The 53645-nt window shown below is 52.6% G+C and carries 74 protein-coding genes (1 of these 74 running past the window's edge); 14 read left to right on the top strand and 60 right to left on the bottom strand.

From position 1 onward, the window contains the following. The first annotated feature begins 299 nt into the window (after positions 1 to 299). The gene (locus tag IBT46_RS17355) at positions 300 to 854 is read left to right on the top strand and encodes a gamma carbonic anhydrase family protein (RefSeq protein ID WP_200546700.1); all 555 of its coding nucleotides are present in this window, start codon (positions 300 to 302) and stop codon (positions 852 to 854) included. On the opposite strand, the gene IBT46_RS17360 is transcribed toward IBT46_RS17355, so the two are convergent. From IBT46_RS17360 to dprA, 6 genes are read right to left on the bottom strand one after another with little or no spacing between them, the layout of a single operon-like run. Then, the gene (locus tag IBT46_RS17360; protein WP_200546701.1) at positions 821 to 1081 is read right to left on the bottom strand and encodes a DUF1488 domain-containing protein; all 261 of its coding nucleotides are present in this window, start codon (positions 1079 to 1081) and stop codon (positions 821 to 823) included. The two genes, IBT46_RS17355 and IBT46_RS17360, sit on opposite strands and share 34 nt — an antisense overlap. Beyond that, positions 1078 to 1896, bottom strand: a complete 819-nt coding sequence (gene aroE / locus IBT46_RS17365; protein ID WP_200546702.1) for a shikimate dehydrogenase — start codon at positions 1894 to 1896, stop codon at positions 1078 to 1080. Before aroE ends, IBT46_RS17360 begins: the two co-directional genes overlap by 4 nt. A 7-nt stretch (positions 1897 to 1903) precedes the next feature. Then, complete coding sequence (gene tsaC, locus IBT46_RS17370) at positions 1904 to 2470, bottom strand: L-threonylcarbamoyladenylate synthase type 1 TsaC (protein ID WP_200546774.1); 567 nt, start codon at positions 2468 to 2470, stop codon at positions 1904 to 1906. Further along, positions 2454 to 3023 (bottom strand): type I DNA topoisomerase, encoded by a 570-nt coding sequence (locus tag IBT46_RS17375; protein WP_200546775.1) that lies wholly within the window; start codon positions 3021 to 3023, stop codon positions 2454 to 2456. Before IBT46_RS17375 ends, tsaC begins: the two co-directional genes overlap by 17 nt. Positions 3024 to 3048: 25 nt before the next feature. After that, positions 3049 to 3522: a DUF494 family protein Smg gene (gene smg, locus IBT46_RS17380; protein WP_105595750.1), complete on the bottom strand. Its 474-nt coding sequence runs from the start codon at positions 3520 to 3522 to the stop codon at positions 3049 to 3051. Then, on the bottom strand, positions 3494 to 4618 hold the full coding sequence (dprA, locus tag IBT46_RS17385) for a DNA-protecting protein DprA (protein WP_200546703.1): 1125 nt from the start codon (positions 4616 to 4618) through the stop codon (positions 3494 to 3496). The genes smg and dprA overlap by 29 nt, the downstream gene beginning before the upstream one ends. A gap of 126 nt (positions 4619 to 4744) precedes the next feature. Between dprA and def the strand changes: the two genes are divergently transcribed. The 5 genes from def to mscL all read left to right on the top strand — a co-directional run bounded on the left by def (position 4745) and on the right by mscL (position 9552). Next, a complete protein-coding gene (def, locus tag IBT46_RS17390) occupies positions 4745 to 5254 on the top strand; it encodes a peptide deformylase (RefSeq protein WP_105595752.1) in 510 nt (169 codons plus the stop codon). 27 nt (positions 5255 to 5281) lie between these two features. After that, a complete protein-coding gene (gene fmt, locus IBT46_RS17395; RefSeq protein WP_200546704.1) occupies positions 5282 to 6229 on the top strand; it encodes a methionyl-tRNA formyltransferase in 948 nt (315 codons plus the stop codon). Between the two features lie 50 nt (positions 6230 to 6279). Further along, a complete protein-coding gene (rsmB, locus tag IBT46_RS17400; protein WP_200546705.1) occupies positions 6280 to 7569 on the top strand; it encodes a 16S rRNA (cytosine(967)-C(5))-methyltransferase RsmB in 1290 nt (429 codons plus the stop codon). A gap of 62 nt (positions 7570 to 7631) precedes the next feature. After that, positions 7632 to 9008 (top strand): Trk system potassium transporter TrkA, encoded by a 1377-nt coding sequence (trkA, locus tag IBT46_RS17405; RefSeq protein ID WP_105595755.1) that lies wholly within the window; start codon positions 7632 to 7634, stop codon positions 9006 to 9008. 130 nt (positions 9009 to 9138) lie between these two features. Continuing rightward, positions 9139 to 9552: a large-conductance mechanosensitive channel protein MscL gene (gene mscL / locus IBT46_RS17410; protein WP_200546706.1), complete on the top strand. Its 414-nt coding sequence runs from the start codon at positions 9139 to 9141 to the stop codon at positions 9550 to 9552. 6 nt (positions 9553 to 9558) lie between these two features. Here the strand turns inward: mscL and IBT46_RS17415 are convergent, their stop codons facing one another. The 41 genes from IBT46_RS17415 to fkpA all read right to left on the bottom strand — a co-directional run bounded on the left by IBT46_RS17415 (position 9559) and on the right by fkpA (position 32637). Continuing rightward, the gene (locus IBT46_RS17415; RefSeq protein WP_200546707.1) at positions 9559 to 9807 is read right to left on the bottom strand and encodes a ribosome alternative rescue factor ArfA; all 249 of its coding nucleotides are present in this window, start codon (positions 9805 to 9807) and stop codon (positions 9559 to 9561) included. 56 nt (positions 9808 to 9863) lie between these two features. Then, a complete protein-coding gene (zntR, locus tag IBT46_RS17420) occupies positions 9864 to 10295 on the bottom strand; it encodes a Zn(2+)-responsive transcriptional regulator (protein WP_200546708.1) in 432 nt (143 codons plus the stop codon). Beyond that, positions 10295 to 10666 carry a DnaJ family domain-containing protein gene (locus IBT46_RS17425; RefSeq protein WP_200546709.1) on the bottom strand — a complete coding sequence of 124 codons (372 nt, stop codon included), beginning with the start codon at positions 10664 to 10666 and terminating at the stop codon, positions 10295 to 10297. Before IBT46_RS17425 ends, zntR begins: the two co-directional genes overlap by 1 nt. Before the next feature lie 124 nt (positions 10667 to 10790). Then, positions 10791 to 11177, bottom strand: a complete 387-nt coding sequence (gene rplQ, locus IBT46_RS17430; protein ID WP_003850180.1) for a 50S ribosomal protein L17 — start codon at positions 11175 to 11177, stop codon at positions 10791 to 10793. 40 nt (positions 11178 to 11217) lie between these two features. Continuing rightward, entirely contained in the window at positions 11218 to 12207 is a 990-nt protein-coding gene (gene rpoA, locus IBT46_RS17435; protein ID WP_003850179.1) for a DNA-directed RNA polymerase subunit alpha, read from the bottom strand. 25 nt (positions 12208 to 12232) lie between these two features. Beyond that, positions 12233 to 12853, bottom strand: coding sequence for a 30S ribosomal protein S4 (rpsD, locus tag IBT46_RS17440; protein WP_105595760.1), 621 nt, complete (start codon positions 12851 to 12853; stop codon positions 12233 to 12235). A 33-nt stretch (positions 12854 to 12886) separates the two neighbouring features. Next, positions 12887 to 13276, bottom strand: coding sequence for a 30S ribosomal protein S11 (gene rpsK, locus IBT46_RS17445; protein WP_034899652.1), 390 nt, complete (start codon positions 13274 to 13276; stop codon positions 12887 to 12889). A gap of 16 nt (positions 13277 to 13292) precedes the next feature. After that, the gene (gene rpsM / locus IBT46_RS17450; RefSeq protein WP_105595761.1) at positions 13293 to 13649 is read right to left on the bottom strand and encodes a 30S ribosomal protein S13; all 357 of its coding nucleotides are present in this window, start codon (positions 13647 to 13649) and stop codon (positions 13293 to 13295) included. A gap of 146 nt (positions 13650 to 13795) precedes the next feature. Further along, positions 13796 to 13912, bottom strand: coding sequence for a 50S ribosomal protein L36 (gene rpmJ / locus IBT46_RS17455; RefSeq protein WP_004160566.1), 117 nt, complete (start codon positions 13910 to 13912; stop codon positions 13796 to 13798). A gap of 32 nt (positions 13913 to 13944) precedes the next feature. Further along, positions 13945 to 15276 (bottom strand): preprotein translocase subunit SecY, encoded by a 1332-nt coding sequence (gene secY, locus IBT46_RS17460; protein ID WP_105595762.1) that lies wholly within the window; start codon positions 15274 to 15276, stop codon positions 13945 to 13947. A gap of 7 nt (positions 15277 to 15283) precedes the next feature. Continuing rightward, the gene (gene rplO / locus IBT46_RS17465; protein ID WP_105595763.1) at positions 15284 to 15718 is read right to left on the bottom strand and encodes a 50S ribosomal protein L15; all 435 of its coding nucleotides are present in this window, start codon (positions 15716 to 15718) and stop codon (positions 15284 to 15286) included. 3 nt (positions 15719 to 15721) lie between these two features. Beyond that, entirely contained in the window at positions 15722 to 15901 is a 180-nt protein-coding gene (gene rpmD, locus IBT46_RS17470; protein WP_004160569.1) for a 50S ribosomal protein L30, read from the bottom strand. A 5-nt stretch (positions 15902 to 15906) separates the two neighbouring features. Beyond that, positions 15907 to 16407 carry a 30S ribosomal protein S5 gene (rpsE, locus tag IBT46_RS17475; RefSeq protein WP_004160571.1) on the bottom strand — a complete coding sequence of 167 codons (501 nt, stop codon included), beginning with the start codon at positions 16405 to 16407 and terminating at the stop codon, positions 15907 to 15909. Positions 16408 to 16421: 14 nt separating this feature from the next. Next, positions 16422 to 16775, bottom strand: coding sequence for a 50S ribosomal protein L18 (gene rplR / locus IBT46_RS17480; RefSeq protein ID WP_004160572.1), 354 nt, complete (start codon positions 16773 to 16775; stop codon positions 16422 to 16424). Positions 16776 to 16784: 9 nt separating this feature from the next. Further along, positions 16785 to 17318, bottom strand: a complete 534-nt coding sequence (gene rplF / locus IBT46_RS17485; protein WP_123337947.1) for a 50S ribosomal protein L6 — start codon at positions 17316 to 17318, stop codon at positions 16785 to 16787. Positions 17319 to 17330: 12 nt separating this feature from the next. Beyond that, the gene (gene rpsH, locus IBT46_RS17490; protein ID WP_105595765.1) at positions 17331 to 17723 is read right to left on the bottom strand and encodes a 30S ribosomal protein S8; all 393 of its coding nucleotides are present in this window, start codon (positions 17721 to 17723) and stop codon (positions 17331 to 17333) included. Positions 17724 to 17753: 30 nt separating this feature from the next. Then, positions 17754 to 18059 carry a 30S ribosomal protein S14 gene (gene rpsN, locus IBT46_RS17495; protein WP_004160578.1) on the bottom strand — a complete coding sequence of 102 codons (306 nt, stop codon included), beginning with the start codon at positions 18057 to 18059 and terminating at the stop codon, positions 17754 to 17756. A gap of 13 nt (positions 18060 to 18072) precedes the next feature. After that, positions 18073 to 18612: a 50S ribosomal protein L5 gene (gene rplE, locus IBT46_RS17500; RefSeq protein ID WP_105595766.1), complete on the bottom strand. Its 540-nt coding sequence runs from the start codon at positions 18610 to 18612 to the stop codon at positions 18073 to 18075. Between the two features lie 14 nt (positions 18613 to 18626). Then, on the bottom strand, positions 18627 to 18941 hold the full coding sequence (gene rplX, locus IBT46_RS17505; RefSeq protein WP_105595767.1) for a 50S ribosomal protein L24: 315 nt from the start codon (positions 18939 to 18941) through the stop codon (positions 18627 to 18629). Between the two features lie 10 nt (positions 18942 to 18951). Then, the gene (gene rplN / locus IBT46_RS17510) at positions 18952 to 19323 is read right to left on the bottom strand and encodes a 50S ribosomal protein L14 (RefSeq protein ID WP_048917633.1); all 372 of its coding nucleotides are present in this window, start codon (positions 19321 to 19323) and stop codon (positions 18952 to 18954) included. A 374-nt stretch (positions 19324 to 19697) separates the two neighbouring features. Then, positions 19698 to 19901, bottom strand: a complete 204-nt coding sequence (locus tag IBT46_RS17515) for a hypothetical protein (RefSeq protein WP_200546710.1) — start codon at positions 19899 to 19901, stop codon at positions 19698 to 19700. Between the two features lie 147 nt (positions 19902 to 20048). Continuing rightward, entirely contained in the window at positions 20049 to 20303 is a 255-nt protein-coding gene (gene rpsQ / locus IBT46_RS17520) for a 30S ribosomal protein S17 (protein ID WP_105595768.1), read from the bottom strand. After that, entirely contained in the window at positions 20303 to 20494 is a 192-nt protein-coding gene (gene rpmC / locus IBT46_RS17525; protein WP_025902044.1) for a 50S ribosomal protein L29, read from the bottom strand. Before rpmC ends, rpsQ begins: the two co-directional genes overlap by 1 nt. Beyond that, entirely contained in the window at positions 20494 to 20904 is a 411-nt protein-coding gene (rplP, locus tag IBT46_RS17530; RefSeq protein WP_002438716.1) for a 50S ribosomal protein L16, read from the bottom strand. The genes rpmC and rplP overlap by 1 nt, the downstream gene beginning before the upstream one ends. A gap of 12 nt (positions 20905 to 20916) precedes the next feature. Then, the gene (gene rpsC / locus IBT46_RS17535; protein WP_045854067.1) at positions 20917 to 21615 is read right to left on the bottom strand and encodes a 30S ribosomal protein S3; all 699 of its coding nucleotides are present in this window, start codon (positions 21613 to 21615) and stop codon (positions 20917 to 20919) included. 17 nt (positions 21616 to 21632) lie between these two features. After that, positions 21633 to 21965: a 50S ribosomal protein L22 gene (rplV, locus tag IBT46_RS17540; protein WP_000447532.1), complete on the bottom strand. Its 333-nt coding sequence runs from the start codon at positions 21963 to 21965 to the stop codon at positions 21633 to 21635. Positions 21966 to 21977: 12 nt separating this feature from the next. Further along, on the bottom strand, positions 21978 to 22256 hold the full coding sequence (gene rpsS, locus IBT46_RS17545; protein ID WP_004160590.1) for a 30S ribosomal protein S19: 279 nt from the start codon (positions 22254 to 22256) through the stop codon (positions 21978 to 21980). Between the two features lie 16 nt (positions 22257 to 22272). Beyond that, complete coding sequence (rplB, locus tag IBT46_RS17550; RefSeq protein ID WP_105595769.1) at positions 22273 to 23094, bottom strand: 50S ribosomal protein L2; 822 nt, start codon at positions 23092 to 23094, stop codon at positions 22273 to 22275. 17 nt (positions 23095 to 23111) lie between these two features. Continuing rightward, positions 23112 to 23414: a 50S ribosomal protein L23 gene (gene rplW / locus IBT46_RS17555; protein WP_105595770.1), complete on the bottom strand. Its 303-nt coding sequence runs from the start codon at positions 23412 to 23414 to the stop codon at positions 23112 to 23114. Continuing rightward, positions 23411 to 24016 (bottom strand): 50S ribosomal protein L4, encoded by a 606-nt coding sequence (rplD, locus tag IBT46_RS17560; protein ID WP_105595771.1) that lies wholly within the window; start codon positions 24014 to 24016, stop codon positions 23411 to 23413. Before rplD ends, rplW begins: the two co-directional genes overlap by 4 nt. 10 nt (positions 24017 to 24026) lie before the next feature. Further along, positions 24027 to 24656 carry a 50S ribosomal protein L3 gene (rplC, locus tag IBT46_RS17565; protein ID WP_105595772.1) on the bottom strand — a complete coding sequence of 210 codons (630 nt, stop codon included), beginning with the start codon at positions 24654 to 24656 and terminating at the stop codon, positions 24027 to 24029. A 32-nt stretch (positions 24657 to 24688) separates the two neighbouring features. Then, the gene (gene rpsJ / locus IBT46_RS17570; RefSeq protein ID WP_001181005.1) at positions 24689 to 25000 is read right to left on the bottom strand and encodes a 30S ribosomal protein S10; all 312 of its coding nucleotides are present in this window, start codon (positions 24998 to 25000) and stop codon (positions 24689 to 24691) included. 318 nt (positions 25001 to 25318) lie between these two features. Beyond that, complete coding sequence (tuf, locus tag IBT46_RS17575; RefSeq protein WP_200546711.1) at positions 25319 to 26503, bottom strand: elongation factor Tu; 1185 nt, start codon at positions 26501 to 26503, stop codon at positions 25319 to 25321. Positions 26504 to 26573: 70 nt separating this feature from the next. After that, positions 26574 to 28688 (bottom strand): elongation factor G, encoded by a 2115-nt coding sequence (fusA, locus tag IBT46_RS17580; RefSeq protein WP_200546712.1) that lies wholly within the window; start codon positions 28686 to 28688, stop codon positions 26574 to 26576. 90 nt (positions 28689 to 28778) lie between these two features. Next, positions 28779 to 29249: a 30S ribosomal protein S7 gene (gene rpsG / locus IBT46_RS17585; protein ID WP_105594005.1), complete on the bottom strand. Its 471-nt coding sequence runs from the start codon at positions 29247 to 29249 to the stop codon at positions 28779 to 28781. 96 nt (positions 29250 to 29345) lie between these two features. After that, positions 29346 to 29720 carry a 30S ribosomal protein S12 gene (gene rpsL / locus IBT46_RS17590; protein WP_075182598.1) on the bottom strand — a complete coding sequence of 125 codons (375 nt, stop codon included), beginning with the start codon at positions 29718 to 29720 and terminating at the stop codon, positions 29346 to 29348. Between the two features lie 125 nt (positions 29721 to 29845). Next, positions 29846 to 30133: a sulfurtransferase complex subunit TusB gene (gene tusB / locus IBT46_RS17595; RefSeq protein WP_200546713.1), complete on the bottom strand. Its 288-nt coding sequence runs from the start codon at positions 30131 to 30133 to the stop codon at positions 29846 to 29848. A 7-nt stretch (positions 30134 to 30140) separates the two neighbouring features. Continuing rightward, positions 30141 to 30500 carry a sulfurtransferase complex subunit TusC gene (tusC, locus tag IBT46_RS17600; protein ID WP_200546714.1) on the bottom strand — a complete coding sequence of 120 codons (360 nt, stop codon included), beginning with the start codon at positions 30498 to 30500 and terminating at the stop codon, positions 30141 to 30143. Next, positions 30500 to 30886 carry a sulfurtransferase complex subunit TusD gene (gene tusD, locus IBT46_RS17605; RefSeq protein ID WP_105594008.1) on the bottom strand — a complete coding sequence of 129 codons (387 nt, stop codon included), beginning with the start codon at positions 30884 to 30886 and terminating at the stop codon, positions 30500 to 30502. Before tusD ends, tusC begins: the two co-directional genes overlap by 1 nt. Further along, positions 30886 to 31608, bottom strand: coding sequence for a transcriptional regulator (locus IBT46_RS17610; RefSeq protein WP_200546715.1), 723 nt, complete (start codon positions 31606 to 31608; stop codon positions 30886 to 30888). The genes tusD and IBT46_RS17610 overlap by 1 nt, the downstream gene beginning before the upstream one ends. Positions 31609 to 31818: 210 nt before the next feature. Beyond that, entirely contained in the window at positions 31819 to 32637 is an 819-nt protein-coding gene (gene fkpA, locus IBT46_RS17615; RefSeq protein ID WP_200546716.1) for an FKBP-type peptidyl-prolyl cis-trans isomerase, read from the bottom strand. Positions 32638 to 32927: 290 nt separating this feature from the next. On the opposite strand from fkpA, the gene IBT46_RS17620 reads away from it, so the two are divergent. Then, positions 32928 to 33146 carry a protein SlyX gene (locus IBT46_RS17620; protein ID WP_105594011.1) on the top strand — a complete coding sequence of 73 codons (219 nt, stop codon included), beginning with the start codon at positions 32928 to 32930 and terminating at the stop codon, positions 33144 to 33146. A 107-nt stretch (positions 33147 to 33253) separates the two neighbouring features. Here IBT46_RS17620 and slyD read toward each other — a convergent pair whose 3' ends face one another. The 4 genes from slyD to kefG form a co-directional block, all read right to left on the bottom strand. Beyond that, entirely contained in the window at positions 33254 to 33796 is a 543-nt protein-coding gene (gene slyD / locus IBT46_RS17625) for a peptidylprolyl isomerase (RefSeq protein WP_200546717.1), read from the bottom strand. Positions 33797 to 33937: 141 nt separating this feature from the next. After that, entirely contained in the window at positions 33938 to 34138 is a 201-nt protein-coding gene (locus IBT46_RS17630; protein ID WP_105594013.1) for a YheV family putative zinc ribbon protein, read from the bottom strand. A 56-nt stretch (positions 34139 to 34194) separates the two neighbouring features. Next, positions 34195 to 36000 carry a glutathione-regulated potassium-efflux system protein KefB gene (gene kefB / locus IBT46_RS17635; RefSeq protein WP_105594014.1) on the bottom strand — a complete coding sequence of 602 codons (1806 nt, stop codon included), beginning with the start codon at positions 35998 to 36000 and terminating at the stop codon, positions 34195 to 34197. Continuing rightward, positions 36000 to 36551: a glutathione-regulated potassium-efflux system ancillary protein KefG gene (kefG, locus tag IBT46_RS17640; protein ID WP_105594015.1), complete on the bottom strand. Its 552-nt coding sequence runs from the start codon at positions 36549 to 36551 to the stop codon at positions 36000 to 36002. Before kefG ends, kefB begins: the two co-directional genes overlap by 1 nt. A 125-nt stretch (positions 36552 to 36676) precedes the next feature. Here kefG and IBT46_RS17645 point away from each other — a divergent pair, with 125 nt between their 5' ends. Further along, the gene (locus IBT46_RS17645) at positions 36677 to 38581 is read left to right on the top strand and encodes an ABC transporter ATP-binding protein (protein WP_200546718.1); all 1905 of its coding nucleotides are present in this window, start codon (positions 36677 to 36679) and stop codon (positions 38579 to 38581) included. Between the two features lie 115 nt (positions 38582 to 38696). Here the strand turns inward: IBT46_RS17645 and tauD are convergent, their stop codons facing one another. The 5 genes from tauD to IBT46_RS17670 all read right to left on the bottom strand — a co-directional run bounded on the left by tauD (position 38697) and on the right by IBT46_RS17670 (position 43065). After that, positions 38697 to 39548 carry a taurine dioxygenase gene (gene tauD / locus IBT46_RS17650; RefSeq protein ID WP_105594017.1) on the bottom strand — a complete coding sequence of 284 codons (852 nt, stop codon included), beginning with the start codon at positions 39546 to 39548 and terminating at the stop codon, positions 38697 to 38699. Continuing rightward, a complete protein-coding gene (gene tauC, locus IBT46_RS17655) occupies positions 39545 to 40372 on the bottom strand; it encodes a taurine ABC transporter permease TauC (protein WP_200546719.1) in 828 nt (275 codons plus the stop codon). The genes tauD and tauC overlap by 4 nt, the downstream gene beginning before the upstream one ends. After that, positions 40369 to 41136 (bottom strand): taurine ABC transporter ATP-binding subunit, encoded by a 768-nt coding sequence (gene tauB, locus IBT46_RS17660; RefSeq protein ID WP_200546720.1) that lies wholly within the window; start codon positions 41134 to 41136, stop codon positions 40369 to 40371. The genes tauC and tauB overlap by 4 nt, the downstream gene beginning before the upstream one ends. A 14-nt stretch (positions 41137 to 41150) precedes the next feature. Continuing rightward, complete coding sequence (tauA, locus tag IBT46_RS17665; RefSeq protein ID WP_105594020.1) at positions 41151 to 42128, bottom strand: taurine ABC transporter substrate-binding protein; 978 nt, start codon at positions 42126 to 42128, stop codon at positions 41151 to 41153. A 334-nt stretch (positions 42129 to 42462) separates the two neighbouring features. Beyond that, complete coding sequence (locus IBT46_RS17670; RefSeq protein ID WP_200546721.1) at positions 42463 to 43065, bottom strand: LysE family translocator; 603 nt, start codon at positions 43063 to 43065, stop codon at positions 42463 to 42465. A 59-nt stretch (positions 43066 to 43124) separates the two neighbouring features. Between IBT46_RS17670 and IBT46_RS17675 the strand changes: the two genes are divergently transcribed. From IBT46_RS17675 to IBT46_RS17685, 3 genes are all read left to right on the top strand, one after another. Next, positions 43125 to 44141, top strand: a complete 1017-nt coding sequence (locus IBT46_RS17675; protein WP_200546722.1) for a hydrolase — start codon at positions 43125 to 43127, stop codon at positions 44139 to 44141. Continuing rightward, the gene (locus IBT46_RS17680) at positions 44141 to 44359 is read left to right on the top strand and encodes a YheU family protein (RefSeq protein WP_105594023.1); all 219 of its coding nucleotides are present in this window, start codon (positions 44141 to 44143) and stop codon (positions 44357 to 44359) included. Before IBT46_RS17675 ends, IBT46_RS17680 begins: the two co-directional genes overlap by 1 nt. Positions 44360 to 44456: 97 nt before the next feature. Further along, a complete protein-coding gene (locus IBT46_RS17685; RefSeq protein ID WP_105594024.1) occupies positions 44457 to 45326 on the top strand; it encodes a phosphoribulokinase in 870 nt (289 codons plus the stop codon). 17 nt (positions 45327 to 45343) lie between these two features. Here IBT46_RS17685 and IBT46_RS17690 read toward each other — a convergent pair whose 3' ends face one another. Then, positions 45344 to 46522, bottom strand: coding sequence for an amidohydrolase (locus IBT46_RS17690; RefSeq protein WP_200546723.1), 1179 nt, complete (start codon positions 46520 to 46522; stop codon positions 45344 to 45346). Between the two features lie 546 nt (positions 46523 to 47068). On the opposite strand from IBT46_RS17690, the gene crp reads away from it, so the two are divergent. Next, a complete protein-coding gene (crp, locus tag IBT46_RS17695; protein ID WP_048917664.1) occupies positions 47069 to 47701 on the top strand; it encodes a cAMP-activated global transcriptional regulator CRP in 633 nt (210 codons plus the stop codon). 60 nt (positions 47702 to 47761) lie between these two features. Next, positions 47762 to 49840 (top strand): YccS/YhfK family putative transporter, encoded by a 2079-nt coding sequence (locus tag IBT46_RS17700; protein WP_105594131.1) that lies wholly within the window; start codon positions 47762 to 47764, stop codon positions 49838 to 49840. Here IBT46_RS17700 and IBT46_RS17705 read toward each other — a convergent pair. The 3 genes from IBT46_RS17705 to ppiA all read right to left on the bottom strand — a co-directional run bounded on the left by IBT46_RS17705 (position 49837) and on the right by ppiA (position 52423). Continuing rightward, a complete protein-coding gene (locus IBT46_RS17705; RefSeq protein ID WP_105594026.1) occupies positions 49837 to 51054 on the bottom strand; it encodes an aspartate aminotransferase family protein in 1218 nt (405 codons plus the stop codon). The genes IBT46_RS17700 and IBT46_RS17705 overlap by 4 nt on opposite strands. Before the next feature lie 87 nt (positions 51055 to 51141). Next, the gene (locus tag IBT46_RS17710) at positions 51142 to 51717 is read right to left on the bottom strand and encodes an aminodeoxychorismate synthase component II (RefSeq protein WP_200546724.1); all 576 of its coding nucleotides are present in this window, start codon (positions 51715 to 51717) and stop codon (positions 51142 to 51144) included. A gap of 133 nt (positions 51718 to 51850) precedes the next feature. Then, complete coding sequence (gene ppiA / locus IBT46_RS17715) at positions 51851 to 52423, bottom strand: peptidylprolyl isomerase A (RefSeq protein WP_105594028.1); 573 nt, start codon at positions 52421 to 52423, stop codon at positions 51851 to 51853. 275 nt (positions 52424 to 52698) lie between these two features. Here ppiA and tsgA point away from each other — a divergent pair, with 275 nt between their 5' ends. Further along, positions 52699 to 53645 carry the 5' portion of an MFS transporter TsgA gene (tsgA, locus tag IBT46_RS17720; RefSeq protein ID WP_200546725.1) on the top strand. Its footprint extends 238 nt past the window's final position, so only the first 947 of its 1185 coding nucleotides appear in the window; the start codon lies at positions 52699 to 52701; its stop codon lies off the right edge, out of view.

Consider the following 53645-nt stretch of genomic DNA (forward strand, 5'->3'; position numbering starts at 1 on the left):
TCCTCCTTCGGAGTCAACTTCTTTTTGAGAAGTTTTTTCCGGCGGTTCAGACAACTTCCTGAACCTCTAACACGCTGGCCTGTAAGCCGTTGTTCCGTGTCAGTGGAGGCGCATTATAGGGATCTCGTTTTAATGCACAAGCCTTTTTGCGATCTTTTTTTCCGACCGCCGAATTTTCACTCTTATCGATGAGATAACAGGCGTACCGCGCATTTTTAAGCCTGTTTTTACCAGGAATTCTTGCTTGAGGATACTTTCAAACACTAGGCTACCAGGATCATATCAATAGAGAGGTGGCTATGAGTCACAATGTGCGTACATATAAAGGAGTGAGTCCGCAGTTAGGCAAGCGGGTAATGATCGATCCTACCAGTGTGATCATTGGCAATGTGGTGATCGATGACGATGTGGGGATCTGGCCTTTGGTGGTGATTCGCGGCGACGTTAATCAGGTCACCATCGGTAAACGTACAAATATTCAGGATGGTAGCGTTCTGCATCTGACACATAAGTCAGCAGCTAATCCAGATGGATATCCCCTCGTAATAGGTGAAGACGTTACCGTGGGGCATAAGGCTATGCTTCACGGCTGTACCATTGGCGATCGGGTTCTGGTCGGTATGGGGGCAATACTACTGGATGGTGTAGTCGTAGAGCATGATGTAATGATTGGTGCCGGCAGCCTGGTTTCACCCGGCAAGCGCCTTGAAAGCGGTTATCTCTATTTAGGCAGCCCGGCAAAGAAAGCTCGACCGCTAACGGAAGCTGAAATTGCAGGACTGCTCTATTCAGCAAATAACTATGTCACATGGAAAAACGACTATCTCGCTGAAGAGAGCCAAAGCCAGCCCTGATCGTTTTCCTGCTGCTGCTCTATCGCGTGGGTTGCTTCTTCTTCTATATCCCAGCGATTTTTGCGAAAAGCCTCCAACGCGATGAATTCATCATGATAACGGCGAAGCAGTTCTTCGCCGTGAATCGCACAGACTAGCTGAAAGCCGTTAACCAGCACGGTGAAGCAAACGGCCTGAATGCCCTCATCCCACCACTCACGTTCAGGAAACTGAATCGCCTGATTCACGCCTGCATCTCATGTTTTAGCTTATCGATAACAGGAGCGATCTCCGGCATAACGCCGTGCCAAAGCATAAATGCATGAGCGGCCTGGCCCACCAGCATGCCTAACCCATCAGCAAGATCGGTTACTCCCTGCTGCCGACACCATAAAAGAAACGGCGTATCGCCAATCTGATAAAACATGTCGTAGCAGCGAACCTGGCTATTTACCAGTACCGCAGGCAGGTCCGGTATACTGCCGGCCACTCCGCTGGAGGTTGCATTGATAATTAAATCAAATTGCGCATCATGAAGCTCATCTGCCGCCAGCGCTCGAACAGAACCATGATGCTGGAAGACCTGGACCAGCTCCTCTGCTTTAGCATGGGTACGGTTAACGATCGTGATGCTACAGTTGAAATTGAGCAGCGGCAGAATCGCCCCACGTGCAGCACCACCCGCGCCGATCAACAGAATCCTGTCGTTCTCTTTGATCAAGTTGAGCCGTTGCAGATCGCTTAGCAAACCAATACCGTCAGTGTTATCTCCCAGAATGCGACCGTCATCCAATTTTTTAAGAGTGTTCACCGCCCCGGCCAGCGCCGCGCGTTCCGTCAGCTCAGAGCAAAGCTCGTAAGCCTGTTGTTTAAAAGGCAATGTGACATTTGCACCACCACCACCCTGAGCAAAAAATTCATCCACCGCCTGCTTAAACCCTTCCAGCGGAGCACAAAAGCGATCGTAAGGATGAGGAATTGCCGTTTGTTCGGCAAAGAGCTGATGAATACGGGGAGATTTACTGTGTTTAATTGGATTACCGAAAACAACAAAGGACGACATAGCATTCTTATCCCTGGCGAATTAATTCACCGGTCAATACATCGCGAATCTCTGAGGGATTGAGGCGCCCCCCCGTTTCCCCCCGCAATACCGGGAAATCAGCACCGAACTGTGCCAGGACTTCATCTGCATCGCGACAAGGTGGTAATCCACTCAGGTTTGCACTGGTGGAAACCAGTGGCTTACCAAACTGGCTGCACAGCTGCACAACGTCCGGATGGTCACTAACGCGAACGGCCAGCGAATTAAAGCGACCTGTTAACCAACGCGGCGTCTCAGCCCGCGCAGGCAATACCCATGTTACCGGCCCTGGCCAACGGGAAAACATGCGCTCTTTCTGCTCTGCGCTAAGCTGTTCGTCAGCAATATAAGGAACGAGTTGCTCATATTTGGCAGCGATTAAAATCAGCCCTTTTTCCACAGGCCGACGTTTTAACGCCAGCAATGCCGTAACGGCCGATTCACTGTCGGGATCGCAGCCAAGGCCAAATACCGCTTCGGTGGGATAAGCAATGACCGCTGACAGCTGTAACTGTCTGATACATAGCTCAAGTGAGTCATGCTTTTGATTCATCTTCACAACCATTTCCTGCTGTTACGGGTTTGCCACAGGCTTTGCTGGCGCAAAAACGCTTAGCGCCTCTGGCGGTTTTCTTTTCAATAAGTAATGGGAACGCACAGAACTCGCAGATACCTTCAACAGGTGTGAAATTCACAGCAAACTGGCAGTCAGGATAACGATCGCAGGCATGGAATGTTTTGCCATACCGCGATCGACGTTGCACCAGCTTACCGTTGGCGCACTGCGGACAGGCGATCGTGGTTTCATCAGGCTTATCGATAATTTCGGTGTGTGCGCATTCAGGGTAGTCGCTGCAGGCGATAAACATACCATAGCGCCCCTGCCGCAGGGCAAGGCTGGCACCACATAGCGGGCAAAGTTGCCCATCGAGCACTTTTACTATGTGCCCGTCAGTCTGACTTTTCAGCGGACGAATATAATCGCATTCGGGATAATGTGAGCAGCCAAGAAAAGCGCCATGCTTCCCGGAGCGGATGACCAGTTCTGCCCCACACTCGGGGCAGGGTTCATTTTTTCGCACAGCGAAAAGCGCTGTTTTATTCATAACTTTTTGTACACGAAGGCAATCTTCAGTGCAGCATTCCTTCATTGACGTCGAAAAGTAGCTCTTCCATTTGCTGGTAGGCATTTTCACATCCGGGGATGTTAAACAGCACCATCAGCACCACCCATTTGAGATCGTCCAGATCAAACTCGAGGGTATCCAGAGCCATAATACGTTCGATAACCATTTCGCGGGTTTCCAGATTCAGTACCTGAATCTGTTCCAGGAACAGAATAAAACCACGACAGTTAGCATCTAAACGCTGACTCTCTTCCTCGGTATAGATACGCATAGACAGCGGATCGGTAGTCAGCAGAATCGGAGCGACAAGGCCGTCCTGATAATCAGCTAACTTTTCCAACCAGTTCAACGCATTATAGATATCTTCACGATGAAAACCGGCATCGGTTAAATCATCAGTCAATTTATCCTGATCAACGCGCATTTCTGCTTCGTTGTGGATATACGTTTCAAATAAGTACATTAGTACGTCGAACATGGCTTGCCCTCCTCAATCGGACATAGCCGCCGGGTACAGCTGCGATCCACCCTGCTAACTCCAACTCAAGCAGCTTAGCTACGATGGCTGGCACAGGTTGGCCGGCACGTTCAGCGACGACGTCAACAGGTGTAACCTCATCTCCTACGTTAGCCAACACATCGGGAAATGGCAATGGAGGATTGCTGCTCTCTGCTGAATTGTTTGCAGCTGCTGGCAAATCGGGTATCCACGACAGGCCACTTTGCATTTGCTCAACTATATTATTGGGATGTGCAACCAGCATCGCCCCCTGCTGTATCAGCCAGTGGGTTCCCTCACTCCCGGGATTGCCCAATGCGCCGGGGAGCGCGTACACCTCTCTGTTCTGTTCCAGAGCCAGCCGTGCCGTTACCAGCGAACCGCTCTTTAGCGTCGCTTCAACCACCAATACGCCGTGACTTAACCCGCTGATTATGCGATTACGCCGTGGAAAATGGTGGGCCAGGGGAGCAACATGCAGCGGAAACTCAGAGACCAAAGCACCGCCACTGTCGATAATATCCTGTGCCAGTCCCTTATGCCGTCGGGGATAAATAGCCCCCAGCCCCCCTCCCAACACTGCCAGCGTTTTACCCTGCACTGCCAACGCAGCGCGATGTGCAATTCCATCGATTCCCAGCGCGAGGCCGCTGGTAATCGTTAAACCGCTCAGTGCCAGTGCCTGACTAAACCAGGTGCCCCAGTCACGACCGTAATGAGAACAGTAACGACTACCCACAACCGCCAGCTGTGGTGAAGATAGCAGTCCCGGATCGCCCGCAATAAAGAGCATCAGAGGAAAGTTATCGATAGTTTTTAATCGCTCAGGATAATAAGGACTTGATGGCGTAATAAAGTGATGCTGTGGCTCATTCAGCCAGATTTCACTTTGAACCAGGATTTTCTCGTCATACTGTTCAAATGCCAGTCGTTGCTCGCTGCGCAAACCAAGACCAGCCAGATCGGCAGACGTCGGACTGTTAAGTTGTACTAACGCGCCGAGCAGAGATTCCTGCTGCAAACTGGATAACCCGGAAACACCTGACAGCCTTAATGCACTTTCCAATGGTGACATAATTCATCCCTGATACCGCCCCTTCACCCTGAAGGTTACCTGCCAGGAATGCTGTCAATCACAGCGCGAAATGTCTACAATAAGAGGGATAAATATTTAATCCCTTGAACACGAATCTGGAAAGTTATGTCAGTCTTGCAGGTATTACATTTTCCTGACGAGCGCCTGCGCATCGTTGCGAAACCCGTGAAAGAAGTAAATGCCGATATTCAACGTATCGTTGATGATATGTTTGAAACCATGTATGCCGAAGAAGGCATCGGACTGGCGGCCACTCAGGTAAATATTCATCAGCGCATCATCGTGATTGATGTGTCAGAAAACCGCGATGAGCGCCTGGTGCTGATTAACCCTGAACTGCTGGAAGAAAGCGGCGAAACCGGTATTGAAGAGGGTTGCCTGTCGATTCCGGAACAACGCGCTTTGGTCCCTCGTTCGGAAAAAGTAAAAATTCGAGCGCTAGACCGTGATGGCAAAAGTTTCGAGCTTGAAGCTGACGATCTGCTGGCGATCTGTATCCAACATGAAATGGATCATCTGGTTGGAAAACTGTTTATCGATTACCTGTCGCCAATGAAACGTCAGCGTATTCGCCAGAAACTGGAAAAGCTGTATCGCCAGAATGCCCGTGACTGAGCGTCTTGATTGACTGAAGGGAATAACGTGTCCGAATCATTAAAGATCATTTTTGCCGGCACCCCTGACTTTGCAGCGCGTCATCTTGACGCGCTGCTGTCATCAGGGCACCAGATTGTTGGCGTGTTTACCCAGCCCGACCGCCCGGCCGGACGCGGTAATAAACTGACCGCCAGCCCGGTTAAACAGCTGGCTGAGCAGCACAACATTCCGGTATTTCAGCCAAAATCCTTACGTCCGCTAGAAAATCAGCAGTTGGTCGCTCAGCTGGAAGCCGATGTGATGGTCGTTGTTGCCTACGGACTGATCCTGCCTGAGGCGGTGCTGGGAATGCCTCGCCTGGGCTGCATCAACGTTCACGGTTCGCTGCTGCCACGCTGGCGTGGTGCTGCACCGATCCAACGTTCACTCTGGGCGGGCGATGCAGATACCGGCGTGACAATTATGCAAATGGATGTCGGACTGGATACCGGGGATATGCTTTATAAGCTGTCCTGCCCTATTGAAGCCAGCGACACCAGCGCCACACTTTATGACAAGCTTGCAGACCTTGGCCCTGCCGGTATGCTGACGACATTGACGCAGCTTGCCGAAGGTAGCGCCACACCGGAAGTGCAGAATGAAGAACTGGTCAGCTATGCAGAAAAGCTGAGTAAAGAAGAGGCCCGCCTCGACTGGTCGCTTTCCGCCGCACAGCTGGAACGCTGCATTCGCGCTTTCAATCCCTGGCCCGTAAGTTACTTCATCATTGATGAGCAGCCGGTAAAAGTATGGAAAGCCTCCGTACTCCCTGCGGTGAATAACCGCCAGCCGGGTGAAATCCTGCAGGCTGATAAACTGGGTATTCAGGTTGTCACTGCAGACGGCGTGCTCAATATCGAAGAGCTACAGCCAGCGGGCAAGAAAGCGATGAAAGCACAGGATCTGCTCAACTCCCGCCGTGAATGGTTCATTCCGGGCAACATTATTGCCTGATAATCTGCCCGGGGCTCAACCCGGGCAGTCGTTTCAATTGCGAACCCACTATGAAAAAAAATACAAACTTACGTTGCGTTGCCGCGCAGACTATCGAAAAGGTTGTCGAACAGGGGCAGTCGCTCAGTAATGTGTTACCTGCCGCACAGAAATCGGTCGGAGAAAAGGACGCTGCCCTACTGCAGGAATTGTGCTATGGCGTTCTTCGTACGCTGCCGCAGCTGGAGTGGATTGTCAGCAAGTTAATGTCCCGACCTATGACGGGAAAACAGCGCGCGATCCATTTTCTGATCATGGTTGGTCTCTACCAGCTGATGTTCACCCGCATTCCTGCTCATGCAGCTCTGGCGGAAACGGTAGATGGCGCTATCGCCTTAAAACGTCCACAGCTGAAAGGACTGATTAACGGCGTACTTCGTACATTCCAGCGTCAGCAGGAAGAGCTGATGCAGCAAATGAACCAGGGTGACCAGCAATATCTGCACCCTAAATGGCTGCTGACGCGTCTTAAGCAGGCCTGGCCAACGCAGTGGCAACAGATTGTTGATGCCAATAATCAACGCCCACCGATGTGGCTGCGCGTTAACCGCCAGCATCACAGCCGCGATGCCTGGCTTAATCTTCTGACAGAAAGCGGGAAAACAGCATTTCCGCATCCACAACATATCGATGCGCTGCGCCTGGAAACACCCTGCGCGGTAGGCCAACTACCAGGCTTTGACCAGGGTTGGGTAACCGTACAGGATGCGTCAGCTCAGGGCTGCGTTGCTCTACTCGATCCACAAAACGGCGAGAAGATCCTCGATCTTTGCGCAGCACCCGGCGGTAAAACAACTCATATTATGGAAGCCGCTCCGCAGGCTGATGTGATGGCTATTGACGTTGATGCCCAGCGTCTGGCTAGAATTAGCGAGAATTTGCAACGCCTGGGTATGAAAGCAGAGGTTAAACTCGGCGATGGTCGTACCCCGGCAGAATGGTGTGGCCAGACGCAGTTTGATCGTATCCTGCTTGATGCTCCCTGCTCTGCTACCGGTGTCATTCGTCGTCATCCGGATATTAAGTGGCTGCGCCGCGATCGCGACATTGCCGAACTTGCGGCACTGCAACAGCAAATCCTTGAAGCGATCTGGCCCCATCTGAAATCAGGCGGTACGCTGCTATATGCGACCTGTTCGGTACTTCCGGAAGAAAACCATTTGCAAGTAAGTCAGTTCCTGAAGAGCCATGCTGATGCCCGACTGGTTGATACAGGTAATATGGCCCAGCCGGGAATTCAGGTCTTTCCTCAGGCAGAGGGCGGTGATGGGTTCTACTACGCGAAGTTAATAAAAGCATAACCCCCATGGCGCTGCACCGGTGGCGCCACTAACCGAACAACAATAAGAAAGACTGAAGCAATATGAAAATCATCATTCTTGGCGCTGGACAGGTTGGCGGCACGCTCGCAGAAAACCTGGTCGGTGAAAACAACGATATTACCGTGGTCGATACCGACCCTCTCCGTCTGCGTCAGCTCCAGGATAAGTTTGACCTGCGCGTTGTGCAGGGCCACGGCTCTCATCCTCGCGTATTAAGGGAGGCCGGGGCTGAAGATGCAGATATGCTGGTTGCCGTGACCAACTCTGATGAAACCAATATGGTTGCCTGCCAGGTCGCTTATTCCCTGTTTAACACGCCCAATCGCATCGCGCGTATCCGCGCACCGGACTATATTCGCGATGCTGATAAGCTGTTCATCCCCGAAGCCGTGCCGATCGATCATTTGATCTCACCGGAACAGCTGGTCATCGATAATATTTATCGACTGATCGAATATCCCGGAGCCCTGCAGGTGGTGAATTTTGCCGAGGGAAAAGTCAGTCTGGCAGTAGTCAAAGCCTATTACGGTGGACCGCTGGTCGGCAATGCGCTTTCCGTGATGCGGGAGCATATGCCACACATCGACACCCGAGTTGCCGCGATTTTTCGCCAAGATCGTCCTATACGCCCACAGGGATCAACGATTATTGAAGCCGGCGATGAAGTCTTCTTTATTGCAGCGAGCCAGCATATTCGTGCAGTAATGAGTGAGTATCAGCGTCTGGAAAAGCCCTATAAACGCATTATGATCGTCGGCGGCGGCAATATTGGTTTTGGTCTTGCGCAGCGGCTTGAGAAGAACTACAGCGTAAAACTGATCGAACGCGATCAGCAGCGCGCAGCGGAACTGGCCGAGCATCTGCAAAATACCATCGTATTTTACGGTGATGCTTCGGATCAGGAACTGCTCGCTGAAGAACATGTTGATCAAATCGATCTGTTTATTGCCATCACCAATGATGACGAAGCCAACATCATGTCGGCCATGCTGGCTAAACGCATGGGGGCTAAAAAAGCCATGGTACTGATCCAGCGGCGCGCCTACGTCGATCTGGTCCAGGGAAGCGTAATTGATATCGCCATTTCGCCTCAACAGGCAACCATTTCGGCACTGTTGGGCCACGTACGTAAAGCGGACATCGTTGGCGTTTCGTCGTTACGTCGGGGCGTAGCGGAAGCAATTGAAGCCATCGCCCACGGCGAGGAGACTACATCTAAAGTAGTTGGTCGCCTGATTGATGATATCAAGCTGCCACCGGGTACAATTATCGGTGCTGTTGTACGTGGTAACGACGTGATGATTGCCAATGATAATTTGCGTATTGAACAGGGCGATCATGTAATTATGTTCCTGACCGATAAGAAATTTGTTCCGGACGTTGAGCGTCTGTTCCAGCCAAGTCCTTTCTTCCTGTAACTCATCCGGCAATGCATGTGCATTGCCGGTCTTTTTACTACACTAATCAATGATCTTTATTCGATCTCATCGTGGAAAAACGGCGATGGTTTGTTAGACTTTACAACCTGGCACAGGAAAGGAGATAACAATGAGTTTATTCAAAGAGTTTCGCGATTTCGCGATGCGTGGCAATGTCGTTGACCTCGCCGTCGGTGTTATCATCGGTGCCGCGTTTGGTAAGATTGTGTCCTCTCTCGTCGCAAACATCATCATGCCGCCTTTGGGCCTGCTGATTGGCGGCGTTGATTTCAAGCAGTTTAGCTGGGTACTGAAAGCGGCCGACGGAACTGCACCAGCCGTTGTGATGGAGTACGGTGTATTTCTTCAAACCATTTTTGATTTTGTTATCGTTGCCTTTGCAATCTTTATGGCAATTAAGATTATGAACAAAATGTACAAGAAAAAAGAAGTGGAGAAACCAGCACCGAAGCCTTCTGCAGAAGAAACATTGCTAACTGAAATCCGCGATCTGTTAAAAGCGCAGAACAATAAAACGCTGTAAGCGTAATCAGATAAAAAAACCGTCGGATTCGACGGTTTTTTTTATGCCTGTAAAGCGGAAGGCCAGTGGTAAATGTTTGATATCGCATTTACCACTGGCCTCCCAGTTACCTTTTTTGCCGTGTTTTTCTTTACGACGGTAACTTCCTTTGCCTTTAACGTTTACCTCAATACGAGGTTTAAATAACGGGTCGCTGAGTAAAGCTTCGAGTGCGTTATCACGAATGACGCCTTTCTTGTGCTGATAATTTGCCACGATAAACTCCTGTTGAGTGATTTCGGTGATGAATATAGGCTTCACCGGAGTAGAATTCAATCATCCGTTTTAGCTACAGGTGTCATTGCACCCTTTTCAAGGGCCTCCAGGATTGAGCAGTACACGCTGCTGTGAGCAGTGCCGCAGCAGGCATCGTTTAAACGCTTTAGTGAACGCTGCATGTGCTGCAATTCGGCGATCATCGCTTCAACTTCCGTCAGCCGTTTCTGAACAATGGTCTTCGATTCCTGGCAGGTGTGGTGCTCTGGATCGACGCGTATCGAAAGCAGTTCACGGATTGCTTCAAGCGTGAAACCCAGCTGCCGCCCGTAGCGAATAAATCTAAGCCGCTGCAGGTCGTTATCACTGTATAGCCGAAATCCACCTTCCGTCCGGATCTCATGCTCCATCATCTGCTGCTTTTCATAAAAACGAATGGTATCCGGTGTTACATCTGCAAGTTTGGCCAGCTGTCCGATACGATACATTACTTATCCTCGCTGAGATGCTGCTTAATCTTTAAGCCATAACCACCGTGTAAAAAATCCGTACTCATCCCGGCCTGCCTCAGCCGTAACTCGAGTAGATGTAATCGGTTCGTATGAAGTTCATAAGACTCATCCTGTGGATCGATACCGTGCAGCAATTGCTCAAGTTCGATAGCCTCTCGACGCATCTCCAGCTCGGGTGGCAGGTAGCCAGAGTTTTTTAGCAGTCGATATCCTGCGCGTAACTCTTTAGGAACATGACTATCGTCATCCAGCAGTAATGGTTGACCAGCGCCGGGCAGATCATCAAGTTCGCCCTCCCGCAGGGCTGCGAGAATATGCTGTTCAGCAAGTTGATCGAGTAATGACATAGATTCGCCTCCGTTTACAGGCAGGTCTACAGCATAGCGCAACTGGATGGGAAATGATGGACGAAGGGAATTTCAGATATAAAAAAACCCGCCGAAGCGGGTTTTTTCACGTTGCAGCTACAGATTACTCTGCAGCAGCTTCTGCTTGAGCTTCTGGACGATCAACCAGCTCGATGTAAGCCATCGGAGCGTTGTCACCAGCGCGGAAGCCACACTTCAGAATGCGAGTGTAACCACCGGCACGGCTCGCGAAACGCGGGCCCAGCTCGTTAAACAGTTTTGCCACGATCTCGTTATCACGAGTACGGGCGAATGCCAGACGACGATTAGCTACGCTGTCGGTCTTGGCAAGAGTAATCAGCGGCTCAACTACGCGACGCAGCTCTTTCGCTTTTGGCAGGGTCGTCTTGATGATCTCATGACGAACCAAAGAGCCAGCCATATTGCGGAACATAGCCTGACGATGGCTGCTGTTGCGGTTCAGTTGACGACCACTCTTACGATGGCGCATGACCTTATCCTTCTCAGTGAAACCTTAACCTGTGATCGGGTTATTCATCAGCGATGCTAGCTGGCGGCCAGTTTTCCAGGCGCATGCCCAGTGACAGACCACGAGAAGCCAGCACGTCTTTAATCTCAGTAAGAGATTTTTTACCAAGGTTAGGCGTCTTAAGAAGCTCAACCTCGGTACGCTGTACCAGATCACCGATGTAGTGGATAGCTTCTGCCTTAAGGCAGTTAGCAGAGCGGACAGTCAATTCCAGATCGTCAACAGGGCGCAGCAGGATCGGATCGAATTCTGGTTTCTCTTCTTTAACTTCTGGCTGACGAACATCACGTAAGTCAACGAAAGCTTCAAGTTGTTCTGCCAGGATGGTAGCCGCACGGCGGATCGCTTCTTCAGGATCGATAGTGCCGTTGGTTTCCATTTCGATGACCAGCTTGTCCAGGTCGGTACGCTGTTCTACACGCGCAGCTTCAACATTGTAGGCAATACGGTCTACAGGGCTGTAGCAGGCGTCGACCAACAGACGACCGATCGGGCGCTCATCTTCTTCCGAATGAATTCGGGCAGAAGCCGGCACATAACCACGACCACGCTGAACTTTGATACGCATGCTGATAGCTGCGTTTTCATCGGTCAGGTGACAGATCACGTGCTGCGGCTTGACGATTTCGACATCACCATCATGGGTGATATCGGCTGCAGTCACAGGGCCAATGCCAGATTTATTCAGAGTAAGAATAACTTCATCTTTGCCCTGAACTCTTACCGCCAAACCTTTCAGGTTGAGCAGGATTTCCAGGATATCTTCCTGTACGCCCTCTTTGGTGCTGTACTCGTGCAGTACACCATCAATTTCAACCTCGGTCACCGCGCAACCCGGCATTGATGAAAGCAGAATACGGCGCAGTGCGTTACCAAGAGTATGGCCAAAGCCACGCTCTAAAGGCTCAAGGGTCACCTTGGCGTGCGTCGAACTCACTTGCTCGATATCTACCAGGCGCGGTTTTAGAAACTCTGTCACAGAACCCTGCATTGTGTCCTCTCTTTGGTACTAAGCCTTACTTGGAGTAAAGCTCGACGATCAGGTGTTCGTTAATGTCCGCAGACAGATCGGTACGTTCAGGAGTACGCTTGAACACACCTTCCATCTTAGTCGCATCAACTTCCAGCCAGGTTGGCTTTTCACGCTGTTCAGCCAGCTCCAGAGCGGCTTTCACGCGAGACTGCTTTTTGGCTTTCTCACGGATGCTAACAACGTCATTCGGAGATACCTGATAAGAAGCGATGCTAACAACGCGGCCGTTTACCATGATAGATTTGTGGCTAACCAGCTGACGTGCTTCTGCACGAGTGGCACCAAAGCCCATACGATAAACTACGTTATCCAGACGACCTTCCAGCAGAGCTAACAGGTTTTCACCGGTGTTGCCTTTCAGACGTGCTGCTTCTTTATAATAGTTACGGAACTGACGCTCCAGCACGCCGTAGATACGACGAACTTTCTGCTTTTCACGTAACTGTACACCATAGTCAGACAGACGTGGCTTACGCGCACCGTGCTGACCAGGAGCTTGTTCAATCTTACACTTGGTATCAATCGCGCGAACGCCAGACTTAAGGAACAGGTCTGTGCCTTCACGACGGCTCAGCTTGAGCTTAGGACCCAAATATCTTGCCATTTTCTTTCTCCAACATTCCTAAAAAACGGGGCGTTATACGCGACGTTTTTTCGGCGGACGACAACCGTTGTGAGGGATCGGAGTCACATCAGTAATATTAGTGATGCGGAAACCAGCAGCGTTCAGGGCACGAATAGTTGATTCGCGGCCTGGACCAGGACCCTTAACCATAACTTCCAGGTTCTTAATACCGTACTCTTTCACGGCGTCTGCGCAACGTTCTGCAGCTACCTGAGCAGCGAACGGCGTAGATTTACGAGAACCACGGAAACCGGAACCACCGGCTGTTGCCCAACCCAGCGCATTACCCTGACGATCGGTAATAGTTACGATGGTGTTGTTAAAAGACGCATGGACATGAGCCACGCCGTCAGAGACTTGCTTTCTTACACGCTTACGTGCACGAACTGGTGCCTTTGCCATTATTCAATCACCCCGATTATTTCTTGATCGGTTTACGCGGACCCTTACGGGTACGTGCGTTGGTCTTAGTACGCTGACCGCGCACTGGGAGACCACGACGATGACGCAAACCACGATAGCAACCAAGGTCCATCAGACGCTTGATGCTCAGGGTGACTTCACGACGCAGATCGCCTTCAACAACAAATTTAGCAACTGCATCACGCAGAATGTCGATTTGTTCTTCAGACAGTTCACTGATCTTAACATTTTCAGCAATACCCGTGTCTGCACAGATTTTCTGTGAGCGGGTCTTACCGATACCGAAGATAGCAGTTAATGCGATAACGGTATGTTTATGATCAGGAATGTTAATGCCTGCTATACGGGCCACTATGCACTCCTATTAATTAACTTATGCGTCCCATGCCGAAAAGCCCGTTTTCAGGATACTCAAATGGAAACGCACAGACATACAAAAGATTGGCTGGCTAATCTAGCCAGCTCAACCCAACTTTGCAAGAAAAATATGCGATTAAATCAGCCTTGGCGCTGTTTATGCTTTGGCTCGGCACTGCAAATCACACGTACAACACCGTCGCGACGGATGATTTTGCAGTTACGACATAATTTCTTGACGGAAGCACGAACTTTCATTTTTACTCTCCGTAACTTCTCAAGCGCCTGAATTAACGGCCATAGCCTTTCAGGTTTGCTTTCTTCAATGCAGACTCATACTGACTTGACATCATCAAAGTTTGCACTTGAGCCATAAAGTCCATGATGACAACGACTACGATCAGCAGTGATGTACCGCCGAAGTAGAATGGAACTTTCATCGCATCACGCATGAACTCCGGGATCAGGCAGATAAAGGTAATATACAACGCACCGATTAAGGTAAGGCGTGTCATCACTTTATCGATATACTTCGCCGTCTGTTCTCCCGGACGAATACCTGGTACAAATGCACCAGACTTCTTCAGGTTATCTGCTGTTTCACGCGGGTTGAAAACCAACGCCGTGTAGAAGAAACAGAAGAAGATGATTGCAGTCGCATAGAGTAACACATAAAGCGGTTGACCTGGCTGTAAATACATCGAAATAGTAGTCAGCCAGTTCCAGCCCGTGCCGCCCCCGAACCATGACGCGATGGTCGCCGGGAACAGAATGATACTGGATGCAAATATAGCAGGGATTACACCGGCCATATTCACTTTCAACGGTAAATGCGTGCTCTGCGCAGCATAGACACGACGGCCTTGCTGACGTTTCGCATAGTTCACCACAATGCGGCGTTGACCACGCTCAACGAAAACAACGAAGAAGGTCACTGCAAATACGAGAACTGCAACCAACAGCAACAGGAGGAAGTGCAGGTCGCCTTGCCGCGCTTGCTCGATGGTATGGCCAATGGCCGGCGGAAGACCCGCAACAATACCAGCAAAGATAATGATCGAGATACCGTTACCGATACCTCGTTCAGTAATTTGCTCGCCTAACCACATCAGGAACATTGTCCCGGTGACCAGGCTGACAACAGCGGTAAAGTAGAAAGCAAAACCTGGATTTAATACCAGGCCCTGCATTCCAGGCATGTTCGGTAAACCGGTAGCAATACCGATAGACTGGAAAATACCTAATACCAGTGTGCCGTAACGGGTGTACTGACTAATCTTACGACGGCCAGCCTCCCCTTCTTTCTTGATTTCTGCTAACGCTGGATGAACCACCGTCAGCAGCTGGATAATAATAGAGGCCGAAATATACGGCATAATACCCAGGGCAAAGATAGAAGCACGGCTCAGAGCACCACCAGAGAACATGTTGAACATTTCAATGATGGTGCCACGCTGTTGCTCAAGCAGTTTGGCAAGTACAGTGGCATCGATACCAGGGATTGGAATAAAAGAGCCAATTCGGAAGACAATCAGCGCACCAATTACAAACAGAAGTCTGCGTTTTAGTTCGCCAAAACCACCCTTGGCACTTTGAAAATCTAATCCCGGTTGCTTAGCCATCTGCTACTTATTCCTCAATTTTACCGCCAGCAGCTTCGATTGCAGCACGAGCGCCTTTAGTGACACGCAGGCCGCGAATCGTTACCGGTGCAGAAACTTCGCCAGACAGGATCACTTTCGCGAACTCAATCTGAATACCGATAATGTTAGCCGCTTTCAGCGTGTTCAGGTCGACGATACCGCCTTCAACTTTCGCCAGGTCAGACAGACGAACTTCTGCAGTGACCATTGCTTTGCGAGAGGTGAAACCGAATTTCGGCAGACGACGGTACAGAGGCATCTGGCCGCCTTCAAAACCACGACGTACGCCACCACCAGAACGTGAGTTCTGACCTTTGTGACCACGACCGCCGGTTTTTCCGAGACCGGAACCAATACCACGACCTAAACGTTTAGGAGCGTGCTTAGACCCTTCGGCCGGAGACAGAGTATTTAAACGCATCTGTTACTCCTCCACTTTAACCATGTAGGAAATCGCGTTAACCATACCGCGTACAGCTGGCGTGTCTTCACGCTCTACGGTGTGGTTAATACGACGCAGACCCAGGCCAAGCAGCGTTGCCTTGTGTTTTGGCAAACGACCGATCGAACTGCGGGTTTGAGTAATTTTAATAGTCTTAGCCATGGTCATTACCCCAGAATGTCTTCAACGGATTTGCCACGTTTCGCAGCAACCATTTCTGGAGAATTCATATTGGCCAGGCCATCCAGAGTTGCACGAACCACGTTAATCGGGTTGGTGGAACCGTAGGCTTTAGCCAGTACGTTATGAACCCCAGCGACTTCCAGGACGGCGCGCATTGCACCACCGGCGATGATACCGGTACCTTCAGAAGCCGGCTGCATGAACACGCGAGAACCTGTGTGCACGCCTTTAACAGGGTGCTGCAGGGTGCCGTTGTTCAGCGCAACGTTAATCATATTGCGACGAGCTTTTTCCATCGCTTTCTGGATCGCTGCTGGAACTTCACGCGCTTTACCGTAACCAAAACCAATGCGTCCGTTACCATCACCAACAACAGTCAGAGCTGTGAAGGAGAAAATACGACCACCTTTAACGGTTTTAGATACGCGATTTACCGCGATCAGCTTTTCCTGCAGTTCGCCAGCTTGTTTTTCGATGTGTGCCATCTTACACCTCTACCTTAGAACTGTAGGCCAGCTTCACGGGCAGCATCTGCCAGTGCCTGGACACGACCATGATATTGGAAACCAGAACGGTCGAAAGAAACACCAGTGATGCCTTTTTCGATTGCGCGTTCCGCAACTGCTTTACCTACAGCAGCAGCAGCGTCTTTGTTTCCAGTGTACTTCAGTTGCTCACTGATAGCTTTTTCTACTGTAGAAGCAGCCACCAGGACTTCAGAACCGTTAGGTGCGATTACCTGTGCGTAAATATGACGCGGGGTACGATGTACCACCAGGCGAGTAGCACCCAGCTCTTTGAGCTTGCGACGTGCGCGGGTCGCACGACGGATACGAGCAGATTTCTTATCCATAGTGTTACCTTACTTCTTCTTAGCCTCTTTGGTACGCACGACTTCGTCGGCGTAACGAACACCCTTGCCTTTGTAAGGCTCAGGACGACGGTAGGCGCGCAGATCCGCTGCAACCTGACCAATCAGCTGCTTATCAGCGCCTTTCAGCACGATTTCAGTCTGAGTTGGACATTCAGCAGTGATTCCCGCTGGCAGCTCATGGTCAACAGGGTGAGAGAAGCCCAGGGCTAAGCTCACAGAGTTGCCTTTAACGGCTGCACGATAACCTACACCAACCAGCTGCAGCTTCTTAGTGAAGCCTTCGGTAACACCGATAACCATGCCGTTCAGCAGCGCACGAGAAGTACCAGCCTGTGCCCAACCATCCACAAAACCTTCGCGTGGAGCGAAAGTCAGTGCATTGTCAGCATGCTTAACTTCTACAGCGTTGTTGAGCGTACGAGTCAGCTCGCCGTTTTTACCTTTAATCGAAATTACCTGACCGTCGAGTTTTACCTCTACGCCGGCAGGAATTGCGACTGGTGCTTTAGCAACACGAGACATTTATTCCTCCGATTAAGCTACGTAGCAGATAATTTCGCCGCCAAGACCAGCCTGGCGTGCGGCACGATCGGTCATAACACCTTTAGAGGTAGAAACAACAGCGATACCCAGTCCTGCCATAACTTTTGGCAGCTCGTCTTTGCGCTTATAAATACGCAGACCTGGACGTGAAACACGCTGAATGCTTTCTACAACAGCCTTGCCCTGGAAGTACTTAAGAGTCAGTTCCAGTTCTGGCTTGATGTCGCCTTCGATTTTAAATTCTTCAATATAACCTTCTTCCTTCAGCACGTTGGCAATTGCCACTTTCAGCTTGGAGGAAGGCATGGTGACCGCAACTTTGTTCGCGGCTTGACCGTTACGGATACGGGTCAGCATATCCGCGATCGGATCTTGCATGCTCATCTGTCTTTACTCCCGTGATTCTATTGGTAATTACCAGCTAGCCTTTTTCAAGCCAGGTACTTCACCGCGCATGGCGGCTTCACGCAACTTGATACGGCTCAACCCGAACTTGCCCACATAACCATGTGGACGGCCAGTTTGACGGCAGCGCTTACGCTGACGAGACGGGCTGGAATCACGCGGCAGAGTTTGCAGCTTGAGAACAGCATTCCAACGATCTTCGTCGGATGAGTTCACACTTGAAATGATAGCTTTCAGTTCCTCGCGCTTGGCGCGGTACTTGTCAGCCAGTTTCACGCGAACGACTTCGCGTGCTTTCATTGATTGCTTAGCCATCAGTAACCCTGCCTTACTTGCGGAACGGGAAGTTAAAAGCAGCCAACAGTGCGCGGCCTTCATCATCAGATTTCGCAGTAGTGGTAATGGTAATATCCAAACCACGAACGCGGTCGACTTTGTCATAGTCGATCTCTGGGAAGATGATCTGCTCGCGAACACCCATGCTGTAGTTACCGCGGCCATCGAATGACTTAGCGGACAAGCCACGGAAGTCACGGATACGTGGTACAGCAATAGAAATCAGGCGCTCAAAGAACTCCCACATGCGTTCACCACGCAGAGTCACTTTACAGCCGATCGGATAGCCCTGGCGGATTTTGAAGCCTGCAACTGATTTGCGTGCTTTGGTGATAAACGGCTTTTGACCGGAGATTGCTGCCAGATCGGCTGCTGCGTTATCCAGCAGTTTCTTGTCAGCGATCGCTTCACCAACACCCATGTTCAGGGTGATCTTCTCGACCCGAGGGACTTGCATGACAGAATTGTAGTTGAACTCAGTCATGAGTTTATTAACTACTTCGTCTTTGTAGTAATCATGCAGTTTCGCCATCGTACTACTCCAAATTACTTGATAGTTTCGCTGTTAGACTTGAAGAAACGGACTTTTTTGCCGTCTTCGAATCTAAAGCCTACACGGTCAGCCTTGCCGGTTGCCGAGTTGAACAGTGCAACGTTGGAAACCTGAATAGCGGCTTCTTTTTCAACGATGCCACCTGGCTGATTCAGAGCCGGTACAGGCTTCTGATGTTTTTTAACCAGGTTGATACCTTCAACAATGAGCTTGCCAGAAGACAGAACATTTTTAACTTTACCGCGCTTACCTTTATCTTTGCCGGTCAGCACGATAACTTCGTCATCGCGACGGATTTTAGCTGCCATTTTTCGCTCCTTAGAGTACTTCTGGTGCCAGAGAGATAATTTTCATGAACTTTTCAGTACGAAGTTCACGAGTTACCGGCCCAAAAATACGCGTTCCGATTGGCTGCTCAGTGTTATTGTTTAAAATAACGCATGCATTACCATCGAAGCGAATGACAGAACCGTCCGGGCGACGAACACCCTTCCTGGTGCGCACCACTACCGCCTTCAGCACATCACCCTTCTTAACCTTACCGCGAGGAATTGCTTCCTTGATGGTAATTTTGATGATGTCGCCAACGCCTGCGTAGCGACGGTGCGAGCCACCCAGAACCTTGATACACATTACGCGACGTGCACCGGAGTTGTCGGCGACGGTCAGCATAGTCTGTTCTTGGATCATTTTAGTGCTCCGCTAATGTCAACTACTACTTCGGGACCTGATTCAGGTCGTTTAAAAGCCCCATAATTGAGGGCGCAGCATTATAACACCGCATCTCGCATATGGGTAGAAAAAATAACCGACTCAAATCGAGTCGTTATTTGGACCCCTAGAAAGAGGAACGCGACATTCTAAGGAATTGTTCATCCGGTAGCAATCGCAATCTGTACAATACGCCAGCTTATTTCAACTCAGCGCGGCAGATTGGCATCAAAACTGATGCATTTGCCCCGAAAGCCATGAACTAAGGTAGATATGGCCAATTTTTCCCAAATCCCGCCACCCGTATTCTGGCACTGATATTTTCCCGTACCTCAAGTCGATGGTAAATCACGTCAGGGTTCGCCGCAGTCATACAGCGACGCGCCGGCAGAAGATCCCTTCACGATGGCGACGAAAACCTCTGAACGGTCCTCCTGAGGAGGGAAGATAAACACTGATGGCTTCATTTTGAGGTTATGTCCCTGACTATCAGCATCAGGAGTCAGTTTATTCCCTACCCCGGATTTGCCCGGATCGAATACAAGTTTGCTGTCCATCTGATGAATCTTCCTTCCCGGGGAAGCAACATCACGGGAGCAAAACGTTGAAATTTTTGGAGGACTAAACAAGAAAGGAATTAAGTGAATAGCAGAAAATAAAAAACCCCCGACAAGCGGGGGTTTTTACAGAGACAGACGTTCTTATTACAGAACAGCTTTCTCTACAACGCGAACCAGAGTCCATGACTTAGTCTTGGACAGTGGACGGCATTCACGGATTTCAACCTTGTCGCCGATACCACATTCATTGTTCTCGTCATGTACGTGCAGTTTAGTCGTACGCTTGATGAATTTCCCGTAGATTGGGTGCTTCACAACACGTTCGATAGCAACAACGATGGATTTCTCCATTTTGTCACTAGTCACACGACCTTGCAGAGTACGGATTTTATCGGTCATTACGCACCCGCCTTCTCAGTCAGTAAAGTCTTAACGCGTGCAACATCACGACGCACTTGCTTCAACAGATGAGTCTGTTGCAGCTGGCCGGATGCCGCCTGCATGCGCAGGTTGAACTGCTCACGCAGCAGGTTAAGTAGCTCAGTGTTCAGCTCTTCAACGCTTTTTTCACGCAGCTCTGTTGCTTTCATTACATCACCGTCTTAGTTACAAAGGTGGTTTTGATAGGCAGTTTTGCTGCTGCCAGCTTGAATGCTTCACGGGCCAGCTCTTCCGGAACACCGTCCATTTCATACAGGACTTTACCTGGCTGGATCAAGGCAACCCAATACTCTACGTTACCTTTACCTTTACCCATACGCACTTCCAGCGGCTTCTCAGTAATTGGTTTGTCCGGGAATACACGGATCCAAATTTTACCTTGACGCTTAACTGCACGGGTCATAGCACGACGTGCTGCTTCGATCTGACGGGCAGTCAGACGACCACGGCCAACAGCTTTCAGACCGAAAGTACCGAAGCTAACATCCGTACCCTGCGCCAGGCCACGGTTGCGGCCTTTGTGCACTTTACGGAATTTCGTACGCTTTGGTTGTAACATCAGCGACTCTCCTTACTTACGGCCTTTACGCTGCTGCTTTTTAGGTTGAGCAGCCGGTTCCGGTTGTTCAACAGCAGCCATACCACCCAGGATCTCACCTTTGAAGATCCATACCTTAACGCCGATTACACCATAAGTGGTGTGGGCTTCAGAGGTGTTGTAGTCAATGTCTGCACGCAGAGTGTGCAGTGGCACGCGGCCTTCACGGTACCATTCGGTACGCGCGATTTCTGCACCGCCAAGACGGCCACTAACTTCAACTTTAATCCCTTTAGCGCCCAGACGCATTGCGTTCTGTACAGCACGCTTCATAGCACGACGGAACATCACACGACGCTCCAGCTGTGAAGTGATGCTGTCAGCAACCAATTTAGCGTCCAGTTCCGGTTTACGGACTTCGGCAATATTGATCTGTGCAGGAACGCCAGCGATATCCGCTACGACCTTGCGCAGTTTTTCTACATCTTCACCTTTCTTACCGATGACGATGCCAGGGCGAGCGGTGTGAATAGTCACACGGATGCTCTTAGCTGGACGCTCGATAACGATACGAGAGACGGATGCTTTTGACAGTTCCTTGGTCAGGAACTGACGAACTTTAAAGTCGCTGTCCAGGTTGTCAGCGAATTCTTTGGTATTTGCGAACCAGGTAGAGTTCCAGGGTTTAACAATACCCAGGCGAATACCATTAGGATGTACTTTCTGACCCATTGCTAGTCTCCAGAGTCTCAGCGATCGGACACAACCACAGTAATGTGGCTGGTGCGCTTCAGGATGCGATCTGCACGACCTTTCGCACGCGGCATAATGCGCTTCATGCTTGGGCCTTCGTCTACGAAGATTTTCGTGACTTTCAGATCATCAATGTCAGCGCCATCGTTGTGTTCGGCGTTAGCAATGGCAGATTCCAGAACTTTCTTGACCAGTACAGCCGCTTTCTTATTGGTGTAGGTCAAAATGTCCAGAGCCTGCGACACTTTCTTACCGCGTACAAGATCTGCTACCAGGCGAACCTTCTGAGCAGAAGAACGAGCGTGGCGATGTTTAGCGATAGTTTCCATCTCTTCCTCCTGTTAGCGTTTCTTAGCTTTCTTATCAGCTGCGTGACCGCGATAAGTACGAGTCGGTGCAAATTCACCCAGTTTGTGACCGACCATTTCGTCGGAAACAAAGACAGGAACGTGCTGACGACCATTATGGACAGCGATGGTCAAACCGATCATGTTAGGGAAGATCGTTGAACGACGGGACCAGGTGCGCAGTGGCTTCTTGTCTCCGCTTTCCAAAGCTTTCTCTACCTTCTTCAGCAAGTGCAGGTCAATAAAAGGACCTTTCTTGAGAGAACGTGGCATGGCTTATCCTCTAAAATTATTTGCTACGGCGACGTACGATAAATTTATCAGTACGCTTGTTGCTACGGGTCTTCTTACCTTTGGTCTGAACGCCCCACGGAGTTACCGGGTGCTTACCAAAGTTACGACCTTCACCACCACCGTGCGGGTGATCAACTGGGTTCATCGCGGTACCACGAACGGTCGGACGAACACCACGCCAACGGGTTGCACCGGCTTTACCCAGAACGCGAAGCATGTGCTCCGAGTTACCGACTTCGCCCAGGGTCGCGCGGCAGTCAGCTTCGACTTTACGCATTTCACCAGAACGCAGACGCAGGGTAACGTAAGAACCATCACGCGCAACGATCTGCACGTAAGTACCAGCAGAGCGAGCAATCTGACCGCCTTTGCCTGGTTTCATTTCTACGTTATGCACGGTAGAACCAACTGGGATGTTACGCATCGGCAGTGTGTTACCTGCTTTGATCGCAGCATCAACGCCAGACTGAATCTGGTCGCCAGCTTTCAGGCCTTTAGGGGCCAGGATGTAACGGCGCTCGCCGTCTTTGTACAGAACCAGCGCGATGTTCGCGGAGCGGTTCGGATCGTACTCAAGACGTTCAACGGTCGCTGGGATACCATCTTTGTTGCGTTTGAAGTCAACAATACGGTAAGCCTGCTTGTGACCACCACCGATATGACGGGTAGTGATGCGACCATTGTTGTTACGGCCACCGGATTTGCTGTTTTTTTCTACCAGCGGGGCAAATGGTTTGCCCTTGTGCAGCTCCGCGTTCACCACTTTAACTACATGGCGACGACCCGGAGATGTCGGTTTACATTTAACAACTGCCATTGTTCTTCTCCTCCGACTTACTCAGCGCCGCCGACGAAGTCCAGATTCTGGCCTTCTTTCAGGGTGACGTAAGCTTTTTTCCAGTCGTTACGACGACCAATACGCTGTCCAGAACGTTTAACTTTCCCTTTGACTACCAGGGTGTTAACGACTTCGACTTCAACTTCGAAAAGTTTCTGCACAGCGGCTTTGATTTCTGCTTTGGTCGCGTCTTTAGCAACTTTGAGAACGATGGTGTTTGTTTTTTCCATCGCAGCAGATGCTTTTTCAGATACGTGCGGCGCGCGCAGTACTTTCAGCAGACGTTCTTCACGGATCATGCCAGCATCTCCTCAACTTGCTTAACTGCATCAGCAGTCATAACGACTTTGTCGAAGGCGATCAGGCTAACTGGGTCGATACCCGCTGCATCACGTACGTCAACCTTGTACAGGTTACGTGCGGCCAGGAACAGGTTCTCTTCCAGTTCGCCAGTGATGATCAGCACATCTTCCAGAGCCATGTCTTTCAGTTTCTCTACCAGCAGCTTAGTTTTAGGCGCTTCCAGAGAGAACTGCTCGACAACGATCAGACGTTCCTGACGTACCAGCTCGGACAGAATGCTTTTCAGCGCGCCGCGGTACATCTTTTTGTTAACTTTTTGACTGTGGTCCTGAGGCTTCGCAGCGAAGGTCACGCCACCTGAACGCCAGATCGGGCTCTTTACAGAACCTGAACGCGCACGGCCGGTACCTTTCTGGCGCCACGGCTTTTTGCCGGAACCAGTTACTTCAGCACGAGTCTTCTGAGCACGAGTACCTTGACGGGCACCTGCTGCATAAGCAACAACAACCTGATGTACCAGCGCTTCGTTGAAATCACGACCGAAGGTAGTTTCGGAAACAGTCAGCGCGCTTTGCGCGTCTTTCAGTACTAATTCCATTGCTATCCCCTTACGCCTTCACAGCTGGTTTAACGATCAGGTCGCTACCGGTAGCACCGGGAACTGCACCTTTAACCAGCAGCAGGTTGCGCTCAGCGTCAACACGCACTACGTCCAGGCTCTGAACGGTTACACGTTCGTTACCCAGCTGGCCTGCCATTTTCTTGCCTTTGAACACTTTGCCCGGAGTCTGGTTCTGACCGATAGAACCCGGTACGCGGTGAGACAAGGAGTTACCGTGAGTAGCATCCTGAGTACGGAAGTTCCAGCGCTTAACAGTACCGGCAAAACCTTTACCTTTAGATGTTCCAGTCACGTCAACTTTTTTCACGTCAGCGAAAATGTCAACATTAATGCTCTGACCTACGGTGAACTCTGCGCCTTCTTCGGTGCGGAATTCCCACAGACCACGGCCAGCTTCAACGCCAGCTTTAGCAAAGTGACCTGCTTCCGGCTTAGTTACACGGTTAGCTTTTTTAGCACCGGTAGTTACCTGGATAGCAGTGTAACCGTCGTTTTCCAGGCCTTTGACCTGAGTAACGCGGTTTGCTTCAATTTCGATCACGGTTACAGGGATAGAAACGCCATCTTCTGTGAAGATACGGGTCATACCCACTTTTTTACCGACTAAACCAATCATTGTTTCAACCTCTCAATCGCTCAATGACCTGATTAACCCAGGCTGATCTGCACGTCAACACCTGCAGCCAGATCCAGACGCATCAGAGCATCAACCGTTTTTTCGGTTGGCTCAACGATGTCAACCAGACGCTTGTGAGTGCGAATCTCGTACTGATCGCGCGCATCTTTGTTGACGTGCGGAGAGATCAGAACGGTAAAGCGCTCTTTGCGGGTCGGCAGCGGGATAGGACCACGAACCTGCGCACCAGTGCGCTTGGCAGTCTCTACGATTTCCGCAGTTGATTGATCGATCAGACGATGATCAAACGCTTTAAGACGGATACGGATTCTTTGGTTCTGCATGAGACCAGAGCTCCAATTATTTATAAACGAAAAGAATTACTACTCGCATCCATTACGATTGATGGAGGAGTGTAATCGTTGAGCACATAACCCGCATATCGCGAGTATTGTTAGCTGGCATTTTCATACCGGCTGGCGACTCATATTGAATCGCGCCTGGCCATATTGGCAGGCCCGCGTATTATACGTACATCTGGAGGCAAAGCAACCATTATACGAACGCGATTATCAGGAATACTCAATTATGGCAAAAAAAAGAGCGCCGAAGCGCTCTCTTTCTGCTCTGGCAGAGCGAACTCTGCCAGACAAGTATCACAATTAAGCGATAACTTTAGCAACAACACCAGCGCCAACGGTACGGCCGCCTTCGCGAATTGCGAAACGCAGACCGTCGTCCATTGCGATTGGTTTGATCAGTTCAACAACCAGTTTAATGTTGTCGCCTGGCATTACCATCTCAACGCCTTCTGGCAGTTCGATGGTACCGGTTACGTCAGTTGTACGGAAGTAGAACTGTGGACGGTAGCCTTTGAAGAATGGGCTGTGACGGCCGCCTTCTTCTTTAGACAGAATATAAACTTCTGACTCGAACTTGGTGTGTGGCTTGATTGAGCCTGGCTTAGCCAGAACCTGGCCGCGCTCAACGTCTTCACGCTTAATACCACGCAGCAGGATACCACAGTTCTCACCCGCACGGCCTTCGTCCAGCAGCTTACGGAACATTTCAACGCCGGTACAGGTTGATTTCACGGTGTCTTTCAGACCCACGATCTCAACTTCTTCACCCACTTTAATGATACCGCGCTCTACACGACCGGTAACAACAGTACCACGGCCGGAGATGGAGAATACGTCTTCGATAGGCAGCAGGAACGGCTTGTCAATCGCACGCTCTGGCTCTGGGATGTAAGAATCCAGGTAACCAGCCAGTTCGATGATCTTAGCTTCCCACTCAGCTTCGCCCTGCAGTGCTTTCAGTGCAGAACCGTGAACGATTGGGGTGTCGTCGCCTGGGAAGTCGTACTGTGACAGCAGGTCACGTACTTCCATCTCAACCAGCTCCAGCAGCTCTTCATCATCAACCATGTCACATTTGTTCATGAACACGATGATGAATGGAACGCCAACCTGACGACCCAGCAGGATGTGCTCACGAGTCTGTGGCATTGGGCCATCAGTCGCAGCAACAACCAGGATTGCGCCGTCCATCTGAGCAGCACCGGTGATCATGTTTTTCACATAGTCGGCGTGGCCCGGGCAGTCAACGTGCGCGTAGTGGCGAGTCGGGGTGTCATATTCAACGTGAGAAGTGTTGATGGTGATACCACGTGCTTTTTCTTCTGGTGCGTTATCGATCTGGTCGAATGCACGAGCAGAACCGCCGTAGGTTTTAGCCAGAACGGTGGTGATAGCTGCAGTCAGGGTAGTTTTACCGTGGTCAACGTGGCCGATAGTACCTACGTTGACGTGCGGTTTGGAACGTTCAAATTTCTCTTTAGCCACGACGATATTCCTTACTTTAATGCTCTCACCCTTTGGTGAGAGCATAGGATCAATATTTTAAAACTGTAGCTTATTTGCTACGAGCTTCGATAACGGCCTGAGCGACGTTGTTCGGCGCATCATCGTACTTCAGGAACTCCATGGAGTAAGAAGCACGGCCTTTAGTCAGAGAACGCAGCTGAGTAGCATATCCGAACATTTCAGACAGCGGAACTTCAGCGTGGATCTGAACGCCAGTAGCGTTAGATTCCTGTCCTTTGAGCATACCACGACGACGGCTAAGGTCACCGATAACGTCACCGGTGTTCTCTTCCGGAGTCTCTACTTCAACCTTCATGATCGGCTCAAGCAGAACTGGAGTTGCTTTCTTAAAGCCGTCTTTAAACGCGATAGAAGCCGCCAGTTTAAACGCCAGCTCAGAGGAGTCAACGTCATGGTATGAACCGAAGTGCAGACGAATGCCCAGATCTACTACTGGATAACCAGCCAGAGGACCTGATTTCAGCTGCTCCTGGATACCTTTATCAACCGCAGGAATGTATTCGCCAGGAATCACGCCGCCTTTGATGTCGTTGACGAACTCGTAACCTTTAGGGTTAGAGCCCGGCTCCAGTGGGTACATGTCGATAACAACATGACCGTACTGACCACGACCACCAGACTGCTTGGCGTGTTTACCTTCGATATCGGTAACTTTAGAGCGAATTGCTTCGCGATAAGCAACCTGAGGTTTACCGACGTTCGCTTCAACGTTGAATTCACGCTTCATGCGGTCAACGATGATGTCGAGGTGCAGCTCACCCATACCAGCGATGATGGTCTGGTTAGACTCTTCATCAGTCCATACGCGGAATGATGGGTCTTCTTTCGCCAGACGGCCCAGAGCCAGACCCATTTTTTCCTGGTCAGCTTTGGTTTTTGGCTCAACGGCGATCGAGATTACCGGCTCAGGGAATTCCATGCGCTCCAGAATGATCACGCTTTCCGGGTCACACAGGGTGTCACCGGTAGTCACGTCTTTCAGACCGATAGCTGCAGCGATATCGCCCGCGCGAACTTCTTTGATCTCTTCACGTTTGTTGGCGTGCATCTGTACGATACGGCCCAGACGCTCACGAGCTGACTTAACCGGGTTGAATACGGTGTCGCCAGAATTCACAACGCCAGAATAAACGCGGAAGAAGGTCAGGTTACCTACAAACGGGTCGGTAGCGATTTTGAACGCCAGAGCAGCAAACGGTTCTGCGTCATCAGAGTGACGAACCGCCGGCGTGTCTTTACCGTCGTCCAGCATACCGTTGATTGCTTCAACGTCATTTGGTGCCGGCAGGTATTCAACAACCGCATCCAGCATCGCCTGAACACCTTTGTTCTTAAATGCAGAACCACAGGTAACCAGAATGATTTCGTTTTTCAGCACGCGCTTACGCAGAGAAGTTTTGATCTCTTCTTCGGTCAGCTCTTCACCGCTGAAGAATTTCTCCATCAGCTCGTCAGAACCTTCCGCAGCTGCTTCAACCAGCTTCGCACGCCATTCGTCGGCCAGATCCTGCATATCAGCTGGGATATCTTCGTAAACGAAGGTCACGCCCTGATCGGCGTCGTTCCAGTTGATTGCTTTCATCTTCACCAGGTCAACAACACCGGTGAATTTCTCTTCTGCGCCGATAGCCAGCTGCAATGGCACTGGGTTTGCACCCAGACGCGATTCCATCTGACCAACAACTTTCAGGAAGTTAGCACCCATGCGGTCCATTTTGTTAACGAACGCGATGCGTGGAACTTTATATTTGTTAGCCTGGCGCCATACGGTTTCAGACTGTGGCTGAACACCACCAACCGCACAGTAAACCATTACTGCACCGTCAAGAACACGCATGGAACGTTCTACTTCGATGGTGAAGTCAACGTGTCCCGGGGTGTCGATGATGTTTACGTGGTGTGGCTCAAACTGCTTAGCCATACCAGACCAGTAACAGGTGGTCGCAGCGGAGGTGATAGTAATACCACGTTCCTGTTCCTGCTCCATCCAGTCCATGGTTGCTGCGCCGTCATGTACTTCACCGATTTTGTGGTTTACACCGGTGTAGAACAGAACACGTTCGGTCGTCGTCGTTTTACCGGCGTCGATGTGCGCACTGATACCGATATTACGGTAGCGCTCAATGGGTGTTTTACGAGCCATTTGATTCCTCTGATTCTCGGACGTTCTAAGTTAAATCCCAGCGGGTTGGTCACTTGAACGCCCACTGGGTGAATAACAACTACAGGGCTGTTACCAGCGGTAGTGAGCGAACGCCTTGTTGGCTTCGGCCATACGGTGAACGTCTTCACGTTTCTTAACTGCAGTACCTTTGTTTTCTGCAGCATCAGAAAGTTCGTTCGCCAGGCGCAGAGCCATAGATTTATCACCGCGTTTACGAGCAGCTTCTACGATCCAACGCATTGCCAGGGCATTACGACGAACCGGACGGACTTCAACTGGTACCTGATAAGTAGAACCACCAACGCGGCGAGATTTAACTTCCACGGTTGGGCGGACGTTGTCCAGGGCTACTTCGAAAGCTTCCAGCTCGTTTTTACCAGAACGCTGAGCCAGGGTCTCCAGCGCGTTATAAACGATAGCTTCAGCAGTAGATTTTTTACCATCTACCATCAGGATATTTACAAATTTGGCCAGCAGCTCTGATCCGAACTTAGGATCTGGCAGAATTTTACGCTGACCAATGACGCGACGACGTGGCATGGAAATACTCCGTTGTTAATTCAGGATTGTCCAAAACTCTACGAGTTTATTTTGACATTAAGGTTAAAACGTTTGGCCTTACTTAACGGAGAACCATTAAGCCTTTGGCTTCTTCACGCCGTACTTGGAGCGAGCCTGCTTACGGTCTTTAACACCTGAGCAGTCCAGCGCGCCACGAACGGTGTGGTAACGCACACCTGGCAGGTCTTTTACACGACCGCCACGGATCAGGATCACTGAGTGTTCCTGCAGGTTATGACCTTCACCGCCGATGTAGGAGGTAACTTCAAAACCGTTGGTTAAACGAACACGGCAAACTTTACGCAGTGCGGAGTTCGGTTTTTTAGGGGTAGTAGTGTATACACGAGTACATACACCACGTTTCTGCGGGCAGGCTTCCAGCGCAGGTACGTTGCTCTTTGCAACTTTACGTGCGCGTGGTTTGCGAACCAGCTGGTTAACTGTTGCCATTAAATAGCTCCTGGATTTAGCTTTTGCTTCGTAAACACGTAATAAATCACCTCGCGGAATCACGAGGCCGCGGAATTTTAGGGCTGAGCTTAAAAAGAGTCAAGAAATAACCAGGGGTACTGTCATTACCAGGTTATTTGCTGAGGGTTTTTAACCGCCAGCACAACGAACTCAGTATAGCTTATCGCCGTCACGCTGGTTGAAATTTGACCAAAAAGCCCGCGAGCGTCAAGATCGTCTTTCAAAGCGAATAGAGATATGGGGGCTTGAAGTAGTACTTCAAGTGCCGGGCTACCGGCCAGTGCGGCAATAACGCCGTCCTGCATCAGCAGAACATCATCACCTTCCGCGAACAGCCGCACCACGGCATTCAGGTCACAGCGAAACGGCGAGGTCATCAAAGTATGCAGCATAGCTTCCTCAGAAAGTGAGCACCCGGTCGTATTCCGCTAGTCGACTACGCAGTTCTTCCGGAGCCAGCACTTCAGCGGGCAGTACACGAACCGCGTCGACAGCCAACCCACGTTCCGCCAGCGCGGCTGCGCAAATATAACAATGCTCTACATCGTATAGCGGTAGAACGCCGAAGGTCGCAATGTAGTTACGCGCCAGTATTTTCTGTGGCTGCTGCTCCGCGGTGAGCTGTAACACGCCGTCGCTGATAAAGAACAGCGCAACCTCATCACTCAATGCAGAAGTGGCCAGTACGGCATCTAATCCTTCACGGCCTGCACTCGTGCCATGCGGAGCCTGGCTGAAAACAAACGCAATACGATTCATTAAAACTGCACCATTCTGTCGCAGCTCAGTGCCGCTTCCGCCAGGGCCCCAAGGCCCGAAAGCTGAAACCCGTCTGCCAGGTTTGCCGCCGGCAGCCCCAGATTTTCTGCTTCCTGCCGATCGGTAATCCCCCGCCGCAGCGCCGCAGCCACGCAGATGTTTAAAGCAAAACCGTATTTCTGCTGTAGCTGCTGCCAGCTGCGAGTTAAATCGAACTCATCGCTGGCGGGGGCATTAAGCTGGCTGGCATTCAGCACACCTTCACGATAGAAGAACACGCTCTCAAGCTGATGCCCCTGTTCCAACAGCGCGTTAGCGAACAGCCAGGCGCTGCTGGCCTGCTGTGTGCCATAGGCCGGGCCGGTGACCATCAGCGCGAAACGCATTACTTATCCTGCCCGTGGAAGTCACCGTTTTTAAACTGGCGGATGTAGAGATAAACGGTGTGCTTGGAGATGTTTAAGCGGTCAGCCACCTGATTAATCGCATCTTTGATATCAAAAATCCCCTTCTCATAGAGATTCAGGACAATTTGGCGATTCTTGGCGTTGTTCGATACGTTACGGTCAGCGCTGACTTCTTCAATGGTAAACTCCAGTGTCTGCATCACCAGGTCTTCCACCGAAGAAGCAAAGTTTACCGCCGAAGCCACATCCGGGGTTTCCGGCGGCATAAACGTGGCCATAATCTGCGAGAACGGCACATCCAGGTTCATGTTGATGCACAGCAGGCCGACAACGCGCTGATTGCCGTTGCGAATCGCGATAGTAACGGACTTCATCAGCACGCCGCTTTTAGCGCGGGTGAAATAGGTTTTAGAGACATTGCTGTCAGCATCGGTCATGTCATGCAGCATGCGCAGCGCAAGGTCGGTGATTGGTGATCCGACTTTCCGCCCGGTATGCTCACCGTTCGCGATCCTGACCGCCGAACATTTTAAATCTTCCAGTGAATGCAGCACGATCTCACAGTGCGAGCCAATCAGCGTGGCCAGGCCATCCACTACGGCTTCGTATGATCTTAAAATATCAAAATCCGCAGGCGAAAACGGATGCTGCTCAAGCAGATCCGCATCGGTAATATCGGCGGGAAAAAATGAACCAGACATAGACGACACCACCCTTTGACAAGAGCCTGTCACACAGCGCAAGGGCAGACTCATTCTTATTAAAATGCGCGTTGGCTAGTCTAGCAAATATCAGAAAGATGTGTCCCGACTTTGTCATGAAATGATGATCTAAGCAAAAAAGCAGAAGAAACAGCGAGGTAAAGCGAGGGGGAAATAAAACCGCCACCCTGAGGTGGCGGCGAGCAGAAATTACTTCTGCTTAGCAGCGCCTTCGGCAGGTGCGGCGGCTGGTGCTTCAGCTTTCGCTGCCGGTTTGATATCCAGCAGCTCGACGTCAAACACCAACGTGGAGTTAGCCGGGATACCCGGAACGCCGTTTTTACCGTAGGCCAGGTTCGGTGGGATAACCAGTTTGATCTTACCGCCTTTCTTAACCTGCTTCAGACCTTCGGTCCAGCCAGGGATCACGCCGTCCAGACGGAACGACAGCGGCTCGCCGCGGGTGTAAGAGTTATCAAACTCGGAACCATCGATCAGGGTTCCTTTGTAGTTCACAACAACGGTATCGCTGTCTTTCGGCGCATCACCTGTACCGGCTTTCTCAACTTTATACAGCAGGCCAGTTTCAGTTTTCTTCACGCCTTTCTCTTTAGCGAATTTAGCAGCGAAAGCTTCACCCTTGGTGGCATTCTCTTTCGCGTCTTTTTCCATCTTAGCCTGAGCTGCGCCTTTCACACGGCCTTCGAAGGACTGCAGCGTTTGTTCGATTTCCTGGTCGGAGAGTTTGCTTTTACCGGCAAACGCATCCTGAACGCCCGCGATCAGCTGGGTTTTGTCCAGAGCGATGCCCAGTTTTTCCTGTTCCTTCAGGGAGTTTTCCATGTAGCGACCCAGTGAGGCACCCAGTGCATAAGCAGACTGCTGATCGTCGTTTTTGAACGCAGCATTCTTAGGTGCCTGCTCTGCCGCTTTCTGAGCCGGGGCCGCATCAGCAGCCATTGTCAGCGGAGCATTCAGCGCGAGGGCCATAGTGGTAGCTAACAATGTGACTTTAAATAATGATTTCATCCATTTCTCCAAAACCGAAGCGTCTCACCTCGGGAATCGTTTGCAGACCTTCGGTCCGTACTATAACCGGGCGCGGGAAAACAAAATACTCCCGCCTGAAATATAGAAGTTAACTTCCGACAATCCGGCTGCCGAAAAGTTTCACTGTCTGTGATGGCAACAGCCGCCTGACTTTTCAACCCTCAATCGCCAATTTACGCCATTTTACCTGTGTTAGCCTCTCTTTTGCCGTTAGAATCGGACAATTCACCCGCTCGAACGAACGGTAAGTAGTAACAAGAGGGAATAAAATGCAACAAACATTGCTGGAACAGCGAATTGAAGTGCTGGAAAGTAAACTGGCGTTTCAGGAACACACGATTGAGGAGCTGAACCAGACCGTGGTACAGCACGAGCTGGATATGGCGCGGCTGCGTGAACAGATGCGCTTGCTGACCGACAAACTCAAGGCTGCCGCCCCTTCGCAGATCGCATCACAGTCGGAAGAAACACCCCCGCCACACTACTGAGTGTCACGCTGTACCCGCTTCCCTGTTACGCTCACACACCGAAAAAAACCAAAAAAAAGCCGCTATCTGAGAAAGATAGCGGCTGCTCGCTTTTTAACGATCGGCGATTAGTGGCTGCAGCCACAGCCACCGGTACCACAACCGCCCTGACCGTGGTCATGGTCGTGATCGTGGTGATGGTCATGCTCACCGTGAACGTGGCCGTGAGCCAGCTCTTCTTCGGTTGCTGCACGGATGGCGATCACTTCAACGTTGAAGCTCAGGTTCTGACCGGCCAGCATGTGGTTACCGTCAACCACAACGTGCTCGTCTTCAACTTCGGTGATTTCAACCGGAACCGGGCCCTGATCGGTTTCCGCCATAAAGCGCATACCCACCTGCAGCTCGTCCACGCCCATAAAGACGTCTTTAGGAACGCGCTGAACCAGATTATCGTCATACTCGCCGTAGGCATCGTTAGAAGCGATTTTCACATCAAACTTATCGCCCACTTCACGATTTTCCAGCGCCTTCTCCAGGCCGGAAATCAGGGAGCCATGACCGTGCAGGTAGTCCAGCGGTGCACTCACCGGTGACTCATCAACCAACACACCATCTTCTGTACGTACCTGGTATGCCAGGCTGACCACAAGGTCTTTTGCTACTTTCATGATTTCTCCTAACCGTTGAGAGCGTTGAGCCCTTAGCTTCGCTGGCTATCATTACCAACGTTATGGACTCTAAGTGGCGTCAATTGTATCGAATTTCAATGCGGCTGTACGCTACAGCTTAAAAAAAGCTGGGCGGTAGCGCTAGTCGGGATGAAAAATACCGATCACCTGTTCCTTCTCGCGTACCTGTTCGCGGGCCTGTTTATCGGCTTCGCGCATCTGATGACCACACTTAACGCACTCAACCACATCAACATTATTCTCCCGCCACAGAGCAAGAGTGTCTTTAGCCTGACAGCTGGGGCAGGTTGCACCAGCGATAAAACGTTTACGCATAATGATCCCAGAAAAATGATGATTTAGTTCTGTCGTACGGACGCTCGCCGAGAAATCGCCCGCTACTCGTTGCCGTCCCAGCCGTCGAGCTGCCGTTTTTCCTGGCGCATCTCAGTCTGGAAGATATCCTCCAGCTCGCGCCGTGCCTCTTTCACCCTGGAGATATGCTGACTGTCGGTATGATTCGGCATCAGCTCACGCAGCATGCGCATATCCAGACGACGGAAGTGCTGCTGAGCGCGAAACGCCTGGTGCGGATGCATGCCTAGCGTCATCAGCGTCTTGCGGCCCAGCTCCAGCGCACTGCTGAAGGTTTCACGCGAGAACTGCATCACGCCGGCCTGCAGCAGCTCGTGGGCCTCTACTCGGCCACGGGCGCGGGCCAGAATTTGCAGATGCGGGAAATGCTGCTGGCACAGATGAACAATTTCCATCGAGTCTTCCGGACTGTTGCAGGTTATCACGATCGACTGCGCCGTTTCTGCACCCGCCGCCCGCAATAATTCAAGTTCAGTAGCATCGCCGTAATAAACTTTGTAGCCGTATTTGCGCATCAGGCTAACGGCACTGATATCACGCTCCAGCACGGTAATGCGCTTTTCGTTCGCCATCAGCAGGCGGCCAATAACCTGACCAAAACGCCCGAAGCCCACCACGATAACCTGCGGCTTATCATCTTCAACGAACGGTTTTTCCTGCGTGTCGTCCGCTTCGTTAAAGCGCCGGGCGAGAATACGATCCACTCCCTGCATCAGCAGCGGCGTGGTCATCATCGACAGCGTTACAGTCACCAGCAACAGCGGCATCTGATCGCCACTGAACAACTTTGCCGAAGCCGCAGCGGAGAACAGTACGAAGGCAAACTCTCCCCCCTGGCTCAGCACGCCGGCAAACTGCAAGCGCTCGGAGCTGCGCAGGCCGTAAACGCGGGCCAGCAGATAGAGAACCAGCGTCTTCACCGCCACCAGGGCGACGACGCCAACGAGGATCTCAACAATATGGGTATAGAGCACGCCGAGGTTGAGCGCCATGCCCACCGAAATAAAGAACAGCCCCAGCAGCAGGCCTTTAAACGGATCGATCGACACTTCCAGCTCGTGGCGATATTCGCTTTCTGCCAGCAGAATACCGGCGATAAAGGTGCCCAGCGCCATCGACAGCCCAAGCGCATCCATAAACAGTGCAGAGCCCAGCACCAGCAGCAGCGACGCGGCGGTAAACACCTCACGCACGCCGGAGGCGGCAATAAAACGCAGGATCGGGCGGAGCAAATAGCGCCCGCCAATCAGCATACCGGCAAACGCCAGCACCTTGATGCCCACTTTCATCCAGTCGGTATGGCCGCTGTCGTTACCGGCCAGCAGCGGTACCAGCGCCAGCGCCGGGATCACCGCCAGATCCTGGAACAGCAGAACCGAGAAGCCGAGCTGGCCGGATTCATTGCGATTCATGCCCTTATCGCGCATCAGCTGTAATGCCATTGCCGTAGACGACATCGCCAGCCCGATCCCGCCGATAGTGGCCGCCTGCCAGGAGAAATCGGTCAGATACAGCAGGCCACCCAGCACCGCGGCGCTGAGGATCACCTGCGCCGCACCGACGCCAAAAATCGAACGGCGCAGCTGCCACAGTTTCGAGGGATTCAGTTCCAGGCCGATGATAAACATCAGGAACACCACGCCCAGCTCGGAGAAGTGCAGGATCTCCTCCACGTCGCTGATAAAGCCTAAGCCCCACGGGCCAATGGCGATACCCGCCAGTAAATACCCCAGCACCGCGCCAATACCCAGGCGCGCCGCAATCGGCACCGCAATCACCGCGGCAAACAGGTACACCACGCCTGCGGTCAGGAGAGTTTCACCTTCCATTAAACACCTCCATAGGGCAGTGGATTTTCCAGCCAGTCATCGTAGGCGTTGGCATAGTTTTTCATGGTTTCAGCAGACTGGCGGCGCGCCCAGTAGACAATCATCGGCGTCAGCCAGTGCATCCGGCACATCTGCGCCGTCAGCTCAAACGGACGCATAATCTCAGACATCGGATAGCGATTCAGCCCTTCCTGATGATAGGCCGCCTCCGGCTCGCCGGTGGTGATCACACTGCGCCAGTATTTACCTTCCAGCACGTTACCGCCCGGTCCGCTGGCAAAGCCACGGGACAACACGCGATCCATCCACTCCTTCAGCAGCGCCGGGCAGCTGTAGGTATAGAGAGGATGCTGAAAAACAATGATTTGATGGTCACGCAGCAGCTGCTGCTCATGGTGAATATCAATAAAGAAATCGGGATAGTGCGCGTATAAGTCATGGACCGTCACGTGTTCCAGATTACGAGCCGGTTGCAGCAAAACACGATTAGCGATCGAATCTTGAGACTCCGGATGGGCATACAACAGCAGAACTTTAGGCGGCTGCGACATCATTCCCCTCCAAATCGTCGTCACGGCCGGGGATTTCCGCTACCATGCACGACGCAACGGAATACGTGATTCCGACAAACTGATTATGATGACTTAATTTAACATACTCTGAACTTACGGCGCTTATGATTGTATTCTCCTCGTTACAAATTCGTCGCGGTGTCCGCGTACTGCTGGATAACGCTACGGCGACTATCAATCCCGGTCAGAAAGTGGGCCTGGTCGGTAAAAACGGCTGCGGTAAATCCACGCTGCTGGCTCTGCTTAAAAACGAGATAAGCGCCGATGCCGGCAGCTTTAGCTACCCCGGTAGCTGGTCACTGGCGTGGGTCAACCAGGAAACGCCCGCGCTGGACGTTGCCGCTATTGAGTATGTTATCGACGGCGACCGTGAATTTCGTCAGCTTGAGTCTGAATTAGCACATGCCAACGACATTAACGACGGCCATGCCATCGCCACGCTGCACGGCAAGCTGGATGCGATTCAGGCATGGACAATACAGTCCCGCGCGGCCAGCCTTCTTAGCGGTTTGGGCTTTAGTCAGGAACAGCTCCAGCGCCCGGTCAGTGATTTTTCCGGCGGCTGGCGTATGCGTTTAAACCTCGCGCAGGCCCTGCTCTGCCGTTCCGATCTGCTGCTGCTTGATGAACCGACCAACCACCTCGATCTCGACGCGGTGATCTGGCTGGAACGCTGGCTGAAAAGCTACAGCGGCACGCTGATCTTGATCTCCCACGATCGCGACTTCCTCGATCCAGTGGTGGATAAGATCCTGCATATCGAACAGCAAACAATCTTCGAATACACCGGCAACTACAGCTCGTTCGAAATTCAGCGCGCCACCAAGCTGGCACAGCAGCAGTCGATGTTTGAGTACCAGCAGCAAAAAGTGGCCCATTTGCAAAGTTTCATTGACCGCTTTAAAGCGAAAGCGACCAAAGCCAAGCAGGCGCAAAGCCGTATCAAAATGCTGGAACGTATGGAGCTGATCGCCCCGGCGCACGTCGACAACCCGTTTACCTTCAGCTTCCGTGAGCCGGAAAGCCTGCCGAATCCACTGTTGAAAATGGAAAAAGTCAGCGCAGGCTACGGCGACAGAAAAATCCTGAACTCCATCAAGCTGAACCTGGTACCCGGATCGCGTATTGGCCTGCTGGGCCGTAACGGTGCCGGTAAATCCACGCTGATCAAGCTGCTGGCGGGCGAACTGGCCCCGCTACAGGGTGATATCGGTCTGGCGAAAGGCATCAAGCTCGGCTATTTCGCCCAGCATCAGCTTGAATTCTTACGCGCGGATGAATCCCCGCTACAGCACCTGGCGCGGCTGGCACCAAAGGTGCTGGAACAGCAGCTGCGTGATTATCTGGGCGGCTTCGGCTTCCAGGGGGATAAAGTCACCGAGGAGACGAAACGCTTCTCCGGCGGCGAGAAAGCCCGTCTGGTGCTGGCGCTGATCGTCTGGCAGCGCCCCAACCTGCTGCTGCTTGATGAACCCACTAACCACCTCGATCTGGATATGCGCCAGGCCTTAACCGAAGCGCTGATCGACTTTGAGGGTGCACTGGTGGTGGTTTCCCACGATCGTCACCTGCTGCGATCCACGACCGACGATCTCTATCTGGTGCACGACGGTAAAGTGGAAGCCTTTGATGGCGACCTGGAAGATTATCAGCAGTGGCTCAGCGACCTGCAAAAACAGGTAGCGGCAGAATCCGCCCCGAAAGTAGAAAGCGCCAACAGCGCACAGTCGCGTAAAGATCAAAAGCGCCGCGAGGCCGAACTGCGCACGCAGACCCAGCCGCTGCGCAAGCAGATTGAAAAGCTGGAAAAGCTGATGGAGAAGCACAACCTTCAGCTGGCGGATGCCGAAGCGAAGCTGTCAGACACGGCGATCTACGAGCAAAGCCGCAAGGCCGATCTCACCGCGGCACTGCAACAGCAGGCAGCGGCAAAATCCGCGCTGGAAGAGAGTGAAATGGAATGGCTGGACGCACAGGAACAGCTTGAAGCGATGCTAAACGCGGAATAATGCTCCATCAGGCAGAGGACGGTTTCAGCCGTCCCCTGCTCAGGCTGAACTGACACCTCGGATTCAGCCCGTATTGCCCTTCCAGCGTCGTTTAGACGCTCTCTCTACAGCGACATTATTCAGCACGATAAAACGGCTTATCCCCGAGGATCGTCGCGCGGTGCATAATGCGCCGCTGTGGAAGATAATCCGCATTCGCGTAGTGCTGAGTCACCCGATTATCCCAGATGGCCACATCCCCGACCTGCCAGCGCCAGCGCACCTGAAACTCCGGCTTGGTGATATGAGCAAACAGGAAACGCAGCAGCGCGTCGCTCTCTTTCTCCTTGATGCCGACAATACGCGTGGTGAAGCCTTCATTAACAAACAGCGCCTGCTTACCGCTGACCGGATGAGTCCGCACTACCGGATGCAGCAGCGGTGGATTCTTCGCGACCGCCTGCTGCCAGCGCTGGTGTTCCTCTTCGCTACCGCGATATTTGTACTCCTGGAACGATTTCTTAAAATCATGTTCCGCCAGCAGCCCGCTCAGCAACTGCTGTAGCGGCTCGGATAGCGCATCCCAGGCAGCGATCCCGCTGGCCCACAGCGTATCTCCGCCGGTTTCCGGCAGGTGCTTCGCGGCAAGAATGGCCCCGGCGGGCGGCGTCTCAATAAAGGTGACGTCGGTATGCCAGTTATCGTTATCCGGCGGATTATCGTCATGGGTATCCAGCACGATAATTTCCTCCACGCCGGGGGCATGAGGATAGACCGGGTGAATATGCAGGTCGCCGAAACGAGCCGCCAGCGCACGCTGCTGCTGTGGCGTGATCGGCTGATCGCGCAGGAACAGCACCTGATGGCGGATCAGCGCATGATAAAGCTGTTCAAACTGACCGTCGCTGAGCGGCAGGCGTAAATCCAGATTGCTAACCTGCGCACCAATGTAGGGCCCAAGCGGTTGAATAGTAATTCGTTCGTTCATGACTGTGCTCCGTGCCACGGGGTTAAACGACGCTGTAAGGCACGCAGCCCCAGCTCAAGTGCAAATGCAATCAGGGCAATCACCGCAATGCCTGCCAGCACCACGTCAGTGGCGAGGAACTCCCCCGCGGATTGCACCATAAAACCAAGGCCGCGCGTGGCCGCAATCAGCTCCGCTGCCACCAGGGTGGACCAGCCCACGCCCAGGCCAATACGTAAACCGGTGAGAATTTCCGGTAGCGCGCCGGGCAGGACGACATACCACAGCACCTGCCAACGGCTGGCTCCCAGCGAACGTGCGGCGCGCAGGCGCACCTGCTGAGCACTTTTCACACCTGCAAGCGCAGACATCGCCACCGGGGCGAAAATCGCCAGATAAATCAGTAAAATTTTCGAGGTTTCGCCAATGCCAAACCAGATCACCATCAGCGGCAGATAGGCCAGCGGCGGCACCGGGCGATAAAGCTCAATCAGCGGGTCCAGAATGCCGCGCACCGTCTCATTCAGCCCCATAAAAATGCCCACCGGCACGCCAATCACCACCGCCGCCAGCAGCGCAATCAGGATACGCGTCAGGCTGGCTCCCAGGTGCTGCCACAGAGTGGCATCCATAAATCCGGTCGGACCGGCGATGGTCAGCAGCTTTTGCAGTACCTGCTGCGGCGGCGGCAGGAACAGCGGCGTTACCAGCTGTAGCGCGGTCACCAGCCACCAGATAGCGATTAAAACCACCAGCGTAGCGCTACTCAACGTCAGCTGGCGCGACAGCGGCCAGCGAAAACGCCAGCGGCGCGGCGTGCTTTTTTCATTAATCAGTGAGCTCATACCAACACCTCGCGCTGATGGAATACCCGGCTAAGAACATACTCGCGGCGTTCAATAAACGCCGGGTCGGATTTAATTGACCGGCACGGTTCGCCGTTGGCATAGCGGCGGCCGAAATCCAGCGCAAGGCGTTCAACAATGCGGCCAGGGCCAGGCGATAACAGCACCAGCTCGCTGGCGAGGAATACCGCCTCTTCAATATCGTGAGTAATCAACAGGATTTGCTTGCCGCTGTCCCGCCAGAGCGTCAGCAGCAGCTCCTGCATCTGTTCGCGGGTGAAAGCATCCAGCGCGCCGAAAGGCTCATCCAGCAGCAGCAGGCGCGGATCGGCCGCCAGCGCGCGGGCAATGCCGACCCGCTGACGCATCCCGCCGGAAAGCTGCCAGATAAAGCGTCGCTCCGCGCCCGCCAGGCCCACTTTTTTCAGCATCTGGCGGGCAATTTCCCGCCGTTCATTTTTTTCGACCCCGGCCAGCTGCAGGCCGAAGGCAACGTTATCCAGCACGTTACGCCAGGGCAGCAGCCCTTCGTTTTGAAAGACCACACCGCGATCGGCACCCGGCCCGTTGACCGGCTTGCCGTCCAGCGTAATGCTGCCGTTCTCCGCCGGGATAAAACCGGCAATCAGGTTCAGCAGCGTCGTTTTGCCGCAGCCGGATGGCCCCAGCACCACCAGCAGTTCACCGCTGTCGATCGACAGATTAATATCCTGGAGCGCCAGCTGGTTTTGATAGCGAGCGCTGAGATGAGAGACGGACAGCATCGGCTTTACCTCGCTTATTGCGTCAGCGGTTTAACAAAACGATCGGTGACGAAACTGCTGTAGTCGCTGGCCACCTGCGGCACCTTGCCCTGCTCTTTCAGGAAGTTAGCGGTATCAACAATCGCCTTATTCACCGGGCCGTTCAGCTCCTGCACCTGCTGCTGTGCGGTAAGATAGGTATTCCCTTTGACCAACACCGGCACATCTTCGGTCGGTACGCCGCTCAGGCGCGACAGCTTGCTCAGGTTGTCATCCTGCTTCAGCCAGGCTTCCGGGTTATCGATATAGGCTTTTTGCGGGGCCAGCGCGCTGCGGGCAAAGGCGGTCACCACCTCAGGATGCTTCTCGGCGAAGTCCTTGCGTACCACCCAGACATCGAGAGTCGGTGAACCCCATTTCCCCACCTGCGAGGAATCGGTCAGCACGGTGCCGTCTTTTTCCAGCTGGTTTACCGCCGGTGACCAGACGTAGGCACCGTCGATATCTCCGCGCTGCCAGGCGGCAATAATCGCCGGGGGCTGCAGGTTAATGATCTGGACCTGGCCCGGCTTGATACCCCAGTGCTTCAGCGAGGCCAGCAGGCTGTAATGCGTGGTGGAGATAAACGGCACGGCGATGCGTTTACCAATCAGGTCTTTAGGATCTTTAATGTTCTTTTTCACCACCAGCGCTTCGGAGTTACCGAGCTGTGATGCCAGCAGGAAGACTTCAATCGGCACGCCCTGGCTGGCCGCAACGGCGAGCGGGCTGGAACCGAGGTTACCAATCTGCACATCACCAGAAGCCAGTGCCCTGACCACGCTGGCGCCGCTGTCGAATTTGCGCCAGTCCACTTTTGCCCCGCTCTCTTTAGCAAAGGTGTCGTCGGCCTGCGCGACTTTCGCCGGTTCGGCTGATGTCTGATAGGCGACGGTCACGTCCACCGCCTGTGCGTTAAGTGCTGCCAGCCCCAGTGCCGCTGCCAGAATTGAAACCGTAAATTTACCCGCCATAGCCCGCTCCAGTATTGTTGTTATCGGTGAACACCTCCTTTGTAACCGGGCGCGACTATCGCAATAAAGTAATTAAAAATTCTTTTTTATATCTAAGTGTACTTAGTAATTTTTACGCAAAAGTCTGCCGGAAAGCGCACAAAGCGCCGCGTTAAGCCATTACTGATTACACAGGGGTGGCATATGTCATGGCAGATGAAACATTTGCTTTCGTACTGGCTTTGCTGGAGGGCTGGCTGAGGGTCTGCCAGTGGCAGCCAGATTCTGACTGACGCGGTGGAGTACAAGGCTTGAGAAGTTAACGCCCTGGGCGTGCTGCACACGCCCAGGAATATCAGTGCCAGATGAGCAACACGCAGGCGGCGGTCAGCAGCCCCATGAACACGTTGAAAATCGTCCATGCACGGCGGCTGCGCAGAATGCGGCCAATCAGCGTGCCGAATCCCAGCCAGATCACCGCCGACGCGAAGTTCACGATTGCCAGCGCAATACTGATGGCGACGACGGAGCCGAGGTAACCCTTTCCGGCCAGACTGAAGCTGGCTACCGCACCCAGCACCATCAGCCAGGCTTTGGGGTTAATCAGTTGCAGCAGACCACCCTGCCAGAACGGCATCGGGGACGCCGGGCCGTCACCGGTCTCCAGCTTCTCATATTTCGCCGTGCCGATTTTCCATGCCAGCCACAGCAGATAAAGGCTACCGGCAATCTTCATAAACAGATGCAGGGAGGGATAGAGCAAAATTAACCCGCCGATACCAAACGCCACCATCAGCAGCATGATCTGCATACCGAGCATAATGCCAACCAGCAGGGCCAGCGATCGCCAGAAACCAAAGTTGGCACCGGAGGCGGTGAGTAACATATTATTAGGGCCAGGTGTGATGGCGGCGACCCAGAGAAAACCTAACATAGACAGAAACAGACTCAGTTCCATAGAACGGGTGCTCCCCACCCCTGAAGAAATAAACAACCCGAAGAAGCTAACAGCGAGTTATGGATACTACAAGCTCTGAACCACGGATTTTCAGTCACCTGGATGGCAAATCTTTCAGGCCTCTGCGCGGAGGCCGTAACCCTCATCTGCAAACCCTGCTACCCAGGCTGGTGCGACGTCGCATTACCCTGCAACCGCACTGGCAGCGCTTAACCCTGCCGGACAGCGATTTCGTCGATCTTGCCTGGAGTGAAGACCCGGCACAGGCGCGGCATAAACCTCGCGTGGTCCTGTTCCACGGTCTGGAAGGCAGCTTTAACAGCCCCTATGCGCACGGTCTGCTGCAGGCGTGGAAAGATCGCGGCTGGCTGGGCGTGGTGATGCATTTTCGCGGCTGTAGCGGTGAGCCGAATCGCCTGAACCGCATCTATCACTCCGGAGAGACCAGTGATGCCAGCTACTTCCTGCAGTGGCTGCGCGATGAGTGGGGCCAGGTGCCGACCGCCGCTGTCGGCGTCTCCCTCGGCGGTAATATGCTGGCCTGCCTGATGGGGCAACAGGGCGATAACTGCCTGCTGGATGCAGGCGTAGTCGTTTCCGCTCCGCTGATGCTGGAACCCTGTAGCCAGCGGCTGGAGCAGGGGTTTTCCCGTATCTACCAGCGCTATCTGCTCAATCTGCTCAAGCAGAACGCCACGCGCAAGCTGATGGCCTGGCCCGGCACGCTGCCCATAGAGCTGCCACAGCTGCGAGCACTGAAAAAGCTTCGCGCCTTTGATGATGCGATTACCGCCAGAGCCCACGGCTTTGCCGACGCGACCGACTACTATCGCCGCTGTAGCGGACTACCGCTGCTGCCCGGCATCAGCAAACCGCTGTTGATCATTCATGCACTGGACGATCCCTTTATGACCGCTGAGGTGATCCCCGATCCGGCCCTGCTGCCGCACAATATTGAGTATCAGCTGACCCGCTACGGTGGACACGTTGGTTTTGTAGGCGGAACGCTACGCCAGCCGCAAATGTGGCTGGAACAGCGTATACCGCAATGGCTTTCAACCTGGCTGGAACCCTGATGATTATTCCCTGGAAAGATCTCGACTCTGAAACGCTTGATAACCTGATTGAATCCTTTGTTCTGCGCGAGGGAACCGACTACGGTGAGCAGGAACGATCGCTGGAACAAAAAGTGAAAGACGTTCGCCGCCAGCTGGCCAGCGGAGACGCGGTGCTGGTGTGGTCGGAACTGCATGAAACCGTCAACATCATGCCGCGCGGGCAGTTTAACGGCTGAGGATAATTTTCCCGGTCGCCGCGCGGCGAGGATGACTTTGCACCGATAAACATGTTAGGAATGATCCGTCCGCCTATCTATCAGGGAGTTGTTTACCATGTCAGCCAAACACCCGGTTATCGCCGTCACCGGCTCCAGCGGTGCAGGAACGACCACCACCAGCGTTGCCTTCCGGAAAATATTCCAACAGCTTAACCTGAGGGCAGCGGAGGTCGAGGGAGACAGCTTCCATCGGTTCACCCGCCCGGAGATGGATATGGCCATCCGTAAAGCGCGCGATCTGGGTAAACACATCAGCTACTTTGGCCCGGAAGCCAACGACTTCGGACTACTGGAGCAAACCTTTATTGAGTATGGGCGTACAGGTAAAGGCAAATCACGCAAATACCTGCACACCTACGATGAAGCGGTGCCCTGGAATCAGGTGCCGGGGACCTTTACCCCATGGCAGCCGCTGCCTGAACCCACCGACGTGCTGTTCTATGAGGGCCTGCACGGCGGCGTACTCACCCCACAGAATAACGTGGCGGAAAACGTCGATCTGCTGGTTGGCGTCGTGCCTATCGTCAACCTTGAGTGGATACAGAAACTGGTGCGCGATACCAGCGAGCGCGGCCATTCGCGTGAAGCGGTGATGGATTCGGTGGTGCGTTCAATGGAAGATTACATTAACTACATCACGCCACAGTTCTCCCGCACCCACCTGAACTTCCAGCGCGTCCCGACCGTGGATACCTCCAACCCTTTCGCCGCCCGGGGCATCCCGTCACTGGACGAGAGTTTTGTGGTTATTCACTTCCAGGGGCTGGAAGATATCGATTTTCCCTATCTGCTTACCATGATTCAGGGCTCATTTATCTCCCATATTAAAACCCTGGTAGTGCCAGGCGGAAAAATGGGCCTGGCGATGGAACTGATTATGGGCCCACTGGTTAAACGGCTGATCGAAGGGAAAAAAATCAGCTGATCGGATAGTCATTGCGACTATGACATAAGCTGCTGATGGATAAAGCCAATATGCAGCTGTACGCCAATTGGCAGGACATCTTCATCAAGACGGAAGTGCGGATTATGCAGGCTCCAGCAGGTGCCTTTTTCCTCATTTCCCGAACCGATAAACAGGAAGCATCCGGGGATAACCTGCTGGTAAGCTGAAAAATCTTCACAGCCAAACATGGGATGCGGCATTATTTTCAACGCGTCGGCTCCCAGCGTATCCACCACATTTTTTGCGGCAAAACGACAGGCATCCGGGTGATTGAAGCCCAGCGTGTAACCCTTTGTCCATTCCAGCTTGTAGCTGGCCCCAACCGCCGCCGTCATGCCACCAAGCATCTGTTCCATCATTTTTGGGATTTCAATGCGGGTGTTTTCACTCAGCGTGCGCAGAGTTCCTCTGAGATGTGCCACATCCGGAATAACGTTGTAGCCCCCGTCGGCCAGAAAACTGGCAATACTGAGCACGGCACCCTCGTTAGGGTCAAGCCTGCGTGAAATGATTTGCTGCAGCTCCTGAACAACCCCGGCACCTAACACCACGGGATCGCACGCCGTATGCGGCAGAGCAGCATGCGAGCCTTTCCCCTGCAGAATCAGATCGAAATTATCACTGGCCGCGCTAAAAACACCTTCGGTGAAACTGACGGTACCGGTAGGAAAAGCCGGCATCACGTGCAGACCAAAAATCATCGAAACCCCATTAAGCACACCCAGAGAAACCAGTTCCTGTGCCCCACCCGGCGGCACCTCTTCTGCATGCTGAAAAATAAATCTCACGGTTCCGGCAATCTGTTGTTGCAGCTGGCACAGTACCCAGGCCGCTCCCATCAGCATGGCCGTATGCGCATCGTGACCACAGGCATGCATGACGCCCGCATTACGCGAGGTAAAAGGCTCCTGGTTCAGCTCATGGATCGGCAGCGCATCCATATCAGCACGTAGCGCTATGCATGGGCCGGGGCGCGCCCCTTTTAGCTCCGCCAGCACGCTGTTAGGTGTGGGACGGCTAAGGGTTAATGCACCCCATTGCTGAAGCTCGCTGGCGACGTAATCCGCAGTTTTTTGCTCATGAAAAGAGAGCTCGGCATGCTCATGAATATGTCGACGCCATTGCAGTACTCGTGGGGTGATATCTTTAATCAGTGACGCGGTTTGAGATTTCATAGTTACTCCTGTAACGGTGAAAAAGCAGCCAGAGCCGACTACCGGGCAGTGAAGCCAGTCACCCCATCCGTCACTCGTGTTCACCCGGCCAATGACCGGGCCAACAGCCGCAGAAAACGTATTTCATGGGTAGGGTGAATAGGGTGATAAAAACACAAATCAGTGCAAGATCTGTGGCGAACCGTGCCAAAACGGCCCTCGTACAGCAGGCTTAAAGATCCCTCTCAAGACAATAAAAACGACAGTCGCTCCTTTTCTCACTATGCTGAAGCGAGACAACATGACACAACACAAGACAGCCAGGTCAAGCTGTGCTACAAACGGTGCTGTATTATTATTCTGGCATTGCAATGCATGGTGAAAACGGGACAACAGGATGAGCCAGACTCTTAACGGTATGGCCCGTTTGATTTTCCTATGGGAAGCGCCTGACAGGGAACTCCTTCCCTGTGTACCCGAAATATTTCAAAAAGCAGTTAACATTTCTGCAACCTGAGTGATAAAAGGGTATATTTAGGCACGATTACAATAAGAGGATAACAGCGAATGGTTCTCGGCAAACCGCAAACAGACCCAACCCTCGAATGGTTCCTGTCACATTGCCATATTCACAAATATCCATCCAAAAGCACCTTGATCCATCAGGGTGAAAAGGCAGAAACCCTCTACTACATCGTCAAAGGCGCAGTAGCGGTGCTGATCAAGGATGAAGAAGGCAAAGAAATGATTCTTTCCTACCTCAATCAGGGCGACTTTATTGGCGAACTGGGCCTTTTCGAAGAGGGCCAGGAGCGAAGTGCGTGGGTGCGCGCTAAAAGTGCCTGTGAAGTAGCTGAAATTTCCTATAAAAAATTCCGCCAGTTGATTCAGGTTAACCCTGACATTCTGATGCGTCTTTCTTCGCAGATGGCACGCCGTCTGCAGGTCACGTCTGAGAAAGTGGGTAACCTCGCCTTCCTTGACGTAACCGGTCGTATTGCACAAACCCTGCTTAATCTGGCCAAACAGCCGGATGCCATGACCCACCCGGATGGCATGCAGATCAAGATCACCCGCCAGGAAATCGGCCAGATCGTTGGCTGTTCTCGTGAAACCGTGGGGCGTATTTTGAAAATGCTGGAAGATCAAAACCTGATTTCCGCGCACGGTAAAACTATCGTGGTTTACGGTACGCGCTAAGCGGTTGTGGATCTGTGGCGCGACAGCCTGGTCGCGCCTTTTTTTTCTGTGGTATTGGGCATGTGGCGGAGAATCATCTATCACCCTGAAGTGAACTATGCACTGCGGCAAACGCTGGTGCTGTGCCTGCCGATAGCCGTTGGCTGGCTGTTGGGCGATCTTCGACAGGGTTTACTCTTCTCATTGGTTCCCGCCTGCTGTAACAACGCCGGTCTTGATACTCCCCATAAACGTTTTTTCAAGCGCCTGATTATCGGCGGCAGCCTGTTTGCCTTCTGTAGCTTTATGATCCTGTATGCCGGGGAACAGGGCGTACCGCTGCCGATCATCATGCTGGTGATGGCACTGATGCTGGGCGTCACTGCGGAAATCAGTCCACTACATGGCCGTCTGCTGCCCGCCTCGCTCATTGCCGCCATTTTTACCCTCAGCCTTGCCGGAAGAGTTCCCCTCTGGCAACCGCCGCTGCTCTATATTCTCGGTACCATCTGGTACGGGCTGTTTAACTGGCTGTGGTTCCGCCTGTGGAAAGAGCAGCCAATGCGTGAAACGCTTAGCCTGCTGTATCGCGAGCTGGCCGATTACTGCGAGGCGAAATATACGCTGCTGACCCGGCTGACCGACCCGCAGACGGCCCTCCCGCCGCTGCTGGCACGCCAGCAGAAAGCGGTGGATTTAATTAATACCTGCTATCAGCAGATGTATATGCTGGCCGCCAGCCAGGATAACCACTATCAGCGGCTAACGCGGGCCTTTCAGGTGGCACTGGATCTACAGGAACACATTTCCGTCAGCCTGCATCAGCCGGAAGAAGTGCAAAAGCTGGTGGAACAGAGCCACGCCGAAGCGGTGATCCGCTGGAATGCACAAACCATTGCCGCCCGGCTGCGAGTGCTGGCCGATGACATTCTCTATCATCGCTATCCTGAACGTTTCACCATGGATAAACCATTGCAGGCGCTGGAGAAAATCTCCCGGCAGAATAAAGACAATCCGGTGGGTAATTTCTGCTATTACCATTTCAGCCGCATCGCCCGTGTGCTCCGTACCCAGCGGCCGCTGTATCGACGCGATCTGATGGCGGATCGCCAGCGTCGGCTACCGCTGATCCCGGCGCTGAAGAGCTACCTGTCGTTGAAATCTCCGGGCCTGCGCAGCGCTGCACGCTATGGCGTGATGCTTGCCTTTGCCAGCTCGCTGGCGCTGTTTTTTAATCTGCCCAAGCCCTACTGGATACTGATGACGGTCATGTTCGTCAGCCTCAATGGCTACGGTGCCACTCGGGTGCGCATTCAGCACCGGGCAATGGGAACCCTGGCCGGCCTGGTCATTGCCGCCGTTATGCTGCGCCTGCACGCGCCAGAATCGGTGATGCTGCTGGTTATGCTAGCCCTGACGCTAATCGGTAATCTGTTTATCCGTAAATTCTACGGCTGGGCCACGATCGGCTTTACCATTACCACAGTATTCACGCTGCAACTGCTGTCGCTCAACGGTGTGCAGCTGCTGATACCGCGCCTGATGGATACGCTGATTGGCTGTCTGATTGCCTTTGGTGGGATGATCTGGCTGTGGCCGCAGTGGCAGAGCGGGCTGTTAAGGCAGAATGCCCACGATGCGCTGGAAGCCTATCAGGAAGCGCTGCAGCTTTTGCTGGGACAGGAACAGGAACCGGCAAAACTGGCCTGGCAGAGGATGCGGGTCAATCAGGCCCACAACGCGCTGTTTAACTCGCTGCATCAGGCGATGCAGGAACCAAACTTTAATGCCAGCTATCTGAAGGATATGCAGCTGTGGGTGACCCACAGCCAGTTTATTGTCGAACACATTAATGCCATGACGATTCTGGCTCGCGAGCACACCATGCTCACGGAATCACTGGCACAGCGCTATTTGCAGTCGTGCGAAATCGCACTGCAGCGCTGCCAGCAGCGCCTGGAATATGACGGCCCCAGCTCAGACAGCAACGTACTGGAAGCGCCGGAAGATTTTCATCAGGGTCCGGTGACCATCCTGGAACGGCACGTGAAGCGTATTCTCGGCCACCTCAGCACCATGCACACTATCTCGTCGCTGACCTGGAGCCAGCGCCCGCATCAGGGGCGCTGGCTGTCCCGGCGTTTACGCAAGTCGCCCTAGCCTAAAACTTTTTCTACCGCTGCCGCAAAGCGCTTCATCCCTTCGGTAATATCCGCAGGATCGATAACCAGCGATGGTGCAAAGCGCATCACGTCCGTACCGGCTACCAACACCATCACCCCTTCAGCCGCTGCGGCATTCAGGATGTCGCGCGCTTTACCGGCATGCTGCGGTTTCAGCGCGGCACCGATCAGCAGCCCCATTCCACGGATTTCGCTGAACAGATCCAGTTTGGCATCCAGCGCTTGCAGAGCATCAACAAACAGCTGACGCCGCTGCGCCACGCCGTCCAGCACCTCTGGGGTATTGATAATATCCAGCGCCGCTTCCGCTACCGCACAGGCCAGCGGGTTACCGCCGTAGGTGGTGCCGTGTACGCCAGGAGCCATCACCGATGCGATCTCGTTGGTGGTCAGCATCGCACTCACCGGGAAGCCGCCGCCCAGCGCTTTCGCCGTGGTGACGATATCCGGCTTCACGCCGTAATGTTCATAGGCAAACAGCTTGCCGCTGCGGCCCATTCCACTCTGTACTTCATCCAGTACCAGCAGCGCATTATGCTCATCACACAGCTGACGCAGCCCCTGCATAAATTCCTGAGTCGCAGGCGTTACGCCGCCTTCGCCCTGGATAGGCTCCACCACGATGGCGCAGGTGTGATCGTCGATAACCGCTTTGACCGCCGCCAGGTCGTTAAACGGCACATGGACGATATCGGCAGGCTTCGGCCCAAAGCCGTCGGAGTACTTCGGCTGTCCACCGACGGAAACCGTAAACAGCGTACGGCCATGGAAGGCGTTATGGAAAGCGATGATCTTGCTTTTAAACGGGCTGTGGCGCTGGGTAGCGTAATAGCGCGCCAGCTTGAATGCCGCTTCGTTGGCTTCCGCACCGGAGTTAGCAAAGAACACGCGCTCGGCGAAGGTAGCAGCAATCAGCTTGCTGGCCAGGCGCAGGGCAGGTTCGTTGGTGAAGACATTGCTGGTATGCCACAGGGTTTCACCCTGGGTTTTCAGCGCTTCAACCAGTGCCGGATGGCAGTGACCGAGCGCCGTTACCGCAATACCGCCGGAGAAATCGACGTACTCTTTCCCTTCCTGATCCCAGATGCGGCTCCCTTTTCCTTTTACCGGAACGAACTGCGCTGGTGCATAAACAGGCAAAATCACTTCATCGAATGTTGCCCGCGTTACCGCTAATTTTTCCGCTGCCATCAACCACCTCGCCGTTTAATCTTTGCATTAATGTGAAAATATAGTCATGAAATATGCATAAAAAATCAAAAAAAGGCAAACACTAACTCAGTAGCGCAGGAAATTTTCCAGCAGCTGATGCCCCTGCTCGCTCAGGATACTTTCCGGGTGGAACTGCACGCCTTCCAGCGGCAGCGTGCGGTGGCGAAATCCCATAATCTCATCCGGCTGGCCGTCGCGCAGCGTCCAGGCCGTCAGCTCAAATTCATCCGGCAGCGTCCCGGTCTCTACAATCAGTGAATGATAGCGGGTGACGGTCAGCGGATGATTCAGCCCGGCAAAAACGCCGCCGTCGTTATGCTCAATGGCCGACGTTTTACCGTGCATAACCTGGCGAGCACGAACCACTTTGGCGCCGAACGCCTGGGCGATTGCCTGATGCCCCAGGCAAACACCAAGCACGGGCACCTGACCGGCGAAATGGCTGATCGCGGCCAGTGAGATACCCGCTTCGTTGGGCGTACACGGACCGGGGGAGATCACCAGATGTTGAGGGGCCAGAGCGGCAATTTCAGCCAGCGTAATATCGTCGTTACGGCGAACGATGACCTCGGTGCCCAGTTCAGAAAAATACTGGTAGAGGTTCCAGGTGAAGGAGTCGTAATTGTCGATAAGCAGCAGCATGGCGAATTCCGGTAAACGATTTACGCCGCTATTTTACGGATTTTACGCCGTTTCGCTTCTCTCTTTACGGTAGAGAAGATGAGGCAAAAACCTGAACCAGCCCCGCAGACCGATTCAGGCACAGTGCATAAGCTTACGGCAGAACTTTGGCGGAGAGGATCACCACCGGAGTCACCGGCACATTCTGGTAAGGACCAACATTCTGGGTTGGCACCTGGGCAATCTTATCAGCCACATCCATACCTTTAACCACTTTACCGAACACCGCGTAACCAAAGTCCCGCTGGCCGTGATCAAGGAAGGCGTTATCCGCCACGTTAATAAAGAACTGACTGGTTGCGCTGTCTTTTTCTGCTGTACGCGCCATAGAAATGGTACCGCGTTTGTTCAGCAGGCCGTTATCCGCTTCATTTTTGATCGGAGCGTTAGGCTGCTTCTGCTGCATGTCAGTGGTGAAGCCACCGCCCTGCAGCATAAAGCCCGGGATCACACGATGGAATGTGGTGTTGTTGTAAAAGCCGCTGTTGACGTAATCAACAAAGTTTTTTACCGAAACAGGGGCTTTCTGATTATTCAATTCCAGCTCAATGCTACCTGCTGAAGTGGTCAGCAGTACATGTGTATCCCCTTTCGCGGCGAATGCAGAAGCAGAGATCGATGACAGTGCGAGAACTGCCGCCACCGCGGTCAAAGTACGTTTCAACATGAAATATTCCTTACTGAGGGCAATAAGCCATAAATACAACGCTGATTGTAAATAGGCACTTACCAACGCGCCAGCGTTTTACCTTTATTTACTCAGGAAGACATTGCTGTAAAAGTAAATGACCAATGAATAAATGTGACAAAAATCACACTAACAGTGAAATTCGATAATTATTATTTCATTAAATATTCATGCAGATCACGAATATGGTTAAACTCCTACGGCATATCTCAGGTACCTCGCCTGAGAAACTTCCTTCCAGACAGGTTTCCACTATGACAAATCGCGATCGAATCGGACTTACCTGGATCAGCTTCTTCTCTTATGCGTTGACCGGTGCAGTGGTTATCGTTACCGGTATGGTACTGGAGAATATAGCAGAGTACTTCCAGCTTCCCGTGGCTCAGATGAGCAACACCTTTACATTTCTTAACGCCGGGATACTGCTGGCCGTATTCCTTAACGCCTGGCTGATGGAAATCGTGCCGCTGAAGCGTCAGCTGATTTTTGGCTTCGTGCTGATGGTTCTGGCGATACTGGGGCTGATGACCAGCCACAGCCTGAGCGTCTTCTCGCTCTGCATGTTCGTGCTGGGCGTGGTGAGCGGTATTACCATGTCGATCGGTACCTTCCTGATCACCCATCTTTATGAAGGACGCCAGCGCGGTTCGCGCCTGCTGTTTACCGACTCCTTCTTCAGCATGGCCGGTACTATCTTCCCGATTATCGCTGCCGCTCTGCTGGCGCGTGCGTTACCGTGGTACTGGGTTTACGTGTGCATCGGCGTGATCTACGTGGCGATCTTTGTTCTGGCGCTGTGCTTTGAATTCCCGGTACTGGGCAAGAAAGCCACCAGCGGCGAGCCGGTCAAAAAGGAAAAATGGGGCGTGGGCGTTGGCTTCCTGGCAGTGGCCGCTCTGTGCTATATCCTCGGCCAGCTGGGCTTTATCGGCTGGGTTCCTCAGTATGCGACCAAAAGCATGGGCATGGATATTGGCCAGGCCGGTAGTCTGGTGGGCAACTTCTGGACCGCCTATATGGTTGGTATGTGGGCGTTCAGCGCCATCCTGCGCTTCTTCGATCCACAGCGTATCGTCACCCTGCTGGCCCTGCTGGCTACCGCGCTGATGTACTGGTTCATCACCACCACCGACGCCTCAATGCTGAAGTGGATCATGCTGAGCCTGGGCTTCTTCTCCAGCGCTATCTACACCACCATCAT

Source organism: Erwinia sp. S38 (genome assembly GCF_016624545.1).
Lineage (GTDB): Bacteria > Pseudomonadota > Gammaproteobacteria > Enterobacterales > Enterobacteriaceae > Erwinia > Erwinia coffeiphila.

Bases quoted from the DNA above. Each gene is read 5' to 3' on its own strand.
- IBT46_RS17675 (WP_200546722.1), top strand. From the start codon at position 43,125: ATGGATACTACAAGCTCTGAACCACGGATTTTCAGTCACCTGGATGGC.
- IBT46_RS17680 (WP_105594023.1), top strand. From the start codon at position 44,141: ATGATTATTCCCTGGAAAGATCTCGACTCTGAAACGCTTGATAACCTG.
- tusC (WP_200546714.1), bottom strand. From the start codon at position 30,500: ATGAATCGTATTGCGTTTGTTTTCAGCCAGGCTCCGCATGGCACGAGT.
- def (WP_105595752.1), top strand. From the start codon at position 4,745: ATGTCAGTCTTGCAGGTATTACATTTTCCTGACGAGCGCCTGCGCATC.
- fkpA (WP_200546716.1), bottom strand. From the start codon at position 32,637: ATGAAATCATTATTTAAAGTCACATTGTTAGCTACCACTATGGCCCTC.
- IBT46_RS17620 (WP_105594011.1), top strand. From the start codon at position 32,928: ATGCAACAAACATTGCTGGAACAGCGAATTGAAGTGCTGGAAAGTAAA.
- rplE (WP_105595766.1), bottom strand. From the start codon at position 18,612: ATGGCGAAACTGCATGATTACTACAAAGACGAAGTAGTTAATAAACTC.
- rpsG (WP_105594005.1), bottom strand. From the start codon at position 29,249: ATGCCACGTCGTCGCGTCATTGGTCAGCGTAAAATTCTGCCAGATCCT.
- rpsE (WP_004160571.1), bottom strand. From the start codon at position 16,407: ATGGCACACATCGAAAAACAAGCTGGCGAACTGCAGGAAAAGCTGATC.
- IBT46_RS17670 (WP_200546721.1), bottom strand. From the start codon at position 43,065: ATGGAACTGAGTCTGTTTCTGTCTATGTTAGGTTTTCTCTGGGTCGCC.
- rplR (WP_004160572.1), bottom strand. From the start codon at position 16,775: ATGGATAAGAAATCTGCTCGTATCCGTCGTGCGACCCGCGCACGTCGC.
- rplW (WP_105595770.1), bottom strand. From the start codon at position 23,414: ATGATCCGTGAAGAACGTCTGCTGAAAGTACTGCGCGCGCCGCACGTA.
- rpsL (WP_075182598.1), bottom strand. From the start codon at position 29,720: ATGGCAACAGTTAACCAGCTGGTTCGCAAACCACGCGCACGTAAAGTT.
- aroE (WP_200546702.1), bottom strand. From the start codon at position 1,896: ATGTCGTCCTTTGTTGTTTTCGGTAATCCAATTAAACACAGTAAATCT.
- tsaC (WP_200546774.1), bottom strand. From the start codon at position 2,470: ATGAATCAAAAGCATGACTCACTTGAGCTATGTATCAGACAGTTACAG.
- rplP (WP_002438716.1), bottom strand. From the start codon at position 20,904: ATGTTACAACCAAAGCGTACGAAATTCCGTAAAGTGCACAAAGGCCGC.
- tauC (WP_200546719.1), bottom strand. From the start codon at position 40,372: ATGAGCTCACTGATTAATGAAAAAAGCACGCCGCGCCGCTGGCGTTTT.
- tusB (WP_200546713.1), bottom strand. From the start codon at position 30,133: ATGCTGCATACTTTGATGACCTCGCCGTTTCGCTGTGACCTGAATGCC.
- fusA (WP_200546712.1), bottom strand. From the start codon at position 28,688: ATGGCTCGTAAAACACCCATTGAGCGCTACCGTAATATCGGTATCAGT.
- kefG (WP_105594015.1), bottom strand. From the start codon at position 36,551: ATGTCGCAGCCGCCTAAAGTTCTGCTGTTGTATGCCCATCCGGAGTCT.
- tauA (WP_105594020.1), bottom strand. From the start codon at position 42,128: ATGGCGGGTAAATTTACGGTTTCAATTCTGGCAGCGGCACTGGGGCTG.
- rplV (WP_000447532.1), bottom strand. From the start codon at position 21,965: ATGGAAACTATCGCTAAACATCGCCACGCTCGTTCTTCTGCTCAGAAG.
- IBT46_RS17610 (WP_200546715.1), bottom strand. From the start codon at position 31,608: ATGTCTGGTTCATTTTTTCCCGCCGATATTACCGATGCGGATCTGCTT.
- IBT46_RS17690 (WP_200546723.1), bottom strand. From the start codon at position 46,522: ATGAAATCTCAAACCGCGTCACTGATTAAAGATATCACCCCACGAGTA.
- tusD (WP_105594008.1), bottom strand. From the start codon at position 30,886: ATGCGTTTCGCGCTGATGGTCACCGGCCCGGCCTATGGCACACAGCAG.
- secY (WP_105595762.1), bottom strand. From the start codon at position 15,276: ATGGCTAAGCAACCGGGATTAGATTTTCAAAGTGCCAAGGGTGGTTTT.
- IBT46_RS17515 (WP_200546710.1), bottom strand. From the start codon at position 19,901: ATGGACAGCAAACTTGTATTCGATCCGGGCAAATCCGGGGTAGGGAAT.
- rpmJ (WP_004160566.1), bottom strand. From the start codon at position 13,912: ATGAAAGTTCGTGCTTCCGTCAAGAAATTATGTCGTAACTGCAAAATC.
- rpoA (WP_003850179.1), bottom strand. From the start codon at position 12,207: ATGCAGGGTTCTGTGACAGAGTTTCTAAAACCGCGCCTGGTAGATATC.
- rplF (WP_123337947.1), bottom strand. From the start codon at position 17,318: ATGTCTCGTGTTGCTAAAGCACCAGTCGCAATTCCTGCCGGCGTAGAG.
- IBT46_RS17645 (WP_200546718.1), top strand. From the start codon at position 36,677: ATGATTGTATTCTCCTCGTTACAAATTCGTCGCGGTGTCCGCGTACTG.
- smg (WP_105595750.1), bottom strand. From the start codon at position 3,522: ATGTTCGACGTACTAATGTACTTATTTGAAACGTATATCCACAACGAA.
- rplQ (WP_003850180.1), bottom strand. From the start codon at position 11,177: ATGCGCCATCGTAAGAGTGGTCGTCAACTGAACCGCAACAGCAGCCAT.
- tauB (WP_200546720.1), bottom strand. From the start codon at position 41,136: ATGCTGTCCGTCTCTCATCTCAGCGCTCGCTATCAAAACCAGCTGGCG.
- rpsJ (WP_001181005.1), bottom strand. From the start codon at position 25,000: ATGCAGAACCAAAGAATCCGTATCCGTCTTAAAGCGTTTGATCATCGT.
- IBT46_RS17700 (WP_105594131.1), top strand. From the start codon at position 47,762: ATGTGGCGGAGAATCATCTATCACCCTGAAGTGAACTATGCACTGCGG.
- IBT46_RS17685 (WP_105594024.1), top strand. From the start codon at position 44,457: ATGTCAGCCAAACACCCGGTTATCGCCGTCACCGGCTCCAGCGGTGCA.
- mscL (WP_200546706.1), top strand. From the start codon at position 9,139: ATGAGTTTATTCAAAGAGTTTCGCGATTTCGCGATGCGTGGCAATGTC.
- rplC (WP_105595772.1), bottom strand. From the start codon at position 24,656: ATGATTGGTTTAGTCGGTAAAAAAGTGGGTATGACCCGTATCTTCACA.
- rpsC (WP_045854067.1), bottom strand. From the start codon at position 21,615: ATGGGTCAGAAAGTACATCCTAATGGTATTCGCCTGGGTATTGTTAAA.
- rplX (WP_105595767.1), bottom strand. From the start codon at position 18,941: ATGGCAGCTAAAATCCGTCGCGATGACGAAGTTATCGTGCTGACCGGC.
- rpmD (WP_004160569.1), bottom strand. From the start codon at position 15,901: ATGGCTAAGACTATTAAAATTACTCAAACCCGCAGTTCGATCGGTCGT.
- kefB (WP_105594014.1), bottom strand. From the start codon at position 36,000: ATGGAAGGTGAAACTCTCCTGACCGCAGGCGTGGTGTACCTGTTTGCC.
- crp (WP_048917664.1), top strand. From the start codon at position 47,069: ATGGTTCTCGGCAAACCGCAAACAGACCCAACCCTCGAATGGTTCCTG.
- IBT46_RS17355 (WP_200546700.1), top strand. From the start codon at position 300: ATGAGTCACAATGTGCGTACATATAAAGGAGTGAGTCCGCAGTTAGGC.
- IBT46_RS17710 (WP_200546724.1), bottom strand. From the start codon at position 51,717: ATGCTGCTGCTTATCGACAATTACGACTCCTTCACCTGGAACCTCTAC.
- IBT46_RS17425 (WP_200546709.1), bottom strand. From the start codon at position 10,666: ATGTCATTACTCGATCAACTTGCTGAACAGCATATTCTCGCAGCCCTG.
- IBT46_RS17705 (WP_105594026.1), bottom strand. From the start codon at position 51,054: ATGGCAGCGGAAAAATTAGCGGTAACGCGGGCAACATTCGATGAAGTG.
- trkA (WP_105595755.1), top strand. From the start codon at position 7,632: ATGAAAATCATCATTCTTGGCGCTGGACAGGTTGGCGGCACGCTCGCA.
- rpsS (WP_004160590.1), bottom strand. From the start codon at position 22,256: ATGCCACGTTCTCTCAAGAAAGGTCCTTTTATTGACCTGCACTTGCTG.
- slyD (WP_200546717.1), bottom strand. From the start codon at position 33,796: ATGAAAGTAGCAAAAGACCTTGTGGTCAGCCTGGCATACCAGGTACGT.
- rpsK (WP_034899652.1), bottom strand. From the start codon at position 13,276: ATGGCAAAGGCACCAGTTCGTGCACGTAAGCGTGTAAGAAAGCAAGTC.
- rpmC (WP_025902044.1), bottom strand. From the start codon at position 20,494: ATGAAAGCAACAGAGCTGCGTGAAAAAAGCGTTGAAGAGCTGAACACT.
- rsmB (WP_200546705.1), top strand. From the start codon at position 6,280: ATGAAAAAAAATACAAACTTACGTTGCGTTGCCGCGCAGACTATCGAA.
- dprA (WP_200546703.1), bottom strand. From the start codon at position 4,618: ATGTCACCATTGGAAAGTGCATTAAGGCTGTCAGGTGTTTCCGGGTTA.
- rplN (WP_048917633.1), bottom strand. From the start codon at position 19,323: ATGATCCAAGAACAGACTATGCTGACCGTCGCCGACAACTCCGGTGCA.
- tauD (WP_105594017.1), bottom strand. From the start codon at position 39,548: ATGAACGAACGAATTACTATTCAACCGCTTGGGCCCTACATTGGTGCG.
- ppiA (WP_105594028.1), bottom strand. From the start codon at position 52,423: ATGTTGAAACGTACTTTGACCGCGGTGGCGGCAGTTCTCGCACTGTCA.
- zntR (WP_200546708.1), bottom strand. From the start codon at position 10,295: ATGTATCGTATCGGACAGCTGGCCAAACTTGCAGATGTAACACCGGAT.
- rpsD (WP_105595760.1), bottom strand. From the start codon at position 12,853: ATGGCAAGATATTTGGGTCCTAAGCTCAAGCTGAGCCGTCGTGAAGGC.
- rpsH (WP_105595765.1), bottom strand. From the start codon at position 17,723: ATGAGCATGCAAGATCCGATCGCGGATATGCTGACCCGTATCCGTAAC.
- rpsQ (WP_105595768.1), bottom strand. From the start codon at position 20,303: ATGACCGATAAAATCCGTACTCTGCAAGGTCGTGTGACTAGTGACAAA.
- rpsN (WP_004160578.1), bottom strand. From the start codon at position 18,059: ATGGCTAAGCAATCAATGAAAGCACGCGAAGTCGTTCGCGTGAAACTG.
- rplO (WP_105595763.1), bottom strand. From the start codon at position 15,718: ATGCGTTTAAATACTCTGTCTCCGGCCGAAGGGTCTAAGCACGCTCCT.
- IBT46_RS17375 (WP_200546775.1), bottom strand. From the start codon at position 3,023: ATGAATAAAACAGCGCTTTTCGCTGTGCGAAAAAATGAACCCTGCCCC.
- rplD (WP_105595771.1), bottom strand. From the start codon at position 24,016: ATGGAATTAGTACTGAAAGACGCGCAAAGCGCGCTGACTGTTTCCGAA.
- rplB (WP_105595769.1), bottom strand. From the start codon at position 23,094: ATGGCAGTTGTTAAATGTAAACCGACATCTCCGGGTCGTCGCCATGTA.